The following is a 55,669-nucleotide window of genomic DNA, read 5'->3' as shown; positions in this document are numbered from 1 at the left end:
ACTTCACCGCCGCCGCTGTGCGGGTGTGGACGTTGAGGGTCTTGAGCAGCGACGACACATGAATACGCACGGTGAACGGCGAAATATCCAGCGCCCGGGCGATCTCCTTGTTGGTCTTGCCCTGGGCGATGAGGCGCAGTACGTCCTGCTGGCGCAGGGTGAGCTGGCCCACCTCGTTGCCCTCGTCAGCCTGGGGCAGCAAGCCGGACGGCGCATACCTGACCACCACTTCACCTTCGCGAATGGCCAGAATGGCCGCGCCCAGCTCTTCGGGGCAGACGCTCTTGCCGATAAAGCCATCGGCGCCGGCCGCCATGACCGCGTCGATCACGGCCGGGTCGTCGACCATCGACACCACGATCAGCGTGGTGCGGCGCAACTGGCGGCGCAGCTCGGCCAGGCGTTCGATACTGGTGAGGCCGGGGAAGCGCAGGTCGAGGATCAGCGTGTCAGGCGTGGCGCCCTCGACGGCCAGGCGCAGCACCTGGGCCAGGTCGCCGGCCTGCAGCAGTTCGGCGCCCGGCAACAGCCTGCGCACGGTGCTGACCATGGCTTCGCGAAACAGCGGATGATCGTCCGCCACGATGATGCGGCACGTCACGGTGTGACCTCCTTGTCCTGCGGGCCATGCTAACTTAGCAGTCAACATTCGACTTTTCTTCGGCCAATTGCCGAAGATGCCGACTGACGCACAAGGAATGTGGCACATGAAGTTCGAGAAGAACAACGAGCTGGACCAGGCCAACCTGCGCATCATCGTCGCCTCGTGCGCCATCCTGTACGTGGCAGTGCTGGGCTTCCTGCCGGGGCGTTCGCCCATGACTTACCTGCCGGTGCTGCTCTATTACGCGGCTTTTGTGGTGATAGCCATCGGCATGCGCCAGGCTATTTCGCGCTGGCCGGGGCATTACCCGTGGCGCCGGGTGCTGGGTATGCTCCACGACTATACCGGCACCAGTTTCGGCCTGGTGGTGGGCGGCGAGGCAGCGTTGCCGCTGTATGCGGTGATGGTGTGGATCAACCTGGGCAACGGCATGCGCTTTGGCTCGCGCTACCTGGCGGTGGCAACGGCCCTGGCACTGGTGGCGCTGCTGGTGGTGTGGCGGTTGACGCCTTATTGGCAGGAGCAGCCGTTTTTGCTGTTGATGCTGCTGACCACCAGTACGCTGATCCCTTTCTACGCCCACCTGCTGCTGCGGCGCACACGCAAGGCCACCGAACAGGCCGAGGCGGCCACCCGCGAAAAATCACGCTTTCTGGCCCAGGCCAGCCATGACCTGCGCCAACCCATCCACTCCATCGGCCTGTTCACCGCCTGCCTGCGCGAGGCGCGGCTGGGGGATGAGGAGCGGCGCCTAGTGGACAGCATCGACCGTTCGCTGCTGAACGTGTCGCAGCTGTTTCGCTCGATCCTCGACCTGTACACCCTGGACAACGGCCGGGTGCAGCCAGCGTTCGAAACCTTTGCCGTGGATGGCTTTTTGCGTGAGTTGCTGCGCCAGAACAGCGAGGCGGCGCGCTGGGCCGGGGTGGAGATGCGCCTGGCGCCCAGCCGCCACTGGACCCGCGCCGACCCCGGCATGCTGACGACCATGGTGCAGAACGTGCTGTCCAACAGCTTCAAGTACGCAGCCGGCAGGCCGCTGCTGGTTGGCGTGCGCCGGCGTGGCGAGGGGCTGGCCATCGTGGTCAGCGACCAGGGCCGCGGCATTGCCACGGAGCACCAGGACAAGGTGTTCGAAGAGTTTTACCGGGTGCGCCAGATGCGCGACAAGGATGTGGAGGGGGTGGGCCTGGGGCTGGCCATCGTCAAGCGCCTGGGTGGCTTGATGGGTTTGGAGGTGGGGCTGCGCTCACGGCCCGGCCATGGCACCAGCGTCAGCATCGAGGGTTTGCCCAGGGTGGCGGCCCAGGTTGCGCGGCAAAGGCAGGAACCGGCACAGCAGGTCGGCCTGCTCAGCGGCTTGCGGGTGTGCCTGGTGGAGGATGACCAGAACGTGCTGCAGGCCACCAGCGCGCTGCTGCGCCGCTGGGGCTGCGAGGTGCAGGCCGAGAGCTCGCCCCAGGGGCTGGCCAGTGACTGCGAGGTGATTGTCGCCGACTACGACCTGGGGCCGCAGGCCACCGGCATCGACTGCATCGACCAGCTGCGCGCCCGGCGCGGGCAGGCGGTGCCGGCGCTGATCATGACCGGCCATGATATCGACCGCTTGCAGGCGGCGTTGCAGGAGCGGGGCATTGCCGTGCTGGCCAAGCCGGTGCGCCCGGCCGAATTGCGTGCGGCGCTGCGCGAGTTGCGTGAGCAGGTGGCGTTGTAGGTGGTCTTGCCTGGGCCTTTGTAGGAGCCGGCTTGCCGGCGATAGGGCCAGCAGCCTTTATGTAAAAGCCGGAACCTGGCTTACAGGCCCGGCCTCATCGCCGGCAAGCCGGCTCCTACAGGGGGCGGGTTACTTCACTGCAAAATCAACGCCTGGCCTTCTTTCAGGCACGACGGGGTCGGGTCGTACAGGCCCATGCCGGCTACCGCGACGATGCCGCCGCTGGGCATCTGGCAGTTGTACTCGCCCTTGGCGGTGGTGGCGGTGAAGTAGGTGAGGGTGCTGTCGTTACGCACGTTGGAGACACTGGTCACCGGTACGCCCAGGGCGATTTCGGAGCGTTGCTTGAGGGTGTCGACGGACGGGTTGACGGTTTGGCAGCCGGCCATGGCGGCAAGCATGGCCAGCACGGCCATTGGCTTGAACAGGGGGGTGAAGGGTTTCATCGCAGAGCTTCCTTGGCGTTGTTCTGGGTGCGCCGCCGAAGCCGTGCGACGAACCCTGACCAGGAAACGCCGCCGGCTGAGAAGGGGGCAGGCCGACTATAGCCCCGGGGGTGGGCGAGGGGAGTAGGGCAGGTGTGCTAGATGGCCTATTGCCTTTACTGCAAGCCAGTATTCGCGCGGCCTGCGCTCAGGTAACATCGCGCCTCGCCACGGCGCCAGGGGGCGCCAGACAAAGGACTGTATGCCCGCCTCATCGATACTTCGCCGCCTTGCTTGCGCCACTGCGCTGGTGTTGCTTGCCGGCTGCCAACCGCCGCCTGCGACGCCCCTCGACCAGCAGCTTTACGTGTGGCAGCGGCAGTGGCGCCCGGCTCACGAGCAGGCCCTGGCGGACAGCCAGGCGAGCTTCTCGACCCTGCGCGTGCTGGCGCTGCAAGCCCAGCCCAAGGCCGGGTGGAGCAGGGCGCTGGTCGACCTTGCCCAGCTCAAGGCCGATGGCCGCCCGGTGATCGCGGTGGTGCGCCTGGATGGCCAGTTACCCGCGCTGGACTTGCAGCTGGCGCAGCAACAGATCGGCGCAATGCTGGCGCACTGGCAGGCAGCCGGGGTGAACCCGGCCGGGCTTGAAATCGACCATGACAGCGCCACTGCCCGCCTGCCGGGCTATACCGACTTCCTTGTGCAATTGCGCAAGCAGTTGCCGCCCGGGCTGAAGCTCAGCATCACGGCCTTGCCCGCCTGGCTCGACAGCCCGCAACTGCCGGCGCTGTTGCAGGCGGTGGACAGCAGCGTGTTGCAGGTGCACGCGGTGAGCGACCCGCGCCAAGGCTTGTTCGACCCGGCCAAGGCCAGGCAGTGGGCCGAACGCTGGGGCCGCATCAGTGCAAAACCCTTCTACCTCGCCCTGCCGGCCTATGGCGTTGCGCTGTTGCCGGATACCGGCGGCGCACCGGTCGTGGAGAGCGAAGCCCCGCTGAACCTGGCCGGCGAGCGACGCGAACTGCTGGCCGACCCGCAGCAACTGGCCGAGCTGGGCCGGCAACTGCGCGATGAGCCGCCGGCGCACCTGGCCGGGCTTATCTGGTTTCGCCTGCCGTTGCCGGATGATCGCCGTGCCTGGAGCCTGACCACCCTGAGCGCAGTGGCGCGGGGCGATGCGCTCGCCGGGCAATGGCAGGTGCACTACACGCAACAGGGCAGCCTGTACGACATCAGCCTGGTCAACGTCGGTAACCTCGATCAGCCGTTGCCGGCACGAGTAACCCTGAACAACGCGACCTGCGAGGCCGCCGACGGCCTCAACGGCTACCGGCTGCAACAAACACCGCAACAACTCGTCTTCAACCGCCAGGCCAGCGCGCGTGTTGCCGCTGGCGGCCAGCGTGCCCTGGGTTGGGCGCGCTGTATGGAAATCACTCAAGGAGCATGGAATGTCTACCCGTAACTGGCCCCGCCAGCTGTTGTGCCTGTCCCTCGGCATGCCGTTCGGCACCGCGCTGGCCTGCGGCCCGGACTTCCCGATGCAACTGCTGGATAACCGCGCGCAGAGCCTGGCCGAGCTACCGGAGGGCAACTTTGCCTTCGAGGTGAACCGCCTTGGCCAACAGATCGCCGGCCTCAAGCCCACCACCGAGATCACCCTGACGCCGTACTGGGACGGCGACGACAATGGCCGGCCTTACCGCCGGCAACGCGCCGAGGCCGAGGCCAGCGAGCTACCGAAAGGCCTGCGCGGGAAAGTCGCCGAGCTGCGTGCGCTGCACGACCCGCAACAGGTTGAACTGCAAGGCGCCGAACTGCCGGCCGAGCTGCGCCTGTACCTGGCGGGTGCCGTGGCCTTTGATGCCGGCGACAACGCCCAGGCGGCTGGCTACTTCCGCCAGGTGCTGGCCTTGCCGGCCGAGCAACGCAAGCTGCGCAGCACTTGGGCTGCGTATTCGCTGGGCCGCGCGCTGACGGCGCAAAGCAGCGAGGCCAGCGAAGACCCGCAACAGTCCCCCGAAACCTTGCAAACCCAGGCACGCCAAGCGTTCGAACAGGCCCAGCAACTGAGTGCCGAAGGCTTCAGCGACCCGCTGGAGCTGGGCGTCGCCAGCCTGGGCGAGCAGGCGCGCCTGGCCAAGCTGGCTGGCGATTGGGATGCAGCGGTGCAGCTGTACGCCAACCAAAGCCGCCTGGGTTCGGGCAGTGGCTACAGCTCGCTGCGCCAACTGGCCGGTGAACTGACGGCGATGTCGAACGAGCAGTTGCAGGCGCAACTGCGCCAACCCTTGACCCAGAAGCTGCTGATTGCCTACCTGCTCAGCGGCATCGAAGGCTTTGGCAGCAAGCAACTGAACCGCCTGCTGCAGGCCAGTGCCGGCCAGCACCTGGAAAACGCCGACCGCCTGGCCGCCCTGGCGTACCAGCAAGGCGACTACGACAGCGCCAAGGGCTACCTGCAACAAGCCGGCGACACCGGCCTTGCCTGGTGGCTGCGGGCCAAGCTGGCGGTGCGCGACGGCGACAAGGCCCTGGCTGCCGAGGCCTATGCCAAGGCAGCCAAGGGGTTCCCCAAGGATGAGCAATGGGGCTCGCGGGAAACCCCGGACTGGGCTTACGAAACCGTACGCCCCGGCTGCCGGGTGAACGGCGAGAGCGCCATCCTGGCACTGGACCGCGGCGACTATGTGCAGGCGCTCGACCTGTTGTACCGCAGCGAGGACATCTACTGGCCCGACGCTGCAACCGTGGCCGAGCGGGTGCTGAGCCTTGACGAACTCAAGGGTTATGTCGACGCCAACGTGCCGCAGCCTGCAGCGGTAAAGGAAGAGGAGGGTGGTTACACCCCGCGCCCGGTGGCGACCAAGTTGCGCGAGCTGCTCGGCCGGCGCCTGCTGCGTGAAGGGCGGTACGAACAGGCCGCGGCGTACTTCGATACGCCGCAGCTCAAGGCCGACGCCCAGGCCTACGGTGAGCAACGCAAGCAAGCCACTTCGCGCTGGACCGCCACCGGCCGCGCCGAGGCGCTGTATGGCGCGGCAACGTTGGCGCGCTACTCGGGCATGGAAATTCTTGGCTACGAGATGGCACCGGACTATGCCTGGCTGGGCGGTGGCTTCAGCCTCGGCAATGAGGCCGTGCAGGCCAAGCCGTTCCTGGAGGCCGGCGAGCTGCAGCGTCAGCAGGGCAGCGAAGCGGTGCCCAATGAGCGTTACCACTATCGTTACGTGGCCGCCGACTTGGCCAACCAGGCCGCCGACCAGTTGCCCCACAGCAGCCAGGCCTTTGCCGCCGTGCTGTGCCAGGGGGCAGGTTGGGTAGCGGGGACTGACCAGGAGTCGGCGCTGTACCGGCGCTATGTGGAACAGGGGCCGTTTGTGCAGTGGGCTGAGGATTTTGGCCGCCAGTGCGAGGAGCCTGCGTTTGACCAAGCCAACAAGCGTTACCTGACCGAGCCGCTGGATGCAGCGCGCACCGCGTTGCGACCGTACAAGGCACAGGTGCTGCCGGGGGCTGCGTTGGTAGTGGCTGCAATAGGTTGGCTGTGGGTGCGCCGGCGCAGGAACAAGGCCTGAGGGGAGGGTGCTGCAGTGCTGATTTTATGAGCCTAATTATTCATATAATTTATAACTCAACTAAATGATTATTTAGTTGAGTTATATTTGATGCGCCCCTGTAGGAGCCGGCTTGCCGGCGATAGGGCCCTCAGCCAACTTCATCGCCGGCAAACCTGCCTTGACAGGGCAGTGTGGGTCAGGCCAAAAAATCAGCAAACGACTTGTCCTGCTCCAGCACCTGGGGCAGCTTGTCGAACAGCGCCACCAGGTCGATACCCTCGAACAACGGGCCACCCAGGCTGTCACGCGCTTCAAGCGTCGGCCCGCCATGCTGCTCAAGCGCATCCAACACCTCCATGGCCTGCGCCACAACCCGAGCGTAGGGCTGGTCGCCCGGCGCCTGGTGCGGTTGGGCCTGGTAGCGGATGGCCGACAGAATGGTCTTCGGCAGGTTCCAGCGCTTGGCCAGCTCCGCACCGACCTCCGGGTAGCCAAAGCCCAGTTGCTGGGTTTCGCTGGCCGCACGGCTGGTGGTGCCGCTGGCGCCCTTGATGCGGGCGGCGTACTCCGGCGCGCCGGTTTGAATCAGTAGCTCGCCGATGTCGTGCATGACCCCGCAAGTGAACGCCACTTCAGCATCCAGCCCGGCCTGACGGGCCAGCAGGCGGCTGATGCTGGCGACCTGGAAGCTGCGGCCCCAGAACACCTTCAGGTTGAAACCCGGCGCCGACTTGAACGCACCGGTCACCGCCGAGGCCAGCACCAGGGTGCGCAGCACGTTGATGCCCAGGCGCATGGCCGCGTCCTCGATGCTGGCCGACTCGCGCGCACCCTTGAAGCGCGCCGAGTTGGCCAGGCGCAGCACCTTGGCGGCGATCACCGGGTCACGCTCGATGTTGCGGGCGACTTTTTCGAGGCTTTCGTCAGGCTTGTCGAACTGCTGCACCAGCTCCAGGGCGACCTGGGGGATGCTGGGAAGGCTGTGCAATTGCGCGAACAACGTATCGATATCCATGGCAAGGCGCTCTTCGTCCGGTGGAGCTACTTACGATAGGCAATTTTTCGCGGCTTGCACGTCTGCGGCGGCATCTGGGTAGGTGCTGCGCAGCTGGCTTGCCAGCCACTCCATAAACCATTGCGCATCCGCCGACGGCGGCTGCGCCGGGGTGAGCACCTGGTAGCTCTCCAGCGCCACTGCCTCGGGCACGCAGCGCACCAGGCTGCCGTCCTGCAGCTCACGGCTCACCAGCACCTCGGTGGCCAAGGCGATACCCTGGCCGCGCTGGGCGAGGGTCAACACCACGTCGTTGCTGATGTGCGAGGTGTCGGCACGCACCCGCACGCGCAGGCCGCTGGCGGCGAACCAGCTGTTCCACCAGGTACCGTCGTCGACGTGGATCAGCTTGCAGGCCGGCAAGTCTGCAGCGCCGAAGTTGGCAGGCAGGCGGGCCAGCAATGCCGGGGCACATACCGGAAAGACTTCAGGGCGGATCAACACTTCACGCACGCCACTGAGCTCGCCCGGCAAGCCGTAGGCGATGGCCAGGTCGGCCTGGCGGGCGTCCACGGCGGTGAAGCTGGCGTTCGGTTCGATTGCAATCTTGAGGTCTGGCCGCAGGCTGCGCAGCTCGTCGATCCGCGGCGTAAGCCAGCGCGAAGCAAAGGCCGGTACGCACAAGATGCGCAACCAGCGCTCGTCATCGCGACGGGCCAGGCGGGCGCCGGCATCGGCCAGTATCTGCAGTGCTTCGGCGGCAGCCTGGTAATAGTGGGCGCCCTGCAAGGTCAGGCTGACGCCCCGGGGTGAGCGTTCCAGCAACCGTACGCCCAGCCAGTCCTCGAGGTTTTTCACATGGCGCCCGATCGCCGGCTGAGTCACATGCAGCGCCTGTGAGGCCGCCACATAACTACCCAGCCGCGCCGCAGCTTCAAAGGCGCGTACGGCATTGAGCGGGGGAAGACGTTCCAGCGGCATATCCACCTCGATGCAGGCAATGCTGTTACTTTTTCTAATAATGAAGCCAAATTTATTGTGCTTTTCAGCGCACCTCAAGCTCCCGACACTCGAAGCTGCGTACTACCGCGCATTTCAAGGAGCCCTCGATGCGGCCTACAACAATAAATAAGTCATTCACCGGCCTGTCCGTGCTGGCTCTGGCATTACTCGCCGGCGCCGCCCAGGCCGACGACCGCAAGGGCCCATGCGGCGTGCCCGGGCTTGAGCGCTGCCCGCAGCCGTTCGACAAGGTGCTGCCGGCGGCCAAGGACATGCTCACCTGGGACCAGGCGACGAGGGCAGTTGGATTTCGTAATACGTATCGTATGTACCACGGCGACGTATTCACCAATGAAGGCGCGAAGCCGTATCCATTGGCTGAATCCAGCCAGAAGTTCAGCGATGTCTCGTACAAACTCGACGGCAAATCGTACAAACTGGCCGATTACCTGAAAAACCAGAGCGTAACCGGCCTGTTGGTACTCAAAGATGGCAAGGTTGCCTACGAATACTACGGCCAGGGCAACACCCAGCAGACTCTGTGGACTTCGCGATCGGTGGCCAAGTCAGTGGTCAGCGTGCTGGTGGGCGTGGCCGTGAAGGAAGGCAAGATCAAGTCCCTGGACGACAAGATCAGCGCGTACGTACCGGAACTCAAGGGCACGGAATGGCAGGATGTGACGCTGCAGCAGCTGATGCAGCATACATCTGGCGTTCAGTGGGACGAGAACTACGCCTCGAAAGACTCCGACTTTTCGCACATGACCCAGTGCGAAGCCAGGCCGAACCCGTACGATTGCGTGCTGCAGCTGGTGCGCTCGGTCAAGCGCAAGCCTGGCGTCAAACCCGGGGAAGTCTGGTCATACAACACCGGTGGCGCCTGGCTGGTTGGCCGGGTGCTCGAGAACGCCACCGGCATGACCCTCGCCAAGTACCTGGAGAGCCGCATCTGGAGCCGTTACGCCATGCAGCAAGATGGCGTATGGCATGCGCTGGTGCCCGGCAAGGTCGACATGGGTGGCCACGGCTTCAACGCCACGCTGCGTGACTGGGGCCGCTTTGGCCAGTTCGTGCTGAGCGGCGGTCAGTTGCCTGGCGGTGAAAAGCTGCTGCCGGATGACTGGATTGCACGCTCGACGCACTGGACCACAGCCAAGGGCTCGGTTACTGCAGCAGCGCCCAATGGGCAGTACGGTTACCAATGGTGGTACAACGCACCGGCGCCGGATGCTGACAGCGAACCGAAGCAGACGGCGAACAGCGACAAGACGTTCTGGGCGCTGGGGATCTTTGGGCAGACGATCGCGATCAACCAGGCCGAAGGTTTGGTCGTGGTGCAGTGGTCGACGTGAAAGCATGCAGAGACGCCGAGTTCGCTGTATGACGAACAGGCGGTGTTTGTGAATGCGGTTAGCCAGGCGCTGGAGCGGTAAAAAGGCCTGGAGCGTGGCTTCGGTTCTGAGGGGAACCGGGGCCATGGCGCAATGTGAATCTGCGCATAATGTATATTATGTTAAATGCTATGTAGCCGATGGTTAACCCGCGTGTCACCACCCCCAGAGAACCAGGCTCTAACTGAATTGACATACGCCACTCGAATCAACCCGGCCTCATTCAGCAGCTAGAGATTGCAACTCAAACCCCAGCGTCTGATTCACCCATTGCTCTCGGCCTACGATTGAAACTGAAGCTTCACCGAACTGGGCAAACGGCAGCTTTCAACCAGTCCGTGCCACGTAAACTTGGGAGCCTCATTTCGGATTGCGCCCCCCCTTGAACAACCTATGATCGTCTGGCAGGCCCAGTGTGGCTGCTTTTTAGGAGTTCCGGTTTGACCAATCCCATCGACACCAACATTCTTACTTCGTACCCATCACTACTGATCAGAGCAATCTGTGCCGCGGTGCTGCCTGTACTGCTGTATGCGGCAAGCACGCAGTCAACGCTGCCGCTTGATCTGCTCAACTCATTGGGTATCCGCGAATTCACTGGCCAAGCGCTTTACGCCTGTGCCATGAATGCCTATGCATTCGGATTGATGCGCATCAACTGGTTCGACCAGCGAATACACCGCAAACACCACCATGAAATTTGCCGGTTCGAGTGGATGGTTGAAGTTGAACGTTTGGCGGGAGAGCATTATCCGCTTGCGGCTCAGCACGCGCGTGAGGAACAGCGTTTGCTCCGAAAACGCTATGGGAGCTTGCTTGACTCTCGCACTGGCAGCACGATGACATCCATTGGAACAGCCATCAGGTTGGCGACCCGCCTAATCCATAGATTTCAGCTATTCAAAAAATCAGACTTACCACCTTCCTTGTAGTCCATTTCCCAAACATACTCCCCCAGCCATTTTTCCATTGCGGCCGCGCTGGCACCGCTCTAGTCTCGCCGAGTCGTTGCAAACCAACGACGCGGCTTTGACAGGCCGTAAGGAACTCTCACCGCAGCTTCACCTTTATGGTGGCTGTGCGTGGGGCACGCTTGCGTGCGCCGGTTTTCCTGAGTTCCGCCGGTCTGTCAACCCATGCACAGCTGCCACCCACCTGTTTGACAGCAGACGGGTGACGGTCCTCATAAGAACTCAGGAGTTTTTTATGCTAAAGATCGTCCCCGACCCACCCCACCTCTACCCCCCTACCCTCGAAGACACTCTCATCCAGGCCTCCGAGTACGCGCGCTGCGCCTTGGCCGTTTCGCACCAGGCGATCCAGCTACAGCCCAGATCGCCCGCCTCGACCTTGATGCTGGCGTCTACCCACGAGCTCGAATCACTGCGCGTGCTGTTGGAGTCAGCCTTGATCCAGGTGCAGATGCCGGCTGAGCCGGGTGCACGGCATTAACCCATAGGTTTTTTGTGTTGCCTGGGCTGGCGTCATTGCCGGCAAGTCGGTGCCTGCATGGGCGCTGGCAGCGGCACAGGGGATTGTGTGAGGCCAGTCCTTTCTCGGCGCCAGCCTGGGCCCTTGATGTTCAGGGAGTAGAACCATGAGTCACGAGCAAACGACTGAAAACACCACAGTGGGTAAGACGCGGTTCTTCCAGGGTGAAGGCCATACCGCTGCACTGTTTCGCATCGAGCCGGGCATACCCTGCCGGCATGCGCGGGAGCAGGCTTCGGAGTTGATGGGCTATGTGCGGGAAATGACCATCAGCGGGCTGATGGATGAAAAGCCAGAGTTGATTTGGGCTTCGCATTACCTGAGCGCGCTGGCCAAGGCGTTAATGGATGATGCGGAGCTGGGGATGCGGGGTTGAGAGGCTGGTCGGGGGCTGCTTTGCAGCCCATCGCGACACAAGGCCGCTTCCCACAGGGATCGCACCCGCTTTTAGAAATTGAGCAAGACAGTTGCTCTCACAAGTGCAGTGCCACGTCCGGCTTCACACGATCCTGTGGGAGCGGGCTTGCCCGCGAAGCAGGCGGCGCGGGGGCTGGCACCGGCTGCGCCGGTGATCGCTGGAATGCCGGCTCCTGCAGGAGCCGGTCGCGCTATTGATCGGTCAGTTTCTTCGGCACCTGATACTGGTTTGCGCCATACGCGAAGTTGAACACTTTCCTTTGGCGCTTCTCGGTGTCGTCACAGGTTTCCTCACCCGTGGCGACGCTAACCGTTACCCTCGACACCTCGGTCACCCGCAGGTCGGCAAACCCCTCCTTGCCAGGCTTGCCAACAGCCACTGTCCGTAGTGTCTCGCTGTACTTGCCGGCGCAATAACCTTGCCACTCGGCATAGCTTTCGCTGACCACCAGATGCCCCACCAGCCGCCGCAACTGCGCGCCGTCTTGCAGGTACAGGCTCAGCGTCTCGTCAACGCCCGGATTGGCCCGTGACATCACCGTGCGGTGGACGCGCACACCAAATGCCCTGCGCCCGGGCGCGAGCTGATAAGGCGCGGTGTCCAGTTTCAGGTCGTCGAAGGCCATCGCGTCGGAAACGATTGCTGCAGGCTCGTAGCTGTGCGCAAGGATCTTGCCACTGGCGGCATCGGCCAGCACAACAGCCAGCCCGTATTCACCTTGCCCGTATTCATCGACCCTTTCCTTTATAGGTAACGCCGCCAGCACCTGGCTCGTATCTGCCGGGTTGGCCTTGCACACCGCATGTTCACGATCCAGTGCCAGCGTTGGGTGCAGGGTTTGCGCCCAGCTTTGCAGGTGCTGCGTGCAATCGCCCCAGGCGACCACGGGCAGCGATAACAGCAGTAGTACGGTGATGCCGCGCATGTTGATGCCTCAGTCCCTTGAAAGCCGGCAATGGTATTACAAACCTGGTTGAAATGGCCGGGGGGCAATCCGCTCCTCGGCCCCTGCCCCGCCGAGCTCGGGCTTGCCGGCGCAATCGCGGGGCAAGCCCGCTCCCACGTGACGGTGGGTCGCGAGGTTTTTTGACGTCATATTATGGGCGCGGGGTTGCGCCACACCGATCCGCCATTAAAATAGTGGCACTTTTGACCCCGAGCCAGGCACTTCACCCCGGCCGGGGCCTCAAGCCGCACGGATCGCGGCCCCTCGTCACACTACCAAGCTCGATTGCCGATCCCTGCGCACCTCCACTTCATCGCAAACCAGGGATCCTTCCATTGAAAGCCTTCGCCGCACTGCCGCTGGCACTGTGCACCATGCTCGCAGCATGCTCACCAACAGCCCCGCAACCCGTCCCGCTCAACGACACGCTGCCCAAGCTCGACTTGCAGACGCTGTTGCCGGCGGTTGAAGAAAATGCCCACTGCAAGCGTGCGATGGACGCAGAAATGCTCCATGGCATCGGGGTCGCGCTGCAGAGCGAGCAAAACTACAGCGAAGCCAAGGCGTGCCTGGCCATGGCCGCACCCAGCTACCCGCGTGCGCTGTGCTTCCTGGCCACCAACGTCTCGCTCGAAGAAGGCGACGACCCCGAGGTGGAGCGCAAGGCCTTCCATTACCAGGCCTACGCCGCCAGCCAGAATGACTCGTGCGCCGAGTTTGGGCTGTACTTCGTTTACCGCCGTGGCGACGAAGCCACCCCTGCAGACCCGGCGCTGGCCCAGCGCTGGCTGGAGCGCTCTGCGCTGCACGGTAACGCCAACGCGCAAAGGACCCTGATTCAGAATTATCAGCAGCATGGCCAGCCCGGCGCCAGTTACGCGTGGCTGAAGATTCTCGATGAACGCGGCGGCGCCCCGGAGCTGCCTGCGCTCAAGGCAAAGCTCAGCGCCGAACAACTGAGCGAGGGCGAAGCGCTGTACGGGGCGCTGAATCCGCAGGTTCCCAACCGCCAGCAGCTCAAGGATGAAGAGCGGCATCTGCTGGTGGCTATCTACACCGGCTCGGTACAGCTTGAGCACCCGACCCTCTTTGCCGGCATAGCGCCACAGCAGCGGCACGATACGGTGAAGCGTGCAGTCGATGTCGCCCTCGACCAACTCGAGCTACCAACCGTGGGCAAGGTCGAGGCCTATATCGTGGTCAGCCAGCTTGCGCAGCGCAAAGACGCCAACGCCGACCTGCTGCAGAACGCACAGATTGTTGCAGTGTTTCGCGATGACAAGCTCAAGTCAGCCGAGGTGCTGAGGCGCGCGCAAGCCATCGTTGAGCAGGCTTACAACTGACCGAGCCCGGCACGGCCGCACACAGGTGCGGCGCTTGGTTCGGGCTTCGCGCGATCCTGTAGGAGCCGGCTTGCCGGCGATCACCGGCACAGCCGGTGCCAGCATTCGCCTGTGCCGGCCCTATCGCCGGCAAGCCGGCTCCTACAGGTACAGCATATGCCTGCAAGTTCTGCGGGGTTTTCAGCGCCGCCCTGCCCGCACGCCGAGCACCAGCAGCACGAGGCCCGGCAGCAACAGACCAGCGGCGGTGTACCCGAATGCCGCTTGGCCTGACGCGCCGACAGCGGCGAACGCGGCGCCTACGGCGATCAGCGTGGTGCCGACAATAGTGAAGGGTTGAGTGGCGGTTTTACGCATGCCGATTTCCCTGTCTGGTCATTTGAGATTTCACCCACGCAACGCCCGGGCCGCCCAGAAGCATAACCAGGACATGAACAGCAAAAAACCCACGAACAGCAACGAGCAGGCCATGGATATCCAGTACAGGCCCGGCTGATCGGCCAGGGTGGCTACCGTAGAAGAGCCGCCCCGCAGGTAGATAAGGTGAACGCCACGGGCCAGGTCGTTGATCCATTTATAGGTCGATGCCAGCGCACAGAGTGCCATCAGGCAGCCGACCAAGGTGAAGCCCCAGGTGCCGGAGCGTTTTGCAGGCTGCGGCTTGGGGTGGTTGCGTTTTGGTTTTTTACTCAAGGTGGTTACCACATTCCCTGTGTTGTACCGGCGCAGTTGCTGCTTTCAGGTACCGTTCCTTCGTCATGCTTGAAACCGCTTGGTCGCCAGGTAGCGCTCAACCGCTCAACCGCGTTCGATGGTGATCAGATAGCCATCTTCGGCCGCCTGGACGTACACGTTTTGAGGTTTGAGCAGCTCGCGGAGCCCTCGCCATATGCCCTCTCCGATGACAGGCGAATCGTCACCATAGTCTTCCTCGCAAGCGACGAGGATACCGAAGGCGCTATGGGCGCTATCGTTGGCAAAATACTTGGCAGCCATCCCCTGAACAACGTCGATCATCCTGGTGATCTCTTCCTGCGTATCGTGATCCATCACATATCTCCAAGGTGGGAAGTGCGGATTGTGGCAGACCGTAGGGCTTGATCCAAGGCAAGGAGTCTTTGTGGATGGCACCGGCTGTGCCGGTGATCGCGGGCAAGCCCGCTCCTACAGGGTTACCGTTTGCCTGGCGGCCTTGGGTGTGGGAGCGGGCTGATCGGTTAGTTAAAACCGGTACTCAACGCCCGCCCCGGCATACCACGACCGCCCAGGCGCGGCCTCGTAATACCGGCCATTGCTATCCCCTACAATCACCGACCCCACGTACTGCTTGTCCAGCAGGTTATCCACCCGCACCATCTCATAAAGCGTGAAGCGCTCAAGCTTCTGCTCCACCCGCGCCCGCCAGTTGAACACCGTGTACGCCGGCGCAGCCTTCTGGTCGTTGCTGTCCTCCACATACACCTGGCTGCGGTACTGCCCTTCCAGCGCGGTACTGAGGCCGGCCACCGGCCGCCACACCAGCTCGCCGAACAGGCTGTCGCGGGGCACGCCTGGCAGGCGATTGCCCTTCTCGATCGTGGCGTTCACGTCATCCTGGTAGGTCGCATCCAGGTGGGTGTAGGCCAGGTTCAGTTGCCACTGCTCGGCAAGCGGCGCCTGCAAACCAACCTCCAGGCCACGGCGCAGCGTCTTGCCGCCGTTGTCGTAGCTGGTGCGGCCCGCGTTGGACCCAGCCACCACAATCTCATCCTCGGTGTGGATCTCGAATAGCGCCACGTTCAAGCGGGCCTGCTCGGCCAGGCGCATTTTCAAACCGACTTCGTACTGCGTGCTGGTAGCCGGCTTGAGACCGAAGTTGAAGGCTTCGCTCGCCCCCGGGGCATAGGCCATTTCGGCCTGGGTCGGGGTTTCGAAGGCCTTGCCGACGCTGAGGTAGCCATTCAGGTCCGGCGTAAAGGCGTACATGACCGACGCCGTCGGCGTGGTGCGCTGGTAGGTTTTCGAGCCGCTGGAATCGCCATTGGACAGGTAGTGGTCGTCCACTTCCATTTCCATACTGCTGTGGCGTAGCCCGGCCTCGAAGGTCCAGCGTTCCAGCTCCCAATGGGCCTGCACGTAAGGGTCCAGGCTGGTGGCGGTGTCGACTTCGTCGCGGCGCAGTTCGCCTTTTACGCCCAGCACATTGCCGCTGAAGTTCTGGTAACCGCGGCGGTCGTCACGGCTCTGGTCGTAGTCGACGCCGTAAGTCAGTGTCAGCAAGCCCGGCGCTGCGGTGATGGGCTGCACCCAGCGCACAGTGCCACCGTGGAACTCGCGGTCGAAGTCGACCACGCCGCCACCGCGGTTGTTGGGCGGCGTGCCCTTGGGGATGGACAGGTACTGGATAACGCTGCGCTGCCCGGCATACAGGTTGAACTGCAGCGTGGCCTCGCCGAAGTTGCGCTCGTAGTTCATGCCGACCTGCTGGTGGTGGATGCTCTTGCGCGTGTTGTACTCCTCGGCGCGGCTGCTCACCGAGCGCGGGTCGGCCTTGTAGGCGGCCCAGGTCTGGCCCAGCGGGTCCTGGGTGCCGTTCTGCTCCAGGGTGCTGAAGGTCAGCGCCAGCCGGCTGTCGTCGTCGGGGCGCACATGCACCTTGGCGAAGGTCTGGTCGCGGCGCGCGGCGCTGTGGTCGCGGTAGCCGTCGGTGTCCATGCGCGAGGCGTCCAGCACAAAGCCGGCCTTGTCGTTGCCGCCCTGGCCGTACAGGTGGTTTTTGACGAAGCCGTCGCTGCCGAACAAGGTGCCGGCGCCAAGGGTGGCGGGCCCGCTGCCGTCCTTGGTGAACATCTGGACCACGCCGCCGGCATTGCTGCCGTAAATGGCCGAGGCCGGGCCGCGCAGCACTTCGATGCGCTCGGCCACATCCAGGTTCAGCGACGCGGCCTGGCCCTGGCCGTCCGGGGTGCTGGCCGGGATGCCGTCGCTGAGCAGCTTGATGCCACGGATGCCGAACGCCGAGCGGGCGCCGTAGCCGCGGGTGGATACCTGCAGGTCCTGGGCGTAGTTCTGGCGGTTCTGCACCACCACCCCAGGCACCCGCGCCAGCGCTTCAGACAGGTTGACCCCGGCCTGGCCGTCAGTGATCTGCTCCTGGCTCACCACATCCAGCGAGGCCGGGGTGTCGAAGGTCGATGTGGGCACGTAAGTGCCGGTGACGGCCACCGGGTCAAGGGTGTAGGTCTGTTGCTCGGCGAAGGCCGGCGCGCTGGTGGCAAGGCAAACAAAATAAAAAGAAACGCGGGTACCGCATGTGAGGTAGCGGTAACGGGTCCTGGGTTGAATCGGCATTGAATAAATCTGCATTTACACGGTTGAAAGGCCCGTACAACACGACGGGCCGTGCAGTTTACTGCGCAGCGCCCGGGAGTGCGCGGGCAATGGCCTTTGATTGACAGATTCATCGATTGTGCACGGTCCCACAAACCTTAGGGGCCGCTGTAGGAGCCGGCTTGCGGGCGATGAGGCCAGAACAGGCAGCCCAAGCCAGTTCCGCCCACAACCGCACACCGTTATTGCGAAATAAATCTGTACAACCGCGTTGACTTGTACAGATTCACACATAGGCTTCAAGGTATACCTGTACAACATGCCAAGCGTGTACAAGATGACCTGGAGCCCCCCATGTCTGTCTACCTGCAGCAATTCGCCGAGCGTTTCGCCCAGCTGAACGCGGGCAACCTCGACTCGCTGGCCAGCCTGTACAGCGAAGACATCGTCTTTCGCGACCCTCTGCACCACATTCACGGCCTTGCCGCCCTGCAGGCCTACTTCGCCCAGTTGTACGCCAACGCGCACAACATCCGCTACAGCTTCAGCGGCGCCGACGAAGTGGCCCCGGGCCAAGGCTACCTGCGCTGGACCTTGCACTTTCGCCACCCGCGCCTGGCCGTCGGCCAGCCGATCGAGGTGCAGGGTTGCAGCCACCTGCAATGGCGCCAGCGGGTATACACCCACCGTGACTACTTCGACGCCGGCGCCCTGCTGTACGAGCATATCCCGCTGATGGGCGGCGCCATTCGCTGGCTCAAGGGCCGGCTGGCGTGAGCCGCTGCTGGCTGACCGGCGCCAGCAGCGGCATTGGCGCGGCACTGGCGCATTGCCTGCTGGAACAGGGCCACCAGGTGGCCTTGGGCGGGCGCCATGCCGAGCGGCTGATGCCCCTGGCCGAGCGCTACCCCGGGCAGGTGCTGCTGGCGGTCGGCGACCTCGACCAGCCGCAGCAGGTCGCCGACATCGTTGCGCACGTTCAGCAGGCCTGGGGCGCGCTGGACTGCGTGATCCTCAATGCCGGCACCTGCGAGTACCTGAAGCCCGGCCATTTCGACCCGGCCCTGGTCGAGCGGGTGCTGCGCACCAACGTGATTGCCCTGAGCCATTGCCTGGCAGCCGCCCTGCCCTTGCTGCGCGCCGGCCGCCAGCCGCACCTGGTGGTGATGGGCAGCTCGGTGAGCTGGCTGGCCCTGCCCCGGGCCGGCGCCTATGGCGCCTCCAAGGCGGCCGTGCGCTACCTGGTGGAGTCGCTGCGCATCGACCTGGCCCATGAGGGCATCGATGTCACCCTGGTCAGCCCGGGCTTTGTCGACACGCCGCTGACCCGGCGCAACGACTTCCCAATGCCGCAACTGTGGTCAGCGCAGCGCGCTGCCGAATACATCGCCCAGCGCCTGCCTCGGCGCCCGCTGGAAGTCACCTTCCCCGGGCTGTTCACCTTTGTGCTGCGCCTGCTCGGGGCCATGCCTGCGCGTCTACGCTTGGCCTTGGGCCAACGGATGGCACGCCGGAACAAGGACGGGTAAGCCCATGCACATCGCCATTATCGGCAGCGGCATCGCCGGCCTAACCTGCGCCTACCTGCTGTCACGCCAGCACCGGGTGACGCTGTTCGAGGCCGAACCCTGGATTGGAGGGCATACCCATACCGTGGATGTCGACTGGCACGACGAGCGCTATGCCATCGATACCGGGTTCATCGTGTTCAACGACTGGACCTACCCCAACTTCATCCGCCTGCTCGAGCTGCTGGGGGTGGCCACGCAGCCGACCGAGATGAGTTTTTCCGTGCATGCCCCGGCTAGCGGGCTGGAATACAACGGCCATGACCTGAACACACTCTTTGCCCAGCGCCGCAACCTGCTGTCGCCCGGGTTCTGGGGGATGCTGCGGGATATCCTGCGGTTCAACCGCCAGGCGGTGGCAGACCTGGACGCCGGGCGCATCAAGGCCGGGACCACCCTGGGTGGCTACCTCACCGACAACGGCTACGGCCAGCGCTGCATCGAGCATTACATCGTGCCCATGGGGGCGGCGATCTGGTCGATGTCGCGCGCCGACATGCTGGCCTTCCCATTGCATTTTTTCGTCACGTTCTGCCGCAACCATGGGCTGCTGTCGGTTAACCAGCGCCCGCAATGGCGAGTGATCCAGGGCGGCTCGCGCAGCTATGTAGCGCCGCTGTGCCGGCCTTTCGAAAGTGGCATCCGCCTTGGCTGCAAGGTGCAACGGGTAAGCCGCGACGAAGCCGGTGTCACCTTGCTCAGCAGTGCCGGCAGCGAGCGTTTCGACAAGGTGGTGCTGGCCTGCCACAGCGACCAGGCCCTGGCCCTGCTGGAGGCCCCCAGCCCCCTGGAGCACGCGGTGCTGGGGGCGATTCACTACGCAGCCAACGACGTGGTACTGCACACCGACACCCGCCTGCTGCCACGCCGCCGGCGTGCCTGGGCCAGCTGGAACTACCGCCTGGGCGACCCCGAGCAGGCCCCCGCAGCGGTGACCTACAACATGAACATCCTCCAGGGCCTGCAAGCGCCAGCCACCTTCTGCGTCAGCCTGAACCAGACCGCCCTGGTGGACCCGGCGCAGATCCTCGCCCGCTTCAGCTATGCCCACCCGCAGTACAGCCAGGGCGCACTTGCCGCACAGGCCCGGCAAGAACAATTGCAAGGCCAGCGGCACAGCTACTTCTGCGGCGCCTACTGGGGCAACGGCTTCCACGAAGACGGGGTCAACAGCGCCCTGGCCGTGGCCCGGCACTTTGGCGAGCAACTGTGAACAGCGCCCTGTGCCTGGGCTGGGTCAGCCACCGGCGCCAAGTGCCGCGGGCCCATGCCTTCCGTTACCGGGTGGGCATGTTCTACCTGGACCTCGACGAACAGGCCGCCTGGCTGGGGCTGTCGCGCTGGCTCGGGCGTTGGCGCCTGGCGCCGCTGTGCTGGCGTGCAACCGACTACCTGCCAGCCCTGACCAGCCAAGGCATGCCTCTGGCCCAGGCAGCCCGTACCCTGGTCGGCCAGGCCTGCGGCCACACACCCAGCGGCCCTGTGCACCTGCTGACGCAACTGCGCTGCTGGGGGCTGTCGTTCAACCCGGTGAGTTTCTACTTTTGCCATGAAGCAGGCGGGCAACTGGCGGCGATTCTGCTGGAGGTGCGCAACACCCCGTGGCGCGAGCGCTTTCATTACGTGTTGCCGGTGCAGCAAAACCAGGCGGGGTCCTTCAAGGTGGCCAAGGCCTTCCATGTGTCGCCGTTCATGCCGCTGAACATGCACTACCACCTGCGCTTCAAGCTGGATGCCGCGCGGCTGCGCATCCACATGCAGAACTGGCAAGGCGCCGAGCAGGTGTTTGCCGCCGACCTGGCCCTGCAGCGCCAGCCGCTGAGTCGCAAGGCACTGCACCGCTACATCCTGGCCTTCCCGTGGATGAGCCTGCGCACCGTCACGGCCATCTACTGGCAGGCCCTGCGCCTGCTGCTCAAGCGTACCCCCGTCCATGACCATGCCAAGGCCCGGGGCAACCTGGCGCTCGGCCAACCCAGCGAGGACTCCGACCATGCCCAACAGCACCCTGAGCGTTAGCAAGCCCGCGGGCCTGACGCTTTGGCTAGGCACTCTGGCGCGCAATGCCGTGCTCGCCCAGTTGGGCAAGCTGCGCCACGGCCACCTGCGCCTGCTCAGCCACGGCCGGCAGTGGAGCTTCGGCGATGCCGAGAGCCCGTTGCAGGCTGAGGTGGAAGTACTCGACGACGCGGCCTGGGGCCTGCTGGCCGGCAATGGCTCGATCGGTGCCGGCGAGGGCTATATCCATGGTTACTGGCGCAGCCCGGACCTGGCCCGGGTGGCACGCCTGTTCGTCGCCAACCTTACGGTGCTCGACGCCCTCGAAGGCGGCCTGGCACGCCTGGGGCGCCCGGCCCTGCGCCTTCTGCACCGGCTCAACCGCAACAGCCGGCGCGGCGCCCGGCGCAACATTCTGGCCCACTACGACCTGGGCAATGCGCTGTTCGAGCAGTTGCTCGACCCCACCATGATGTATTCCGCCGCACGCTTCGAGTACCCGGGCCAACCCCTGGAGCAGGCGCAGTTGCACAAGCTCGAATGCATCTGCCAAAAGCTTGAGCTAAGCCCAGCCGACCACCTGCTGGAAATCGGCAGCGGCTGGGGCAGCCTGGCCATCCATGCTGCCACCCGCTATGGCTGCAAGGTCACCACCACTACGCTTTCGCAGGCGCAATACGCCTACACCTTGCAGCGGGTGCAGGCCCTGGGCCTTGAGCAGCAGGTGACGGTGCGTTGCGATGACTACCGCGACCTCACCGGCCGCTACGACAAGCTGGTGTCCATCGAAATGATCGAGGCCGTGGGCCACCGTTACCTGCCGGCCTACTTTCGCCAGTGCGCCGCGCTGCTCAAGCCCGACGGGCTGATGCTGCTGCAGGCGATCACCATCCGCGACCAGCGCTACCAGCAGGCGCGCCGTTCGGTGGACTTCATCCAGCGCTATATCTTCCCCGGCGGCGCGCTGCCGTCGCTGAGCGTGATGCTGCACACCGCCAGCCGCCAGTCGGCGCTCAACCTGGTGCATATGGAAGACTTCGGCGCCGACTACGCGCGCACCCTGCAGCACTGGTGCGACAACCTGCGCCAGGCGCGGGCTGCGCTGACCGGCATGGGCTACGACGAGACCTTCCAGCGTTTGTGGGAGTTCTACCTGTGCTATTGCCAGGGCGGTTTCGAGGAGCGCGCCATCGGCGTGGCCCAGTTGTTGTGGGCCGGGCCCGCTGCACGGCGCGCGCCGTTGCCGTGACCGGCCAGGCCCGCTGGAGGGTCTTCAACGCCCTGTGGTTGCAGGCCGGCTGGTGGTTGTGCGTGCTGGGGGCGCAGCGGCCCTGGCTGTTGCTGCTGGTGGCGTTGGGGCTGACCTTGCACCTGCGCCTGAGCCCCGCCGGTGAAGCCAAGGTGTTGTGCCGGGTGGCGCTGCTTGGCTGGCTGCTGGACAGCCTGCTGGCGGCGCTGGGGGTGTTCGCTTTCGACGCCTGGCCGTTGCCGCTTTGGCTGGCATTGTTATGGCTGGTGCTGGCCAGCGGCATGCGCCACAGCCTGGCCTGGGCCGGGCGGCCGTTATGGCTGGGGGCGCTGGCCGGCGCCGTGGGCGGGCCGCTGGCATACCTGGGGGGTGCGAGGCTAGCCGATGTTGCGTTGCCCCTGGGGCCGCTGGCGACCGCGCTGCTGTTGGCCGGGTTGTGGGCGTTGGTGTTGCCGCTGCTGGTGCGCATTGCGGCCCGGTGCTGAAGGGTTGTGCCGCCTGTGCCGGCCTCATCGCCGGCAAGCCGGCTCCTACAGGTACCGCACAGGCTTGAAGCCTTCGCGGTCCCTGTGGGAGCGGGTTTACCCGCGAAGCAGGCCACGCGGTGAGTGCCACCGCCCAGGCCTGAAGACTCCGCGGTCCCTGTGGGAGCGGGTTTACCCGCGAAGCAGGCCACGCGGTGGGTGACACCGCGCAGGCCTGAAGGCTCCGCGATCCCTGTGGGAGCGGGTTTACCCGCGAAGCAGGCCACGCGGTGGGTGACACCGCGCAAGCTTGAAGGCTCCGCGGTCCCTGTGGGAGCGGGCTTGCCCGCGATCACCGGCTTGGCCGGTGCCATATTCATCGCGGGGCAAGCCCGCTCCCACGTTCTACAACAGCTTCAGGATCTCTTCCGACACCTGCTGCGTCGCGGCTTCGACCGTGCCTTCGTTGCGGCAAAGCATCCAGCCTTGCTCCAGCGCCGCGCGTTCGAACGCTTCGCTACTCGCCACCTGCTCCTGCAGCGTGAACATCACCGTACTGCCCAGCCCGCGGGTGCGTGCTGCGGCCCTGGCCCAGGAGGTTTGCGGCGCGGTGACCACCCCAACCATCAGGTCCGGCACCTGCACCTTGCGTTCAAGGTTCAGTTGCAGAATGTCGGCAAAGGGTACAAGGCGGCGGAACGCCGCGTCGGAGGGGTACCAGCGGTCGATCAGGACAAGGCTGCCGGCGGGCTGGTCGGGCAGCACTTGCCGGGAAATCCAGGCACGGCTGTCAGCCAGGCGCTCGCACACCTGCAGCTCCAGTTGCGCACAGGGGTTACGCGCCAGCTGGTTGACCAGGGCCATGGTTTCAGCGCGGTACGGGTCGTTGTTGCGTTCGCTCAGGCGGATGACCTTGTGGCCTTTTGCGCGCAGTGCCTGGGTGACGGTTTCGAGCAAGGTGGTCTTGCCGGTGCCCTTGGGGCCGTCGAGGGAGATGAACAGCGGGCGGGTCATGGTTCAGGGTCTGTGCGGGAGGTGCTTCATGATGCACTGAATGCAGTTTGAGGTCTTGGTTTTGCAGGAGGAGCACATTTGTACTCCTTTCGTTATTTGTGTATGCCTTGAGGCTGCCGGGGCTGCTTTGCAGCCCTTTCGCGGCACAAGGCCGCTCCTACAGGGGAATGCGGCCTTCTGTAGGAGCGGCCTGGTGCCGCGAAAGGGGCGCAAGGCGCCCCCGGCATTCTCGAAAACCACTCAGATCTGCGCCTGGCCGCCATCGACGAACAACTCGGCGCCATTGACGAAGCTTGCATCATCACTGGCCAGGAACACCGCCGCATTGGCGATTTCCACCGGCTCCCCTACCCGCCCCAGCGGCACCTGGGCTGCCAGGTAGTCCAGCAGGCCTTGCTGCTGCGCGGCATCGGGGCCGGCCAGGTCTACCAGGCCGGGTGTGCGGGTGGCACCGGGGCTCAGGGTGTTCACCCGTACGCCGCGGTCTTTCAGGTCGAGGATCCAGCTGCGGGCAAAGGCCCGCACAGCGGCCTTGGACGCCGAGTACACGCTGAACGCCGCGGTACCCGAGCTGCCGGCGGTGGAGCCGGTGAGGATGATCGAGGCATTCTTCGCCAGCAGCGGCAGCGCCTTCTGCACAGTGAACAGCACGCCCTTCACGTTGCGGTCAAAGGTGTCGTCGTAGTGCGCCTCGGTGATCTCGCCCAGGGGCAGCATCGAGCCACCGCCGGCATTGGCGAACAGCACGTCAAGGTGGCCGTGGGTTTGCTGGATACGGGCGTACAGCGCGTCCAGTTGCTCAAGGCGAGTGGAGTCGACTGCCACGCCGGTGGCGTTGCCTACCAGCTGCACCGCCTTGTCCAGCTCGGCCTGGCGGCGGCCGGTGATGTACACGTGGGCGCCTTCTTCGGCGAAACGCTTGGCAGTGGCCAGGCCGATGCCGGTGGTGCCGCCGGTAACCAGTGCGATCTTGCCTTCGAGTTTCTTGCTCATGGTGTTTCTCCCGTTTGGGGTAGCGATTGGGTGTGGGAGAAGCGTATCGACCTTGGCTTGTTTTCAAAATAGAATCATTTGAAACCCATCGTTGCAGATTTAAAATGTCAAAAATTCCCGATTTCGAAGGCCTGGCCATGTTCGCCAAAGTGGCCGAAGAAGGCTCCTACGCCGCCGCCTCGCGGGCCATGGGGGTCTCGGTGCCCACGGTCTCCCGCGCGGTGGCACGCCTGGAGGAGCGCCTCGGTGGACGCCTGTTCAACCGCACCTCGCGCCAGCTGTCGCTGACCGAGTTCGGCCAGCGCATGGTCGAGCAGGCCAGCGCGCTGTATCGCCAGGCCGAAGAGATGGAGAGCGAGGCCCAGGAATTGTCGGTGCAGCCACGCGGGCTGGTGCGCCTGGCAGTGCCGATGTCGTTCGGCCTGCGCTGGGTGGCGCCGCTGTTGCCTGAGCTGCTGGCACGCTACCCCGGGCTGGAGCTGGACCTGCACCTGTCGGACTCGACGGTGGACCTGGTGGCCGATGGCTTCGACGCGGCGCTGCGCATCGCTGCCCTGCCCGACTCCTCGCTGGTGGCGCGGCGCATCTGTTCGGTGACCCAGTACCTGGTGGCGGCGCCTTCCTACCTTGAGCGCCAAGGCCACCCCGAGCACCCGCGTGAGCTGGCCAGCCACATCTGCATGAGTTACGCCTACCGGGCGCGCAGCCAGGTGTGGCGCTTTACCCATGGCGATGGCGGCGAGTACGACGTGACCCCGCGCGGGCCGTTGCGGGTGACCAACTCGGATGCTCTGGTGGCGCCGTTGCTGGCCGGGGTGGCAATTGCCGAGCTGCCGGAGTTCATCGCCGCCGAATACCTGGCCGATGGGCGCCTGCAGCGGGTGTTGCCGGACTGGGGCATGACCCAGGGCGGTTTGTATTTCGTCACCCCGTCGGCACGGGCCAGGCCGAGGAAGGTGCAGGCGTTGGCGGATTTTTTTGTCGAATGCCTGTCGGCGCCGGGGTGGCGGTGAGGCCGGACTCGATGGATTGATGCGGTACCTGTGGGAGCAGCTGTCTTGTGCTGCCTGAACCGGCCTCATCGCCGGCAAGCCGGCTCCTACAGGTACAGCGCTTGATTCTGGCATCGCGCAATCTTGTGGGAAGCGGCCTTGTGTCGCGATGGGCTGCAGAGCAGCCCCGGCATTTTTGAAAGGAACAAAGATCCCGGGGCCGCTACGCGACCCAATCGCGACACAAGGCCGCTTCCCACAGGGAACGAAGATGCCTCGCACAAATCTGGCCTGCACATTCCCACGTTTGCCCAACCAATGCTGTACTGTACCTGAGCCATCACCCCGCCCCCCTCCAGCAGGCCTCCATGACCAACACCCCCCAAGTCAACCTGACCAACTGCGACCGCGAACCGATCCAGATCCCGGGCAGTATCCAACCCCACGGCTGCCTGTTGGCCTGCGATGCGTCGGCGGTCACGGTGTTGCGTCATTCGGCGAACGCGGCCGACATGCTCGGGGTACAGGGCGAGATCAACGGCCAGAAGCTGCACGCCCTGCTCGGCGCCGAGGTGGCCCATACCCTGCGCAATGCCTTGGCGCGTACCCGCGAAGCCGCCCGGCCAGCGCTGACCTTTGGCGTGCACTTGCCCAACGGCCGCGCCTTCGACATCAGCGCCCATCTGTTCAAGGGCACGGCCATCCTGGAATTCGAACCGGCCGGCGCCAGCATCGCCGAACCCATCGAGCTGGCCCGCACGCTGATCGCCCAGCTGCGCGAAGTCGACCAGACCACCAAGCTGTTCCGCGATGCCGCACGCTTCGTGCGGGCGGTGCTGGGCTACGACCGGGTGATGATCTACCAGCTGGGCGCGGACGGTGCCGGCAAGGTGGTGGCCGAGGCCAAGCGCGGCGACCTGGAAAGCTTCCTCGGCCAGTACTTCCCGGCTTCGGATATCCCCCAGCAGGCCCGCGCCCTGTACCTGCGCAACCCGATCCGCATCATCTCCGACGCCAAGTTCAAGACCGTGCCGATCGAGCCCGTGCGCGACCCGTCCGGTGAACCGCTGGACCTCTCCTACGCCCACCTGCGCAGCGTCTCGCCGATCCACTGCGAATACCTCACCAACATGGGCGTGGGCGCCTCGATGTCGATTTCGGTGATCGTCAACGGCGAGCTGTGGGGGCTGATCGCCTGCCACCACTACGCGCCACGCACCCTGGCCATGGGCCAGCGGGTGGCGGCAGAAATGTTCGGCGAGTTCTTCTCGCTGCACATCCAGACCCTGCGCACCCGGCAAAACCTCGAAGCCGCGGTGAAGGTGCACAAGGCCCTGGACGCCCTGCTGCGCGACGCCAACCATGCCCAGGACATCGAGGCGTTCTTCCATTCGCGCCTGGCGCAGTTCCAGTCGCTGATCCCCTGCGACGGTATCGGCATGTCGCTGCAGGGGCGCTGGTCGTCGGCCGGGCTGACCCCGCCCAAGGCGGCCATCCCTGACCTGCTGGGCCTGGCTGAAGGGGTCTGCGAAGGCCGCACCTGGGCCTCCAATCGCCTGTCCATGGCCCACCCGGCGGCCCAGGAGTATTTCGCCGAGGTGTCCGGGGTGCTGGTCATCCCCATGTCGCAGCAACCCCGCGACTACCTGATGCTGTTTCGCAAGGAAGTGGTCGAAACCCTGGACTGGGCGGGCGATCCGAACAAGACCTACGGCAGCGGCGCGTTGGGCGACCGCCTGACGCCGCGCAAGAGCTTCGCCATCTGGAAGGAGACCGTGCACCAGCAGTCGCTGCCCTGGAGCGAGCAGGACCGCCAGTTCGGCGAGGCCATCCGCACCGCCATCGTCGAGGTGGCGCTGCACAACAGCGAACTGCTGGCCAACGAGCGTTCCAAGGCCGAGGTGCGCCAGCGCATCCTCAACGAAGAGCTCAACCACCGGGTGAAGAACATCCTGTCGCTGATCGGCGCGCTGGTGGCCCACCCCACCACGGAAAGCCAGACCCTCAAGGACTACGTGGCCACGCTCAAGGGCCGCATCCACGCGCTGTCCCTGGCCCACGACCAAGTGGTGCGCGGCGACGGCGGCGGGCGCCTGGCCGTACTGCTGGAGGCCGAGCTGTCGCCCTACCGCACCTCGGCCGAGGCCATCGAGCTGTGCGGGCCCAACGTGATCCTCGACGCCCGTGCGTTTTCGGTGATGGCCCTGGTGCTGCATGAGCTTGCGACCAACGCCGCCAAATACGGCGCACTGTCCCAGGCCGGCGGCAAGTTGAGCGTGAGCTGGGCGCTGGATGCCGGCAATGCCTGCGACATCACCTGGCGCGAGAGCGGCGGCCCGACGGTGCGCGCGCCGAGTCGCAGCGGCTTTGGCACCGTGCTGATCGACCGCAGCATCCCGTTCGATCTGGGCGGCACCAGCAGCGTGCAGTACCTGCCCGAAGGGCTGCAGGGCTTTTTCAGAATCCCGGCCCGGCACCTGACGGTGATCGAGGCCACCGAAGCCGCCCGCCCGGTGGCAGCGCTGGCGCCTGTCGCCAGCGTGTTCGCCGCGCGCAGCGACACCTGCGTGCTGATTCTCGAGGACCAACTGGTGATTGCCGTGGGCCTGGAGCAGATTCTCAACGATGCGCAGATCAAGGACGTGATCACCGCCAGCTCCGAAGACGAAGCGCTGCGCCTGCTGGGTAGCCGCACGCCGCATGCCGCCATCCTGGACATCAACCTGGGCACCGGCACCTCGATCTGTGTAGCCGATGAGCTGGTGCGCCGGGGCATCCCGTTCTTGTTCGCCACTGGGTATGGCGACAGCGTGAGCATCCCTGGGCATTTGCAGCAGGTGCCGGTGATTCGCAAGCCCTACGATGCCGGGGCCATTCTGCAGAGTTTGCAAGGGTTGCTGTGAACAGCCTGTGCCGGCCCCTGTAGGAGCCGGCTTGCCGGCGATGAGGCCCTGGCAGGCCTATCAACCCTCTCGATAGTCACCATCGCCAACCATCGTTTCCGCCCACCCGGCAGCTCCAGCATGCTTAAGCCACACAAGCCACCGCCGGAGCCGCCAACATGGCCACTGCATTCAAACAAGGCGCCTACACCGCCATCCTCGGCTACATCCTGTTCATCGTCGCCATCACCGCCGCCAACGCCCAGGGCCTGGTGGCCTGAGCCAGGCAACGCATAGCGCCCTTGATATTGCCGGCCAACTGGGCTATCAACCCCGGCTTTGCCACCCTCTATCAAGGACGACACCCCATGCCCCACCTGCTAACCCGCGAGCAATTCCTGCGTGCCAGCGAATGCGCCGAACTCAACGGCATCGCCGACCGCGCCACCCTGCTGGGCATGCTCGAAGACGCCGACATGCGCGACACCCTCACCTACTGGAGCGAGCAGTTCTACAAGGCACCAGAAGACCTGGTATGCGTGGCCGACCTGCAAAGCAAGGAAGAGCTCCACTACCTGGCCGCCCACCTGAACTGGGACGACGGCCTGCTGGCGCCGCGGGCCATCCTTGCCCACCCGCTGTGTGACGCCGGTACTGCGCTGCTGCTGTACTGGTACGGCCAGGGCTGGTGGCAAGCCGGCGCCGAGTCCGACGCAACCGCCTTCTACGCAGGCCTTGTGCAGCGCTTCGCCGAGGGCGGTTTCAGCAGCTACAGCATCGCCTTCGACCCGTTCGCCGATAACTTCGTCCCGGACCTGGCCACCCTCCGCGAGCGCGGCCTGCAACTGCCCGGCGTGCTGTTTGCCACCTACGCAGGCCAAACAGTCGATACCGAAGAGGATGCCTACCTGGCCTACATCGATGAATGGAAGGCCGCCCATGGCGAGCAGTGAGGCGGGTGTGGTGCGTGGCGCACTGGCAGCGCTGGCCCTGATGATCGGCGCAGGTCATGCCAGCGCCGAGCCCTTCGGCCTGCCAGGGGTGTGGAAAGGCACGCTCGGCAAAAGTGCGATCACGGTCTGCTTCAACAAAGAGCCTGACTACTACGCCAGCTACTACTACCAGCGCTACCGCACACCGATTCGCCTGAGCCGGGAAACAGCCAGCCAGACATGGGTCGAGAACGGTAACACCGGGTTCTGGAGCCTGGACGAGGTACACACCGATACCTTGACAGGCACTTGGCGCAAGGCCTCGGGCGCGCCCCCTCTGCCGGTGGTGCTGACACGCTCGAGCCTCGAAGGGTGTGACGGCGATGACTACAACCTGCCCGTCGAGGCTGCGCTGCCGCCGGCCAAGGTGGAGCGGGTCACCCTCGACGGTCATGGCTACCGGGTCAAGACCCAAGCCGCCCAGGTGCTGGCCCTCGAGCTCGAGGGCAATGGCGCGGCCATCGCCAGGATCAACCGGGAGCTGGCACGCCTGGCGGCAGGCGAGCAAAACACAGAGACCATCAACCAGGAACGGCGCCGGTTCATGGTCCAGTATGGTCAAGCCGAAAGCAGTGAGGTCATCATTGAGCCTGTGTACCGGTCATCCCGCTGGCTCACCGTGCGTTTCTACCGCTGGCCTGCCGGCTACGGCGCCAACAGCATCAGCTGGGGCTTTCATAGCTGGGACTTGCAAACCGGTGAAAGCGTCGACCCCTGGGCCTGGCTTGATACGCACTTTGGCTGGTACGACAGCTTTACCGGCGGCGTCAAGCTGCCAAAGCCTTTTGCCGATTGGCTACGCACCCAGGTCCCTGCGGACGGGGACTGCCCTGACGTGGCAGGTTACGAAACCTACGATCTGACCTTCGACACCCAAGGTATGCGTTTGGCCAACCAGGCCAGGGGCGATGGTTGTGAGGTGGACGCGGCCTTCAGTTGGCAACAGCTGGAGCCGTTTCTGTCGCCACAAGGGCGCCAGGCCCTGGGTAGCCTGCAGGAGCCTTGAGCAAAGGGCAGGTTTTTCAGGGCAGTTCGCCGGCCCAGGGTTTGCCGCAATCCTGTGGGAGCGGGTTTACCCGCGAAGCAGGCGACGCGGCGCATGGCACCGGCTGCGCCGGTGTTCGCGGCTAAAGCCGCTCCTACAGGTACAGCGCCTGATTCAGGCCCTGCGCAATCCTGTGGGAGCGGGCTTGCCCGCGAAGCAGACGACGCGATGCATGGCACCGGCTGCGCCGGTGTTCGCGGCTAAAGCCGCTCCTACAGGTACAGCGCCTGATTCAGGCCCTGCGCAATCCTGTGGGAGCGGGCTTGCCCGCGAAGCAGACGACGCGATGCATGGCACCGGCTGCGCCGGTGTTCGCGGCTAAAGCCGCTCCTACAGGTACAGCGCCTGATTCAGGTCCTGCGCAATCCTGTGGGAGCGGGTTTACCCGCGAAGCAGGCGACGCGGTGTATGGCACCGGCTGAGCCGGTGATCGCAGGCAAGCCTGCTCCTACAGGTACAGCGCAAGCACTGGATTCGGCGCGAGCCTGTAGGAGCCGGCTTGCCGGCGATTGCGTCGGGCCTGCTATTGAGCCCCTTCGCCAGCAAGCCGGCTACCGGCGGCCATGTGCTGCTCCAGCCGCCCCCGCAGCCAACGTTCGGCAGGGTCATTGTCGGTGGTGCTCAACCACACCATGGCCAGCTCCAGCGGCAACGTCTCGAACGGCAGCGGCTCGGCACGCAGGTTGCTCCAGCGCTCCATGGCATGGGCTGCGTAGTCCGGGCAGCAGGCCAGCAGGTCGGAGTCGGCGAGCAACGCCGGCAGCGAGCTGAAATGCGGCACCGACAGCATCACGCTGCGCGAGCGGTCGATCTCCTTTAACCAGTCATCGACGATGCCGTGGGTGTTGGCCGTCGGCGACACCTGCACATGCGGGCGCTGGCAAAACTCGTCCAGGGTCAGCGGCGTATCCGCCTTGTCGGCCCGCAATACCCGTGCCTGCAGGGTACGCAGCACCTTGCGCTTGGCATTGGCCGGCAGGCCGCGGGTCTGGCTGATACCCACCGTTACCTCGCCCGAGGCCAGCAGGTCGGGGATGCGCCAGTAGTCCACATGCTGCACCACCACGACCACATGCGGCGCCTCCTCACGCAGGGCACGCAGCAACGGCGGCAACAAGCCAGATTCGACATCGTCGGACAAGCCGATGCGAAAGGTCATGTTGCTGGTTGGCGGGTCGAAGTCGTGGGTCAGGCTCAGGGCGGTGGACAGCGCATCCAGCGCCGGGGTGAGGTGCTTGATCACCTCTGCCGCCCGGGCCGACGGCTCCATGCGGTTGCCCACGCGGATCAGCAGCGGGTCGTTGAACATCACCCGCAACCTGGCCAGCGCGGCGCTGATAGTGGGTTGGGCGACGAACAGCTTTTCTGCGGCGCGGGTCAGGTTGCGCTCTTGCATCAGTGCCTCGAACACCACCATCAGGTTGATGTCGGCCTTGCGCAGTTCGATTCGGTTCATCCGGCCTCTTTTGCAGCAAATGGATGGGGTGGCGCGAACCCTGTAGGAGCCGGCTTGCCGGCGATGAGGCCGGGCCTGCAACCTGTGTTGAAGCTTATGGCCCTATCGCCGGCAAGCCGGCTCCTACAGGGGGTATCGTCAGGCCTGCGCTTGCAACACCGCCAGCAGGCTCTGCGCATCGCTGGCCTCAAGCTTGCCCGGCGCATCCACAGCAACATGCCGCACCACACCGTCGTCCACCAGCAGCGCATAACGCTGCGAACGCCGGCCCATGCCGCGGGCCGAGGAATCCTGAGCCAGGCCCAGGGCATCGGTGAAGGCGCAGTTGCCATCGGAGATCATCTGCACCAGCCCTTGGGTGGGGAAGGTCTTGCCCCAGGCGTCCATGACGAAGGCATCGTTCACGGCCACGCAGAGAATCTCGTCGGCGCCGGCATCGAACAGCTCACGGGCTTGAGCGATGTAACCCGGCACATGGCGCTCCGAGCAGGTCGGCGTGAAGGCGCCAGGCAACGCAAAGATCACCACCTTGCGGCCCTTGCAGCGTTCGCTGACGGAAAACCCCTGCGGGCCGACCGGGCAACCGCCCTCCCCGCTGCTGTACTGGTAAAGCGTCACCTCGGGCAGGTGTTCGCCGACTTTGATCATGCTGCTCTCCAGGGTTGTGCCGTACATACTGGCCGCCGCAGGTTTAGCGCGAACAGGGCATTTACGCAACGTCCGCCTCGCAAGCGCGATGGCAATACGCTACCGTACCGCCTCTTTTGAGCAAGCCTTCACAAGGACGTCACCATGGGCAACCGTGCCTGGCTTTACCTGCAATCGGAGCAGGATGGCGATGCGCCGTCGCGCGAAATCGCCAGTTCCAACAATACCCTGCCAACCCTGTGGCAGATTCTGCTGGCCAGCAGTGAGATCACCCCGTCCGACACGACCCAGCGGGTGTTCGGCGATGCCGGCACCGATGGTTTGCGGGCCCCCGCTCGCGCCGCCCATGAACGCCTGTTCCAGGTAGCGGCATTTCTGATTGGCCGCGAAACCGACAAGGGCTTGCAGTACTGCCTGCAACTCGAAGGCGCGGCGCTTTGGCTGGAGCGGCTGCTCGACGAGGACTACGAAGGCTGCGAATGCTGGTTCAACGCCAACCTCGACGAACTGTGCTGGCTGGACGACAGCGACCCCGCCGGGTTTGCCGCTGCGGTGCGCCAGGAATGCAACGAACGCTGGCTGGCGTTGCGTGAGCGCATGGCCGCAGGCGATGTGCCGGGTGTGTTGAAGCTGCTGAATGTCAGCGATCTGCAGGATGCAAGCGATTGGGCCTGGCGCTTCGGCCTGGGCGGCCTCGACCACCCGTACTTTGCCGAGGCCGAGGAGCCGATCGAGGTGTGCTTCGATGAATACGAAGCCGAAACGGCCATCGATGACGCCTACCTCGGTGGCGGCCTGTATCGCTTTGAGGTGCAGGGCCTGTGGGGTATCCGTGCCGGGCGCGATGAGCGTGCGGCGCGGGTCACAGCGCCGCGTTATCAGGCGATCTGGCCGTTCGATGCAGGCGTGGCGGCGGTGTTGCTTGACGACAAGGTCGGGCTGATCGACCGCGCAGGCAATCAGGTTCTGGCTTGCGAGCTGGACGCTGTCTGTGATTTTGCCCAGGGCCTGGCGGCCGCGCAGGTGGGTGAGCTGTTCGGCTTCATCGACCCCAGTGGCAAATGGGTGATAACACCGCGCTTCGTCGATACCGGCGACTTCTCGCCAGCCAACCAAGCAGCGGCCCGCGAGGGCGATCACTGGGGGGTAATCGACCGGCAAGGCAACTGGGTGGTGGCGCCCACCTGGTATGACATCGACTGGAACGAGGGGCTGCATGCCTGGATTCCCAAACGCAACGGCCTGCGCGGCCTGATCAACACCCAGGGGCACCTGGTGGTCGATCCGCAATACGAGGCGTTGGAGGTGTTCGTCACTGAAGTCGACGCCACTGAACAGTGGGCCGACGGCAGCCTGCGCATGGTCGTTGGCGACTACGAGCAAAGCGGCATGCTCGACTGCAGCGGCAAGCTGCTGGTGCCGGTGGCCTATACCAGCATCGGCTACCTGTCGTGGTTGCCTTCGCGAGGCATAAGCGATGAAGACCTGGCACCGGCCGGGGAAGCAAACCGCTATGTCCAGGTTTCGAAGTGCGTCGAGTACAAGGGCGGCTGGGAGCAATGGTTCAAAAATGTCTATGACACCCGCGAAGGCCGTGAAGTACTGCCACTGGTGCATGAGGTGGTCGCCCTGAAATGGGGCACAGGCTACGGCTGGTTTTGCACAATAGCGCCCGATGAGCCCGGCGTTCATGCAAGCGAGGGGCTGCACACCGGCATCGCCAACAGCGACGGCAGCTGGCTGCATGAACCGATCTATGGCTGGGTCGTCAAGAAGGGTTTGAAGAGCTGGGAGAGGGACATGCTCGTCGAGCACTGGAACCGCAATGCCCCGGTAGCGGCCCAGCGCGCGGATGACGGGGCGCTGGTACTGCTGCATGGCGATGGCCGGGTGGAGCCTGCGCCGCTGCTGGCCGGTACGTTCGAGGCTTGACCGGCCGGCCCTGTCGCCGGCAAGCCGGCTGCCGCAGCGAACGCGTTACCGATGACGGCGCGGTCCACTGCAGCAGCCAGCTTGCGGGCGACGGGGCCTTCAATCAGCGCGCGTGAATCCCCGCCAGTGCCCATTGTGGCTGCATCATGCCTGGCAGCATCGGCTCAGCCTTGTTGCGCTGGCGCGCCCACTGGGTCAGCGCCACCATCGAGGCAAAGCCCAGCACGATCAACACCGGGTAGGCCATCAGCAGTTCGCTCAGCGAGTACTTCCAGGCCAGCGGCCGGCCGACACCAAGCATGGCGGCATACAGCCAGGACACACCGGAGAACGCACCGGCAAACAGGGCGAACAGGCGCATGCCGATGTTCAGGTCAAGCAACGAGCCGACTTTCTGCATTGCCGGCAATACATGCCGGTGCAACAACAGGCCATTGAAGGTCAGTAACAATACAATCAGCACTTTGGCCTGAAGTTTCGGGTTGGCAAAATACTGCATGCCCTTTTCAACATAATCGATACCGATCACCGCAGCCCCGGTCAGCCACAGGAAGATCAGCGCATTGCCCACCGATTTCTGCAAGCCGGCAAGGTGGTTGGCATCATGGCCGGCAGTACCACGGCCCTTGAACAAGGCCTTGACCATTGCCACGTCGCTGGCAAAGACCAAACCGATGGCCACGCAACAGGCCAGTAAATGAACATACACAACTGACAAACGTACCAGTTCCATGGATTCTTTTTGCCCGAACAGGCTAATAATTGTATTGAACTCCACGTCTACATCCTCACTTCATACCGTCTCGATTAACTTGCCGCAGGCAGGCGAATGCCTTGATCGCACTGTAATGATCAAACCTGCATGTACACGCTCAAATTATCGGTGGTTCTGTAATTTCGCAGCTCGCCAGGCGAGTGCTGATCGAAGGGGTGTTGCTGCTCCAGATCACTCAGTTAAAAAAAAACCCATGGGCATGATGAAATGCGCATGGGGGCGGGTGTTCAGCGTCCTTCGTCTTGCTGGGTGCACTGCGCGGTGCCGATCACTCGCGCCTGCTGGATCATGAGAGCGCTAACTATTGGGAATGTTCATTTTTTGAGCAGAACCCACGACGAATGGTAGCCAATCCAATACTTTAGTAGGGTTGACCATTTGATCAGCTATGAATGGGCAGGCTGAGCCAGAGCGGTTAGAAGTTGCTCACGGCAACTTTGGATCCGGTACACTGCCGGCCCTCCCGAACATGGACATCGGCAGCATACTCAATGGAACTGCACTACAGCATCACCCCGGCCCATACCGAAATCCGCGTGGCGATAAAACTCGCCAAGGAAATGGCCTGGGAGGACCGAATGTACGAGAGCGTGCGGCGCTGGCAACACAGGCAACTCAGGCATACAGCGGCCTTCCAGCTCCTGGCCCTGCCTTTGGCTGCAACGGCGGTGTACTTCTTCATGCCTTATGTTGGTAAGCCCGAAAAGGTGATCGCCATCGTGATCGCCACGCTGCTGTTCATTCCGTACTGGTGGCGCTTTTGTCGTCGTCGCCCCCCGCCTGCCCTGGCAAAGGCTAAACCCATGCGATTTCGCCGGATCCACGAACGCCTTGCCGAAAGCGCCATACGGCGAATGCTGGTGTTGCACGAGGGCCGCTATCGCCTGACATTCGACGATCAGGGGTTCACCCTCACGCCCCCTCCCAAGGTCAGGGCGGGTGGGCTGCGCTGGGATGAAATCACCCACATACGTGAATGCGCTGACTTCTACGCCATCAGCTCTGCCGCGCTCGAGCGCAAGAAACTTGCCTACAGCATCCCGCGCCACTCTGACTTGATGCCGGCGGAACAATACCAGCAAGGCCTTGCGACTTTTCTGAGCAAATGCCCGGTAAAGCCTGAAGTAAACTGAGCCCCCCTTGCATCACTGACGGATCATTCATGCACCCTCGCGCGTCATCCCCCCGCCCTGCCCGTTCGCTGGCTATCCTCGGCACCGGCCACAGCCTGCCGCAACAGGTGCTGACCAGCGCCGAGCTGGACCACAGGCTGGGCCTGGCGCCAGGCAGCGTCGAACGTATAAGCGGGGTGCAGCAGCGGCATGTCGCAGGCCACGAAGACAACGCCGCAACCCTCGGCGCCCAGGCGGCGCACAAGGCCTTGCAGGCAGCGGGTGTGACGCTGCAGCAGTTGGACCTGATCGTCTGCGCCAACGGCACCCAAGACCAAGGCATGCCGTGCAACGCTGCCCTGCTGCAGCGCGAGCTGGGCCTGGGGCAGTCCGGCATCCCGGCGATGGACATCAATGCCAGTTGCCTGGGCTTCATCGCAGCGCTGGACACCCTGTCCTGGGCGATCCAGGCCGGGCAGTACCGCCGTGTGCTGGTGGTGTGCGCCGATATCGCCTCGTGCGGGCTCAACTGGCAGCAGGTCGAGGTCAGCGGCATTTTCGGTGACGGCGCGGCAGCCGTGGTGCTCGGCCCGGGCGGCGGCAGCATCCTCGCCTCACGGCTCAGAACCTACGCCGAGGGCGCCGAGTTGTGCCAGATCCCGGCCGGCGGCTCGCGCTTTCACCCCCGGCGCATCGACCAGCCCTTCGCCCCGCTGACCAGCTTTGCCATGCACGGCAAAGGCGTGTTTCGCCTGGCCGCCAAACACCTGCCTGCGCTGCTCAACGACTTGCTCGCCCAAGCCGGGCTCAGCCTGGCCGAGATCGACTGGGTTATCCCGCACCAGGCCAGCCAGCAGGCCATGGCCCATGCCGCCAGGCGCCTGAGCATGAGCCCCGGCAAGGTCATCGACATCTTCGCCCGCCACGGTAACCAGGTGGCGGCGTCGCTGCCCACGGCCCTGGACATCGCCGTGCACGACGGGCGCATCCGGCGCGGGCAGCGGCTGCTATTGATCGGCACCGGTGCCGGCCTGTCCCTCGGCGGCCTGGTGCTGGAGTTCTGATGAAGGTTCTGATCACCGGCGGTACCGGCTTCATCGGCCGGCATCTGGTCTGGCACCTGGCGGCACAGGGCTGCCAGGTACTGTTCAGCGGGCGCAACGCCACGGCGGCTGCCGAGGTCATTGCGCAAAGCCCGGCGCCTGCACAGTGGCTGGCCCTGGAGCATGGCAGCGCGCAGGCGGCCGAGCGCCTGGCCGAGGCCAGCCAGGGCTGCGCGGCCATCGTGCATTGCGCAGCACTGTCATCGCCCTGGGGGGCGGCGCAGGCGTTCCGCCAGGCCAACCTCGACGCCACCGCCGAGGTGGTTCACGCCTGCAAGGCCAATGCCGTGCCCCGGCTGGTGCACCTGTCGACCCCCAGCCTGTATTTCGACTTCACTGACCGCCTGGGCATCCGCGAAAACCAGCCGCTGCCCACCCCGGTCAATGAATACGCGCGCACCAAGGCCCAGGCCGAAGCGCTGCTGGCCAAGGCGCAACTACCCGAATGCGTGATTCTGCGGCCCCGCGCCGTGTTCGGCCCTTGGGACCAGACCCTGATGCCGCGCCTGCTGCGGGTGATGCGCCGCGGCGCGATACCGCTGATGCGCGGTGGCCAGGCGCAACTGGACCTGACCTGCGTGGAGAACCTGGTGCACGCGGTATGGCTGGCGCTGACCCGCCCGCTGCCGCGCCCTTTGTGCCTGTACAACCTGAGCAATGCCACGCCCATGGCCTTCGCCGAACTGCTGCAGCAACTGGCCACGCACCTGCACTTGCCGCTGCGCACCCGCCGGCTGCCCTGGCGCCTGGTGCATGGCGTGGCGCACCTGCTGGAGCTCAAGGCCCGCCTGGGCAACGGCGCAGAACCCCTGATTACCCGCTACGGCGCCGGGGTGCTGGCCTTCAGCCAAACCCTGGACACCCGCGCCATCTGCCGCGAGCTGGGTTATGCCCCGGTCATCAGCCAGGCCGAAGGCATTGCCCGGTATGCGCAGTGGTGGCAGGCCCACCAGGAGGCAACCGATGCGCCGTAGCGTGCAACTGCACATTTTGCGTGCCGGCTGGTGCCGGCACCTGGAGTGCATGGCCGACCGTGGCGGGCGCCTGGCAACGGTACAGTTCCCGGCCCTGTGCGGGCTGATCCGCCACCCCGAGCATGGCTGGATCCTCTACGACACCGGCTATGCCGAGCACTTTTTCCACGCCACCCGCCAGTTGCCCGAGCGCCTGTACCGCAGCGCCGTGCCGGTGCAGTTGCCGGCTGCCGAGCAACTGACAGCGCAGCTGCACGCCTTGGGCATCCGCCCGGCGGACATCCGCTATGTGATCATTTCGCACTTTCACGCCGACCACATCGCCGGCCTGCGCACCTTCAGCCAGGCGCGCTTCATCGCCCTGCAGGCCGACTGCGAGCACCTTGAGCAACTGCGCGGCAAACGCTGGCGGGCCACCCTGGGCGGGCATCTGCCGGCCTTGCTGCCGGAGGATTTCGCCGCCCGCCTGCAACTGGCCGATGCCAGCCCGCGCTGCGACCTGCCGCGCTGGATGGCGCCGTTCGAGCACGGCCTGGACCTGTTCGGCGATGCCAGCCTGGTCGGCGTGCCGCTGCCCGGGCACAGCGCTGGCCAGTTGGGGCTGTTCATCCCCGATGCCCAGGACCGGCCGGCGTTTCTGGTGGCCGATGCCTGCTGGTCGGCGCCGGCCTGCCGTGCCGGGCGCCTGCCGGCAGCCCCGGCGCTGTGGTTTGCCAGCGCCGATCGCCGGCAGTATCAACAGACCTTTGCCGGGGTCGGCGAACTGCTGCGCCGGGAGCCCGCCGTGGCGGTGCTGCCGTCCCATTGCAACCAGGCCTGGGAGGCGTTCAGCCGTGAACAGTGAGCGTTTGATCGGCACCCTGCGCAGCATCGGCGCGTTCCTGTTCAGCCGCTATGCCCTGCGCTTTCGCAGCCGGCAACGGCTCGAAGCCTGGCAGGCCCGGCGCCTGGCGCATTTCATGGCGCAGGTGCTGCCCCGCGGCCAGCGCTTCAAAGGTGCGCAGCCTGCGGGCTTGCAGAGCTTGCCGTTAATGGACAAGCAGACGCTGATGGGTGACTTCGCCGGGTTCAATACCCGCGGGCTGAGCCTTGAACAGGTATTGCCGATTGCCCTGACGGCAGAACACTCGCGGGATTTCAGCCCGACCCTGGGCGATATCACCGTGGGGTTGTCCAGCGGTACCTCGGGTGCGCAAGGCGTGTTTCTGGTCAGCAGCGAAGAGCGCCAACGCTGGGCCGGTATCCTTTTGGCCCGCACCCTGCCCCGGGCCTTGCTGCCAAGGCTGGTGTGCCCCTGGCTGGCGCCGCTGCGCATCGCCTTTTACCTGCGCGCCAACAGCCGCCTGTACACCACCCTGGCCAGCCGACGCATCGACTTCGCCTTCCACGACCTCACGCTAGGCCTGGCGGCGTCGCTGCAAAGCCTTGAGCGGCAACGCCCCGACGTACTGGTGGCGCCGGCCACCGTGTTGCGCGGGCTGGCCGAGGCGGCGCTGGCCGGGCAACTGAATATTCGCCCGCTGCACATCCTGTCAGTGGCCGAGGTGCTGGAGCGCACCGATGCCGAACGGGTGCAGCAGGCTTTCGGGCGCAGGCCGCAGCAGATCTACCAGGCCAGCGAAGGCTTTCTCGGCTACACCTGCGAGGCCGGCACCCTGCACCTGAACGAAAGCCACCTGCATATCGAGCCGCAGTGGTTGGATGCCGGGCGCACGCGCTTTCAGCCGATCATCACCGACTTTTCCCGGCGCACCCAGTTGATCGTGCGCTACCGCCTCAATGACATCCTGCGGGTGGCCGAGGCGCCCTGCCCCTGTGGCAGCGCCGAGCGGGCAATCGCCGCCGTCGAGGGCCGCGCCGACGAGGTGCTGTGGCTGCCGCGCCTGCACTGCCAGCAACTGGCGCCGCTGTACCCCGATGTGCTGCGCCGCGCCCTGTTGCTGTTGGGGCCAACGCTTGAGGAGTACCAGGTACGCCAGCACGGCATGCACTGGCAAATCGACCTGCGCACCAGCGACACCCCTGAAAACCTGGCCCAACGCGTGAGCGCTGCGCTGAACGAACTGTGCCATGAGCTACAACTGCAGGCGCCGCGCCTGAGTTTTGGCCGCTGGCAGGCACCGCCGCCGCAAAGCAAACGCCGCCGCCTGCTGATGCTGCAACTGCCCGAAGGAATGCCATGCGTGTATTGATTCTCGGCGCCCGCGCCCCGGCCTGCCTGGAGTGGGCCCGCGCCTTTGCCGAAGCCGGCTGGGCGGTCACTGTCGGCGACTCGCTGGGCCAGCCCTTGAGCCGCTTCAGCCGGGCGGCCGAGTGTTTCGTGCGCCTGCCCGAGCCCCGACACAACCCCGATGCCTGGGTCGACGCCCTGGCTCAGGTCATTCAAAAGCAGCGCATCGACCTGCTGCTGCCCACCTGTGAAGAGGTGTTCTACCTGGCTCACGGCCTGGAACGTCTGCGCCCGCTGTGCCGGGTATTCACCAGCGACTTCGCGCTGCTGCACCGGCTGCACCACAAGGGCGATTTCGCGGTCATGACCCGGGGTTGGGCCGTGGCCGCGCCGCCGACACAAGTGCTGCATGACCTCGGCGCCTTGCAGGCGCGGGCCAGTGAGCATGATGCCCTGGTGTTCAAGCCGGCCTATTCGCGCTTTGCCTCGCAGACCCTGGTACGGCCAAGCCCTGCGCAGTTGGCCAAGGTTCGCCCCAGCGCTGCGGCGCCATGGGTGGCGCAACGCTTCGTCGCCGGGCAGGAGTACTGCAGCTTCAGCGTGCTGGTGGGCGGCCAACTGCGTGCCCATGCCAGCTACCGGCCGCGCTACCGGGTCGGGCGTGGCTCGGGCATCTACTTCGACAGTTGCGCACCCGCGCCGGTGCGCGCCTTCGTCGAGCAGTTCGGCAACGCCACCGGCTACACCGGCCAGGTGGGCTTCGATTTCATCGAAGACGCCGAGGGCCGCTTCCATGTGCTCGAATGCAACCCCAGGGCCACCAGTGGCGTGCACCTGTTCGACGACCAGCGCAGGCAACTGGTGGCCGCGCTGAGTGACGATGGATTGGGCGTACTGCAGGCCAGCCTGCAGCCACGCATGATCGCCCTGGCCATGTGGCTGCTGGCCGCGCCGCAACAGGCCCTGCAAGCGGGCTTCTGGCACGACTACCGCGCAGCCCGGGATGTGATCGTGCAGGGTGGCGACCGTGGGCCACTGCTTGCCCAGGTGTTGAGCCTGGCCGAGATCATCGCCCGTGCGGCGACCCGCCGCTGCGGCTTGCTGGCAGCCTCCACCGCCGACATCGAATGGAACGGCCAACCGCTGCAAGGGCCGCGCCCATGAAGCTGCTGATGCCCGAGGAGCTGGCCGGCCAGGCACCCCAGCCAGGCGACAGCCTGGCTCGGCACTACGTCAGCAGCTGCGCCGGCGGTGCGCTGATCGGCAATGTCAGCACCGCACTGGCCCTGCTCGATATCGGTGAGCACCAGTTCCCGGTCAGTATCAACCAGGGCACCGAACCTGCCGGCAATTGCTACGTGGTGTCGCCGCAGACGGCCTACAGCGGCTACGCCCGCGAAGAGCTGCAACGCCTGCGCCGCCCCTGGCTGGCCTGGCCGCTCAAGTGCCTGACCCTGGCCGTCGACCGCCTGCTCGGTGCTGCCAAGGTCGACCGCCTGGTGCAGGTGAACAACTGGTTGCTGTCTACCAACCTGTACCCGGCAGAGTGGGCCGGTGCTGAGCTTGCGCAGATCACCGGGCTGCTGCGCAGCCGCTTCCCCGACCATGGCCTGGCGTTCCGTTCGCTCAACGACTTCAGCAATGCCGCGCTGCGCCAACGCCTGCAAGCCTTGGGTTACCTGGCCATCCCCAGCCGCCAGGTGTACCTGTTCGACGCACGCCTTGGTGAGCAGTCGGCTTTTTTGCGCCGCCACAACACCTGCCTGGATGCCACCCTGCTGCGCCGCAGCCCTTATAGCGTGGTGCCCGGCGAGGCACTGGCCGAGGCCGATTTTCAGCGTATCGAGCAGCTTTACAACCTGCTTTACCTCGACAAATACAGCCCCCTCAACCCCCATTACAGCGCTGCCTGGCTACAACGCGGGCAACGCGAGGGCTGGTTGCAGTTGCGCGCCCTGCGCAACGCCGAGGGCCGCATCGACGGGGCGCTGGGCTGGTTTGCCAACGACACGCTGCTGAGCACGCCGATCGTCGGCTACGACACCGCCCTGCCCCAGCGCGCCGGCCTGTACCGGCAACTGACCCGCCTGTGCCTGCAAGAGGCGGTGGAGCGCCGCCAGGTGCTCAACTTCAGCTCCGGCGCCGCAGCCTTCAAGCGCCTGCGCGGCGGCCAGCCGCAGATCGAGTACAGCATGGTGTACGTGGCACACCTGCCCCTGGGGCGGCGCCTGGTCTGGCAGGTACTGGCCAGCTTGCTGCAACGCATCGGCGTGCCTTTGATGAGGAAGCTCAAACTGTGAAAAAACCTGCCGGCTGGTGGCCGGTCGCCCTGAGCCACGTACTGCGCCACCAGCCTTTGGCCTGCACCCTGCACGGTGAGCCGCTGGTGGTGTTTCGCGATGGCGCGGGCACACCTGCCGTGCTGCCCGACCGCTGCCCGCATCGACATGCGGCGTTGAGCGCGGGCAAGGTGCGTGATGGGCAGATCCAGTGCCCCTACCATGGCTGGCGCTTCGACGCCCAGGGCCGTTGCACCCAGCTGCCCGGCCGCCTGCAACAACGCTGCAGCCAGCCGCTGCTGCAGGCGCTGCACAGCTGCGAAGCCCACGGGCTGGTGTGGGCCAGCCTTGACCCCGAGCCGCCGCAGGCGCCACCAATTGCGCCCGCCGGGCAAGCCCAGGCGCTGGATGTGTTCTGGATGAGCGACCAGGTGCGCTGCACCTTGCAGGATGCGGCGGAGAACTTCCTCGACGGCTTTCATACCCATTTCGTCCACGCCGGGTGGATACGCCATGACCGCAAGCGTCAGCAGATTCGGGCCTGGATGCATGCGCTGGAGGATGGCGTCGAGGCGCAGTACAGCGAAGAGCGCACGCAGTCGGGGTTGATCTCGCGCTTGTTCGAGGGTGAGCGCGGTTTGAGCATGGGGCGCTTTCGCTTGCCGGGGCTGGCCGAGATCGAGTACCGCGACAGCCAGGGCGGGCTCAACCTGCTGGTCAGTGCCTGGCTGGTGCCGGCAGGCGCCGGTGAGCTGCGCCTGTTCGCACGTATTGCCACGGCCCGTGGGCGCTTGCCGGGGTGGCTCAAGCGAGCGGTGTTGCAGCCGATGTTCGCGGTAATTCTCAGGCAGGACCGGCGGATTCTCGAGGGTGTTAGTGCCAACCGAGGGCGCTTTGCCCTGCTGCCAACGCCGCTGGACAGCCCGCAGGACTTGCTGGCGCCGTGGATTCGGCAGTTGTTGGCGCATGGGGAGATGAGGGGGTTTGAGGAACGGCGGGAGACGTTTTTGCTGTGAGGCGGGCGTGGCGCTCGACTTGGGCTTGCTGGGGCTGCTTCGCAGCCCTTTCGCGACACAAGGCCGCTCCTACAGGGATTCGCGGTCACCTGTAGGAGCGGCCTTGTGTCGCGAAAGGGCCGTGAAGCGGCCCCAGCAATCTTGAATAGAGCAGAAAACTGCGAAGATTTTGAAGGGATGGCCCTTAATCAAAACAAGCCGCGTAACAGCCCCTCAAAACCCACTCAAATGCAGAAACAGCCGATCAACCCAGAACACCTGATGCACCAGCACAATCCCCCAGAACACCAGCTGATACGACAACTTGCGAGTCTTGTGCCGAAACAGCTGCTGGGCCAGCAGAGCCCCCGGCCAGCCCCCCAGCAGCTCGCTGGCATGCAGCACCTTCTCTGGCGTGCGCCAGCCTTGCCCGCGGGCCTGCTGCTTGTCCTGCCAATACAGCATCACACTGACCAGGCTCACCAGCGGGTACAGCGCCAGCGCCAGCCAGGACTGCCCGCTCAGGCCCATCTGCAGCCCGCCCAAAAGCGGTAACAGGCACAGTGCAGCCAGCACCAGCAGCTTCAGGCGTACATTGCGCACGCCTGGCTCTGCGCTTTGCGCCCGGGCCATCAAGCGTGCGCCGTCGACCAGTCGACCCAACCGAACTCCCAGGTGGCCAGGATCAGCAGGCCAAAGGCGATGCGGTACCAGGCGAATACCGCATAGCTGTGGTTGGCAATGAACTTGAGCAAGGCGCGCACGGCGATCATGGCGAAGATGAACGACACCACGAAGCCCAGGGCGAATACCGGCAGGTCACCCGGCTGGAACAGATCGCGGTACTTGTAGCCCGAATACACCGCTGCACCGACCATGGTCGGCATGGCCAGAAAGAACGAAAACTCGGTGGCCGCCTTGCGCGACAGGCCGAACAGCAGGCCGCCGATAATGGTCGAGCCCGAGCGCGAAGTGCCCGGAATCATCGCCAGGCACTGCACGAAACCGATTTTCAGCGCATGCTGCCAGCTCATCTGGTCGACATGGTCGACCTCCACCCGATGCTGGCGGCGTTCGGCCCACAGCATGATCACCCCGCCCACCACCAGCGCCGCCGCCACGGTGATCGGGTTGAACAGGTATTCGTGGATCAGGTCGGCGAACAACACCCCCAGCACCACCGCCGGCATGAAGGCGATCAGCAGGTTGGCGGTGAAACGCCGGGCCGGCGCCTGGGTCGGCAGGCCAATGACCACGTCGAGGATCTTGCGGCGAAACTCCCACACCACCGCAAGGATGGCGCCCAACTGGATGATGATGTTGAACGCCATGGCGCGTTCGCCACCGAAACCGATCAGGTCGGCGACGATGATCTGGTGCCCGGTACTTGAAATCGGCAAAAACTCCGTCAGGCCTTCGACCACACCCAGGATGATTGCCTGCAAGGCACTCCAAAAATCCATCATTCCCCCATGGAGGCGCAGCCGGTGGCTGGCCTCTCTGTTTTGATTTGCAAATGTATACCGCACGCGGCGACGCCGTTTTACAGCGACCCTTGGGTGCAATGCCAGCGGAAAAGTTCAGTGCGTTAAAGGTTTCATCTGGCGCGGCCGAGATCCTATCAGAGGGACCATTACGACACCTGTGTTACCTGCAACATCACATGTCATATACGCCAGATTAGCCGTTGGTCGAGTGGGGGCCAGCGGCAAAGCGTGCTTGGATGCCTTCGATAAAAAGAACAACACCGGAGTAACGCATCATGAAGACCCTGAGATCGATGTCGATCAGCCGCCGCCTGTGGCTGATCCTGCTGGTCGCCGTGGCCATGCTGGTAGTACTGGGCCTGCTGATGCTGCGCCAGATCCATGGCGACCTGTACCAGGCCAAGGCCGAGAAAACCCGCCACGTGGTGCAGACCGCCGCCGGCGTGCTGGCCTACTACCAGGGCCTGGAAGCTGCCGGCACCCTCAGCCGCGAAGCCGCCCAGCAGCAGGCGCTGCAGGTGGTGCGCGGGCTGCGCTACGAGCAGAACGACTATTTCTGGATCAATGACCTGCAACCGAAGATGGTCATGCACCCGACCAACCCCAAGCTCGACGGCCAGGACCTGTCGGCCATCCGCGACCCTGACGGCTTTGCCGTGTTCAACGAAATGGTCGCCCTGGCCCGCAGCCAGGGCGCAGGCCCGGTGGACTACCGCTGGCCCAAGCCCGGCGCCAGCGAGCCGGTGCCCAAGACCTCGTATATCCAGCTGTTCAAGCCCTGGGGCTGGATCATCGGCTCGGGCGTCTACGTCGACGACGTGCAGGCCGAGTTCGCCCGGCAACTGCGCGACGCCTCGCTGGTGGGCCTGGGCATCGCCCTGCTGATGGCCCTGGTGGTGATGCTGATTGCCCGCAGCATCGCCCGCCCGCTGCAGGAGGCGGTGCAGGCCATGGGCAACATCGCCAGCGGCGAGAGCGACCTGACCCGGCGCCTGGACACCCACGGCCGCGACGAGATCAGCCACCTGGGCGAGCATTTCAACCGCTTCAACGGCAAGCTGCAGGGCGTGGTCGGCCAGTTGCAGGGCGCCGCCCATGCCCTGGCCGAGTCGGCCGGGCATGTCGGCGACAACGCAGGCGCAGCCCAGGCCCGCAGCGCCCAGCAGTCGTTGCAGATGGACCAGGTGGCCACCGCCATCAACGAGGTCACCTATGCCGTGCACGATGTGGCCAAGCACGCCGAGCAGGCCGCAGGCGAAATGCGCAATGCCCAGCAGCAGGTGGACCACGGTCAGCAAGCCATCCATGGCAGCCTGCAGCAGATCGACCGGCTCTCGGCGACCATCGAACAGGCGGTGCAGGTGATTCGCGAACTGGCCAGCCACAGCACCAAGATCGGTGGCGTGCTTGAGGTGATCCGCGCCATTGCCGAGCAAACCAACCTGTTGGCACTGAACGCCGCCATCGAGGCAGCCCGGGCCGGTGAGCAGGGCCGCGGTTTTGCGGTGGTGGCAGATGAAGTACGCCTGCTGGCCCAGCGCACCGCCCAGTCCACTGCCGAGATCCAGACCATGATCGAGCACCTGCAGGGGCAGTCGGAGGCAGCGGTCAGGGCCATCGACACCAGCAGCGAGGCTTCGCGCCAGACCGTCGCCCAGGCCCGCGAGGCCGGCACCAGCCTGGATGCCATCAGCCAGGCACTGAACACCCTGGGTGCACTCAACGCCTCGATCGCCAGCGCAACGTTGCAGCAATCCCACGTGGTGGAAGAGATCAACCGCAATGTCACCGAAACCGCCGGGCTGTCCCAGGACACCGCCGAGGCAGCGCGCCAGTCCAGCGATGCCGGTAGCGCACTGGCGCGCTTGAGCGAGGACCTGGAGGGTTTGCTGCGCCAGTTCCGCGTGTAAGGACACATTGGGCCAAGGCCGACTGTAACCTGGAGCCGTATCGGCCGACGATGAGCAAGGCCCAAGCGAAGGCACAGGGCTGCAATTCGATCTGAGGCTGCCTGCCGGTACTGCGGACCGCCACCGGCAGGCAGCTGCTGCGCTTCAGTAGGGGTTGCACCCTTCAGCAATAGCCGCCTCATTGGAAACGTAGGGACGTGCCGGCTCAAGGTTGTAGGCCGGTTTGTCACGCACGGCCGCACCATCGACGGTGGCGGTCAGGTGACAGACCAGTTGGCGGCGCATGCTGCCACCGTATCCGTACTTGCTCCATTGCGGGTCGCGCGAGTACTTGTTGAACAGCTCGGCGTACATGGCATCGGTTTGTTCCGGGCCGATCTTGCGCCCGCAGTCAGTCGGGGTCACCGCCAGCGTCAGGGTATCCTTGCCAAGGAACGGGTCATCGCGCGTGACCCACTTGGCACTCTCTATATAGGACGGGCAACTGCCCTTCTCCAGCGCTGGCGGCGCGGCCTGCGCCTGGGTATTGGCCGCACAGGAAAACTTCGCCTGGCTTTGCGCGGTTTGTGGGAAGTCCATGCGGATCACCGGTACCCATTTTCCGGTCTTTTTGAAATAGTCCCGCTGGTTGTCTTGCGCTTCCTTAAGCCCGCTTGCATCGCTGTAGAAAAACGCAGCGATTGGCACCGGGGCATCTTTCTTCCAAGTTTCCAGACGCACTTCAGTCTGGGTCTCCATCGCCTCGTCGGTCGTGGCGATGGATTGACGGGCGCGAATGAACTGCAGGAATGCGTCACGTCGGTATTGGGTTTTCATGTCGAAGTAACACTGTTGCTTGTGCTTGTCCGTCCAACTGGTTTTCAACTTGTCGTAATGTTGGGTTTTCCAATCGGTCCCCGGTTTGATGCCACTGTCAAAGCACGAGCGCTCGACATTACGGTCCCAACTCTGGCGGTTGGCTGCGACCGGCTCGGTGAAGTCGCCGCAACCGGCTTGGGTGCGGTGGTCGGTCCATGCGTCCAGCGGGTAGGCGCAGAGGATGTTGATCTTCTCGTTTTCGGCCTGGAAGTCCCGCGGTTTGAAGATGATGCCGTTGCTGGTCTTCATCCCCGGGTCCTTGTATTCGATACCGTCACGTCGCATCCAGGATGCCGAAATACCACCGGACTTCTCCGAAGGAGGGCTGGGGTTCCACACATCATATTCGCCGTTTGCCGCACGGTGAGTGCCGCGCAACAACACCCCTGAACAATCGGACGCCGGGTCGTCCCCACAACCGTCGACCGTATTGTTGTACCAATAGGTAATGTTTTGCGCGACATCTTCGCAGGCACCGCCGCTGGCCAGCGAGGCGTAGGATAACAACGGGATCAAGAACGCGGGCAACACTTTTCCTGCCAAAGTATTCATGAGTTTGGCCTCAATAGGGAAACATGCGTTATTGCCCAAAAAGTCTAAAAGCCAACCTTCGCCGGCACTACTGGCAAAAATATCAGGTGGCAAAGTGCAACTTGCGTGTCTGCATCGAGGCCCTGTGGCTGGCTTGCCGTTCAGGTTACAATCCGCGCCCCACACCCTTTCAAGGATCGCCGATGTCCGGCCTCGAACTCTTCGCCGCCGCGCTCGGCGTCATCGCCGTCTGGCTCACCGTGCGCCAGAACCCCTGGTGCTGGCCTATCGGCCTGGTGATGGTGGTGCTGTACAGCTGGATCTTCTACGAGGTGAAGCTGTATTCGGACATGCTGCTGCAACTGGTCTACGCCGTGCTGCAACTGTACGGCTGGTGGCAATGGACCCGCCCTGACCGGGCCGAGGACGCGCGCCAGGTGACCAGCCTGGCCCCGGCAGCGCTGTTCAAGGGCCTGGCCGCCGGCCTGCTGGCAAGCGTGGCACTGGGCGCAGCTATGGCGCACTTCACCGATGCTGCCCAGCCGTGGCTGGATGCCGCGCTGACCGGCTTCAGCCTGGTGGCGCAGCTGTGGATGGCGCAAAAGCGCCTGCAATGCTGGGCGCTGTGGGTGGTGGTGGATGTGATCTTCGTCGGCCTGTTCCTGTACAAGGGCTTGTACCTCACCGCCGCCCTGTACGCCCTGTTCACCCTGATTGCCGTGCGTGGCTGGCTGGAGTGGCGCCGCGACCCGGCGCTGGCCGGCGCATGAAGACCTTGGTGCTGTGCGGCCCCGAGTCCAGCGGCAAAAGCTGGCTGAGCGGCGAGATCCAGGCCCATTTCGGCGGCGTGGTGGTGGGTGAGTACGTGCGCCATTTCATGGAGCGCGAGCAGCGCGATACCTGTTACGCCGACATTTCCAGCATTGCCCGCGGGCAGCTGCAGTGGGAAGACCAGGGGCGCCTGCAGGCCCCACCGCTGCTGATTCTCGACACCCACCTGCTGAGCAACATCCTGTGGAGCCGCGCGCTGTTCGGCGACTGCCCAGCCTGGGTCGAACAGGCCCTCGACGCACGCAGCTACGACCTGCACCTGCTGCTGCGCCCCGAGGGCGTGGACTGGGTTGGCGACGGCCTGCGCTGCCAGCCCCGGCTGGAAGAACGCCAGCAGTTCTTCCAGGACAGCCTTGACTGGCTGCAGAGCCGCCAGCGGCCGTTCCAGGTCATCGAAGGCGATTGGCCTCAGCGCAGCGCGGCAGCCTTGGCCGCGGTGGCCCACCTGCTTAATGGCCAGCTGCCAGCTTGCGCCACCGAGTGTTAACCGGCTGAGACAGCCGCTTTTCGCAAAACCCCCATTCCTTGGGGGCTACGCCAGAAATGGGGAACCTGTCTCAGCCCTGAGACAGGTTTTCACGAACCGTTCACAACCGCCGTATTACGGGGCTTGCAGCCAGGTTCACGCGTAGATCGTCTCAGCGCTGATACACCTGGCCCACCCCAGCGCCCGCCCTTTCCCACAAGTTGTTGATTCCCTGAATAAAAACAAAACTGGCACGGCTTCTGCCCTGTATCCGGCAACGCTGACATTTGACAGCGCCCGGAAGAAGGAATGGCCACCGTGGGAACACTCGACAAAGCCACCCGCTTCACCCACCTGCTGCTGGCAGGTTGCGCCCTGGGCTCGGCCCTGAGCCTGCCCGCTCATGCCGGCGACGGGCGCATCATCGTCCTGCGTGATGTGCAGCCCCGCATGGCCACCCGCGCCCCGCTGATCCCCGACCCCAACCCGCTTGCCATCAACGCCAACCCCTCGGCAGCCATCGTGCGCCAGACCGGGGAACTGAGCGACGGCGACTTCGCCGGCATCAGCAGCGGCGCCGGGATCAACGCGATGGTGCTGCAGCAGACCAACAACCTGGGCGGCAATCTGAACAACCAGACCCAACTGCCGAACATGGCCAGCGGCCGCGGCAGTGGCAGCGGCGCCAGCATCGCCAACATGGTCAATTCCAGCGTGCAGCGCGGCATGAGCGGGCTGAACGTTTTGACGGGGGGCAAATGACATGAAGCCTGTGCTGATTCTCGCCACCGCCTTCGCCCTGCCCGCCTTCGCCCAGCCACCGGTGGTCAATACCTCCACCATCGACGCCTCCGGTGCCCGCTACCAGGGCGTGCTGTCGGTCAACCAGGCCGCCGGCGACCAGCAACAGCAGGCCAATGCCCGGGCCATCGCCCTGGGCCATGCCGCCAGCGCCAACACCCAGGTACGCCAGCAGGTGCAGGCCACAGTCGACCCGTCGATGGCCGCCGGGGCGAGTATCCAGGGCAACGCCTTCAGCGGCGGCAACGGCATCCTCGGCGTCAACCAGAGCGCCGGCGCCGCCAACCAGCAAGCCAACGCGGTGCGCCTGAGTGTCAGCGCGCAACCGCTCAGTCTCGATGACAGCGTCCTCATGCAGCAGAACGTGACGCTGGTCAACAACTCCGGGGCAACCGACACCTCAACCGGCTATCGCCAGGTCAGCACCAGCGACCAGGCCTTCACCGGTAGCCGTGGGGTGATCCAGTTGAACCAGAGCGCAGGGGTGGGCAACCGAACGGCCAACACCCTGAGCGTGCGGGTCGCCAACTGACCCTGGCAGTCACCAACAACACTTGACCTACACATAGCACGGAGAGTCACCATGAAACCTTCGATGGCAATCAAGCCTCTGGTTTTCGCAATTGCTGCGATCATGGCTGTAGCTGCACAGGCGGGGCAGAACGACCGGCGCGACCGGCATGGCCCCCCCGTCGTTCCGGTAAGTGCAACGGCTAAGGCCACGGATGTGCAAAACAGCACAGGCAACCGCATCCTCAACGAAGGCACCATCAACCGCGCCGAAATGAGCGGCTCGGCCACCGGCGCCAGCGGCAACGTCGGCGTCAACGTGGCGGCCGGTAGCGGCAACCAGCAGGACAACGCCGCCGCCATCGCCAACGCCAGCGCCGCCGACATCGACGGGGCCTTCGTGTTCGGCAGCGCCAATGCCACCTCCACGGTCAAGCAGTACAGCAACGACAACAAGGTCACCAACTACAACACCACCTCGTCGGCGATCATGAGCGGCTCGGGCAATGGTGGTTCAGGCAACATGGGCATCAACGTCGCCGGCGGCGACCTGAACCAGCAGAAAAACACCATGGCCATCGCCAACGCCAGCTCGCCACGCGGCGGCAACTCCACCGCCACTGCCAGCGCCGACCAGAACAGCCCGGGCCTGACGGTCAACAACTACGCCGACCGCAACATGACCGTGCAGACCGTGACCTTGACCAACACCAAGAGTGGCTCGGCCTCGTTCACCCACAACTCCGACTTGAAGGTCGACAAGACCGATTCGGCCAACTGGAGCAATGGCGGCACCTCGCACTTCGACGCCAACGGCAGCAAGTCGGGTGAGTCCAACTCCACCAGCAGCGCCACCCTCACCGCCAGCGCCGACGGCTCGCTCAACACCGGCCATGCCGTCACCTTCAACAATGGCAACGGCGACCGCACCCGTAGCGTAAGCACCAGCGACGGTTTCAACGCCACGCTCAACGGCAACGTCGAAACCACCAAGGGCCACACCTACGACTCGTCGTTCGAGAAAGCCTACGACTCCAACTACGCCAACTCTGGCGAAAGTGGCTCGACCTCCAGCAAGGATGTGGTGAAGAGCTACAGCGAGTCCACCACTTGGGACCTGAGCAATACCATTTCGTACCAGAAGCTGACGCCTAACGGCTGGTCGAACGTGGTCAACAACACCGCCACCCTGAACAATTCGGTCAGTGGTAGCTCGGGCAACCTGGGCGTGAACGTGGCCTCCGGTGTGGGCAACCAGCAAAGCAACTCGCTGGCCATCTCCAACACCTCGTTCTGACCGTAGTGCAGCAAGGGGCCGCCTGGCGGCCCCCATCGCCGGCAAGGCGGCTTCCGATGCATTCGGCAGCCGCCTTGCCGGCGATGCCCTGCCGCAACCAGAAGGCGTTAGCACATGCGCATTCCTGCACTGGCAATGCTGTTTTGCCTGGCCAGCCTGAGTACCACCAGCGAAGCGGCGCAGATGCCGCTTTCGGTGCTTCCGGGTGGCGCGGTGGTGTTCAAGCCGATCCAGAGCGTACGCGAGCGCAAGTTCGCCGACCTGGTGCAGCAGAAGACCGATTTCAGCTGTGGCGCCGCCGCACTGGCGACCATCCTGCGCCAGGCCTACTGGCTGGATGTCAGCGAGCACGACATCATCGAAGGCATGCTGGCCCACGCCGACCAGGACCTGGTGCGGACCCAGGGCTTCTCGATGCTGGACATGAAGCGTTACGTGGAAAGCATCGGCATGCGTGCCCGCGGCTACCGGGTGGCGCCGGAAACCCTGCACGACGTGCGCATTCCGGTGGTGGTGCTGATGGACATCCGCGGCTACAAGCACTTCGTGGTGCTGCAGAAGGTCGACCGCGGCTGGGTGTACATCGGTGACCCGGTGCTGGGCCACAAGCGCTTCAAGGTGGATGACTTCGTCAAGGGCTGGAACGGCATCATCTTCGCCGTCATCGGCCAGGGCTATGACAAGGCCAACGCCCTGCTCGACCCGCCACAGCCACTGACCGCCAAGAACCGCATCAACAACTTTGCACCGGTCAAGGATTCCGAACTGATGGACTTCGGCTTCATTCGCAGCGATTTCTTCTAACTAAAAGGGGGCATGAGGCTCCGGGAGCATCCCATGAAGACTCCAACCTGGCTGACCCTGATGTGCCTGGCGGTCAGCCTGCCGATCCAGGCACAGACGTTCCAGCCGATCGAGCTCAAAGACCAGGAACTGGCCAACCTGCGCGGGCGTTACGTGATGCCTGGGCGCATCGTCAGTTTTGGCATCGTCATGACCAGCACCTGGCAGAACGCCAACGGCGAGGTGATCGGCGCCACGTCGACGATGCAGATCCAGCAATCGACGATCAAGCCGCAGTTCTACGTGACCATGATCGACGAAAAAGGCACCGGCACCTCGACAAACCAAGGTACCGGCACCGTCACCGGCGGTGGCGGCCTGAACAACACCACAGGCGTGACCCAGGTGGTCCGCGCCGCAGGTGACAACAACTCGGCGTGGAACAACGTCGACATCAAGGTCAGCAAGGGCAGCCAGGGCAGCGGCGATACGCCACAGGGCCAGGTACTGGCCCCGGGCTCGACGCTGGTAGGCGCCAATGGCGCAGGTTCCATGAGCGTTTCCGCCACCAGCGGCGGCGTGCAGTTGAACATCGTCGCCGGCAACAACCAGGGCAGCACCGCGCAGCGCCTGGCCCAGGGCGGGCTGATGCAGAACACCACGCTGCTGGGCAATGGCAACCAGGTCAGCAACATCACCTCGCTCAACGTGGTGCTGCGCGACAATATTCCGTCGGGTGGCGCACTGACCAACAACCTTGACCAGCTCAAGGGGCTACGCGCCCTGGGTTACTGATCTACGCTCTGTTGCATTCTCTGAAGCCTGAAGGGACGGCTCCCCCATGCATCGATCGTTTACGTTCAGAGCTGTAGTCTGCCTGGCCACCTTGGCGCCTGCCACATTGTTGCAGGCCGCCGCCGACCCTCAGGTCGAGGCGCTCAAGCAGGAATTGCTGGCATTGAAGCAACGTTACGAAGCGCAGCAGAACGCGTTGATGGTGCTGGAGCAGCGCCTGCGCCAGGTCGAAGAGGCGCCGCCGGCGCCGCAGCCCAAGCGCCTGGTCAAGTCCCCGGCCGAGCCCACCAGGGGTGGCCAGGTGGCTGCGGCAGGGTCGGGCAGCTCGTATGGGCAGTCGCTCAAGGACGACTCGGAACCTGCGCAAAGCGTGTCCAACCTGTACGACGAGGCCAGCGGCTTCTTTGGCGGCGGCAAGTTCAGTGTCGAGACCGGCCTCACCTACACCCACTACGACACCCGCGCCCTGGTGCTCAACGGTTTTCTGGCGCTGGATTCGATCTTCCTGGGTGATATCAACATCGACCGGATCAAGGCCGACAACTGGACCCTGGACCTGACCGCCCGCTACAACGTGGCGCAGCGTTGGCAGTTCGATATAAACGTGCCGATCGTCTATCGCGATTCAACCTATTCATCCGGCGGGGCCGGTGGTTCCGGCCAGTCAGAGTCCGAGGCCAGCGTGACCCGCGACCCGACCTTGGGCGACATCAACGTCGGCGTGGCCTACAAGTTCCTCGACGAGTCCGAGAGCCTGCCGGATGCGGTGTTCACCTTGCGGGTCAAGGCGCCGACCGGCAAGGACCCGTACGGCATCAAGCTGCGCGAGGTGGCTGGCAACGACAACCTGGCGGTGCCGGAGAGCCTGCCTACCGGCAACGGCGTGTGGTCGGTGACCCCGGGCATTTCGCTGGTCAAGACCTTCGACCCGGCAGTGCTGTTCGGCAGCCTCTCTTACACCTACAACCTGCAGGACTCGTTTAACGACATCAGCTCTGCGGTCGATAGCAAAGTGCCAGGCGATGTGAAACTGGGGGATTCGTGGCAGATCGGTGGGGGGATTGCCTTTGCCCTGAACGAGAAGATGAGCATGTCGTTCTCGGTGACCGACCAGTTTGCCCGCAAGAGCAAGATCAGGCAGGACGGGGGGGATTGGCAGTCGATTACCAACAGCGATTACAACGCGGCCAACTTCAACATCGGGTTGACCTTTGCGGCGTCCGAGAACTTGACGATTGTGCCTAACCTGGCGATTGGGTTGACCGATGATGCGCCGGATTTTTCGTTTAGCTTGAAGTTCCCTTATTACTTCTGACTTGAGGGCTTGGGGGTTGGTGGCTTGCGCAGATGTATGCGCATTCGTTGACGATGGTGGCTTTTCGTCACCTTTCCGCCCTTACGGCGGGTTACTTTTTTTCTTGGAAAAAAGTAACCAAAAACCGCCTGCTCCCATCATCCGGCCCCCTGCGCTGCGCTCCGGGGGTTCCCTCGCTCCGGGCTTGCTCCGGAGGTACGCGCCGACGGGCCGTCCCTGGCCCGATCGGCGCTCGACCGGCATCCAT

The 55,669-nt window shown here is 64.6% G+C and carries 53 protein-coding genes and 1 pseudogene (1 of these 54 cut by a window edge); 37 read left to right on the top strand and 17 right to left on the bottom strand.

Annotated elements, in window-relative coordinates; all coding sequences use genetic code 11:
• Positions 1 to 601 carry the 5' portion of a LuxR C-terminal-related transcriptional regulator gene (locus ACI2KK_RS22530; protein WP_404670668.1) on the bottom strand. The gene continues 14 nt to the left of window position 1, outside the view, so the window shows 601 of its 615 coding nt (coding positions 1-601); it begins with the start codon at positions 599 to 601; the stop codon falls past the left edge of the window.
• A 106-nt stretch (positions 602 to 707) separates the two neighbouring features.
• Here ACI2KK_RS22530 and ACI2KK_RS22525 point away from each other — a divergent pair, with 106 nt between their 5' ends.
• The gene (locus tag ACI2KK_RS22525; protein ID WP_404670667.1) at positions 708 to 2,318 is read left to right on the top strand and encodes an ATP-binding protein; all 1,611 of its coding nucleotides are present in this window, start codon (positions 708 to 710) and stop codon (positions 2,316 to 2,318) included.
• Between the two features lie 134 nt (positions 2,319 to 2,452).
• Here the strand turns inward: ACI2KK_RS22525 and ACI2KK_RS22520 are convergent, their stop codons facing one another.
• A complete protein-coding gene (locus ACI2KK_RS22520; protein WP_404670666.1) occupies positions 2,453 to 2,764 on the bottom strand; it encodes a hypothetical protein in 312 nt (103 codons plus the stop codon).
• Positions 2,765 to 3,005: 241 nt separating this feature from the next.
• Here ACI2KK_RS22520 and ACI2KK_RS22515 point away from each other — a divergent pair, with 241 nt between their 5' ends.
• Entirely contained in the window at positions 3,006 to 4,208 is a 1,203-nt protein-coding gene (locus tag ACI2KK_RS22515) for a DUF3142 domain-containing protein (RefSeq protein ID WP_404670665.1), read from the top strand.
• A complete protein-coding gene (locus ACI2KK_RS22510; protein WP_404670664.1) occupies positions 4,195 to 6,321 on the top strand; it encodes a hypothetical protein in 2,127 nt (708 codons plus the stop codon). The genes ACI2KK_RS22515 and ACI2KK_RS22510 overlap by 14 nt, the downstream gene beginning before the upstream one ends.
• 178 nt (positions 6,322 to 6,499) lie before the next feature.
• Here the strand turns inward: ACI2KK_RS22510 and ACI2KK_RS22505 are convergent, their stop codons facing one another.
• Together ACI2KK_RS22505 and ACI2KK_RS22500 are read right to left on the bottom strand one after the other, a co-directional pair.
• Positions 6,500 to 7,318 carry an HDOD domain-containing protein gene (locus ACI2KK_RS22505; RefSeq protein WP_404670663.1) on the bottom strand — a complete coding sequence of 273 codons (819 nt, stop codon included), beginning with the start codon at positions 7,316 to 7,318 and terminating at the stop codon, positions 6,500 to 6,502.
• Positions 7,319 to 7,348: 30 nt separating this feature from the next.
• Positions 7,349 to 8,278 (bottom strand): LysR substrate-binding domain-containing protein, encoded by a 930-nt coding sequence (locus ACI2KK_RS22500; protein WP_404670662.1) that lies wholly within the window; start codon positions 8,276 to 8,278, stop codon positions 7,349 to 7,351.
• A gap of 128 nt (positions 8,279 to 8,406) precedes the next feature.
• On the opposite strand from ACI2KK_RS22500, the gene ACI2KK_RS22495 reads away from it, so the two are divergent.
• From ACI2KK_RS22495 to ACI2KK_RS22480, 4 genes are all read left to right on the top strand, one after another.
• Complete coding sequence (locus ACI2KK_RS22495) at positions 8,407 to 9,651, top strand: serine hydrolase domain-containing protein (RefSeq protein WP_404670661.1); 1,245 nt, start codon at positions 8,407 to 8,409, stop codon at positions 9,649 to 9,651.
• Positions 9,652 to 10,130: 479 nt separating this feature from the next.
• On the top strand, positions 10,131 to 10,622 hold the full coding sequence (locus ACI2KK_RS22490; protein ID WP_404670660.1) for a hypothetical protein: 492 nt from the start codon (positions 10,131 to 10,133) through the stop codon (positions 10,620 to 10,622).
• A 274-nt stretch (positions 10,623 to 10,896) separates the two neighbouring features.
• On the top strand, positions 10,897 to 11,142 hold the full coding sequence (locus ACI2KK_RS22485) for a hypothetical protein (RefSeq protein ID WP_404670659.1): 246 nt from the start codon (positions 10,897 to 10,899) through the stop codon (positions 11,140 to 11,142).
• Positions 11,143 to 11,287: 145 nt separating this feature from the next.
• Entirely contained in the window at positions 11,288 to 11,557 is a 270-nt protein-coding gene (locus ACI2KK_RS22480; protein ID WP_217885103.1) for a DUF3077 domain-containing protein, read from the top strand.
• A 232-nt stretch (positions 11,558 to 11,789) separates the two neighbouring features.
• Here ACI2KK_RS22480 and ACI2KK_RS22475 read toward each other — a convergent pair whose 3' ends face one another.
• Positions 11,790 to 12,524 (bottom strand): hypothetical protein, encoded by a 735-nt coding sequence (locus tag ACI2KK_RS22475; RefSeq protein WP_404670658.1) that lies wholly within the window; start codon positions 12,522 to 12,524, stop codon positions 11,790 to 11,792.
• 356 nt (positions 12,525 to 12,880) lie between these two features.
• Here ACI2KK_RS22475 and ACI2KK_RS22470 point away from each other — a divergent pair, with 356 nt between their 5' ends.
• Entirely contained in the window at positions 12,881 to 13,888 is a 1,008-nt protein-coding gene (locus ACI2KK_RS22470; protein ID WP_404670657.1) for a sel1 repeat family protein, read from the top strand.
• A 180-nt stretch (positions 13,889 to 14,068) separates the two neighbouring features.
• Here ACI2KK_RS22470 and ACI2KK_RS22465 read toward each other — a convergent pair whose 3' ends face one another.
• From ACI2KK_RS22465 to ACI2KK_RS22450, 4 genes are all read right to left on the bottom strand, one after another.
• Entirely contained in the window at positions 14,069 to 14,245 is a 177-nt protein-coding gene (locus tag ACI2KK_RS22465; protein ID WP_404670656.1) for a hypothetical protein, read from the bottom strand.
• A 30-nt stretch (positions 14,246 to 14,275) separates the two neighbouring features.
• On the bottom strand, positions 14,276 to 14,581 hold the full coding sequence (locus ACI2KK_RS22460) for a hypothetical protein (protein WP_404670655.1): 306 nt from the start codon (positions 14,579 to 14,581) through the stop codon (positions 14,276 to 14,278).
• A gap of 105 nt (positions 14,582 to 14,686) precedes the next feature.
• Positions 14,687 to 14,938, bottom strand: coding sequence for a hypothetical protein (locus tag ACI2KK_RS22455; RefSeq protein WP_404670654.1), 252 nt, complete (start codon positions 14,936 to 14,938; stop codon positions 14,687 to 14,689).
• A gap of 171 nt (positions 14,939 to 15,109) precedes the next feature.
• A complete protein-coding gene (locus ACI2KK_RS22450) occupies positions 15,110 to 17,218 on the bottom strand; it encodes a TonB-dependent receptor family protein (RefSeq protein ID WP_404670653.1) in 2,109 nt (702 codons plus the stop codon).
• Between the two features lie 333 nt (positions 17,219 to 17,551).
• On the opposite strand from ACI2KK_RS22450, the gene ACI2KK_RS22445 reads away from it, so the two are divergent.
• The 6 genes from ACI2KK_RS22445 to ACI2KK_RS22420 are packed head-to-tail and all read left to right on the top strand — an operon-like array spanning position 17,552 to position 22,497.
• The gene (locus tag ACI2KK_RS22445; protein WP_404670652.1) at positions 17,552 to 17,974 is read left to right on the top strand and encodes a nuclear transport factor 2 family protein; all 423 of its coding nucleotides are present in this window, start codon (positions 17,552 to 17,554) and stop codon (positions 17,972 to 17,974) included.
• A complete protein-coding gene (locus ACI2KK_RS22440) occupies positions 17,971 to 18,726 on the top strand; it encodes an SDR family NAD(P)-dependent oxidoreductase (protein WP_404670651.1) in 756 nt (251 codons plus the stop codon). Before ACI2KK_RS22445 ends, ACI2KK_RS22440 begins: the two co-directional genes overlap by 4 nt.
• Positions 18,727 to 18,730: 4 nt before the next feature.
• Positions 18,731 to 19,978 carry an NAD(P)/FAD-dependent oxidoreductase gene (locus ACI2KK_RS22435; protein WP_404670650.1) on the top strand — a complete coding sequence of 416 codons (1,248 nt, stop codon included), beginning with the start codon at positions 18,731 to 18,733 and terminating at the stop codon, positions 19,976 to 19,978.
• Positions 19,975 to 20,784, top strand: coding sequence for a DUF1365 domain-containing protein (locus tag ACI2KK_RS22430; RefSeq protein WP_404670649.1), 810 nt, complete (start codon positions 19,975 to 19,977; stop codon positions 20,782 to 20,784). The genes ACI2KK_RS22435 and ACI2KK_RS22430 overlap by 4 nt, the downstream gene beginning before the upstream one ends.
• Positions 20,759 to 22,012, top strand: a complete 1,254-nt coding sequence (locus ACI2KK_RS22425) for a class I SAM-dependent methyltransferase (RefSeq protein WP_404670648.1) — start codon at positions 20,759 to 20,761, stop codon at positions 22,010 to 22,012. Before ACI2KK_RS22430 ends, ACI2KK_RS22425 begins: the two co-directional genes overlap by 26 nt.
• Positions 22,009 to 22,497 (top strand): DUF2878 family protein, encoded by a 489-nt coding sequence (locus ACI2KK_RS22420; RefSeq protein ID WP_404670647.1) that lies wholly within the window; start codon positions 22,009 to 22,011, stop codon positions 22,495 to 22,497. Before ACI2KK_RS22425 ends, ACI2KK_RS22420 begins: the two co-directional genes overlap by 4 nt.
• 384 nt (positions 22,498 to 22,881) lie before the next feature.
• On the opposite strand, the gene ACI2KK_RS22415 is transcribed toward ACI2KK_RS22420, so the two are convergent.
• Together ACI2KK_RS22415 and ACI2KK_RS22410 are read right to left on the bottom strand one after the other, a co-directional pair.
• A complete protein-coding gene (locus ACI2KK_RS22415; protein WP_404670646.1) occupies positions 22,882 to 23,490 on the bottom strand; it encodes a dTMP kinase in 609 nt (202 codons plus the stop codon).
• Positions 23,491 to 23,730: 240 nt separating this feature from the next.
• Positions 23,731 to 24,483: an SDR family NAD(P)-dependent oxidoreductase gene (locus ACI2KK_RS22410; protein WP_404670645.1), complete on the bottom strand. Its 753-nt coding sequence runs from the start codon at positions 24,481 to 24,483 to the stop codon at positions 23,731 to 23,733.
• A 104-nt stretch (positions 24,484 to 24,587) separates the two neighbouring features.
• Here ACI2KK_RS22410 and ACI2KK_RS22405 point away from each other — a divergent pair, with 104 nt between their 5' ends.
• The 4 genes from ACI2KK_RS22405 to ACI2KK_RS22390 all read left to right on the top strand — a co-directional run bounded on the left by ACI2KK_RS22405 (position 24,588) and on the right by ACI2KK_RS22390 (position 30,355).
• Positions 24,588 to 25,496, top strand: coding sequence for a LysR family transcriptional regulator (locus ACI2KK_RS22405; RefSeq protein WP_404670644.1), 909 nt, complete (start codon positions 24,588 to 24,590; stop codon positions 25,494 to 25,496).
• 347 nt (positions 25,497 to 25,843) lie between these two features.
• Complete coding sequence (locus tag ACI2KK_RS22400) at positions 25,844 to 28,378, top strand: HWE histidine kinase domain-containing protein (RefSeq protein WP_404670643.1); 2,535 nt, start codon at positions 25,844 to 25,846, stop codon at positions 28,376 to 28,378.
• Between the two features lie 347 nt (positions 28,379 to 28,725).
• Positions 28,726 to 29,310 (top strand): DUF4274 domain-containing protein, encoded by a 585-nt coding sequence (locus ACI2KK_RS22395; protein WP_404670642.1) that lies wholly within the window; start codon positions 28,726 to 28,728, stop codon positions 29,308 to 29,310.
• The gene (locus ACI2KK_RS22390) at positions 29,297 to 30,355 is read left to right on the top strand and encodes a hypothetical protein (protein WP_404670641.1); all 1,059 of its coding nucleotides are present in this window, start codon (positions 29,297 to 29,299) and stop codon (positions 30,353 to 30,355) included. The genes ACI2KK_RS22395 and ACI2KK_RS22390 overlap by 14 nt, the downstream gene beginning before the upstream one ends.
• A gap of 562 nt (positions 30,356 to 30,917) precedes the next feature.
• Here the strand turns inward: ACI2KK_RS22390 and ACI2KK_RS22385 are convergent.
• Together ACI2KK_RS22385 and ACI2KK_RS22380 are read right to left on the bottom strand one after the other, a co-directional pair.
• Positions 30,918 to 31,850, bottom strand: coding sequence for a LysR substrate-binding domain-containing protein (locus ACI2KK_RS22385; protein WP_404670640.1), 933 nt, complete (start codon positions 31,848 to 31,850; stop codon positions 30,918 to 30,920).
• Between the two features lie 138 nt (positions 31,851 to 31,988).
• Positions 31,989 to 32,498, bottom strand: coding sequence for a peroxiredoxin (locus tag ACI2KK_RS22380; RefSeq protein WP_404670639.1), 510 nt, complete (start codon positions 32,496 to 32,498; stop codon positions 31,989 to 31,991).
• Between the two features lie 144 nt (positions 32,499 to 32,642).
• Here ACI2KK_RS22380 and ACI2KK_RS22375 point away from each other — a divergent pair, with 144 nt between their 5' ends.
• Positions 32,643 to 34,430 carry a WG repeat-containing protein gene (locus ACI2KK_RS22375; RefSeq protein WP_404670638.1) on the top strand — a complete coding sequence of 596 codons (1,788 nt, stop codon included), beginning with the start codon at positions 32,643 to 32,645 and terminating at the stop codon, positions 34,428 to 34,430.
• 103 nt (positions 34,431 to 34,533) lie between these two features.
• Here the strand turns inward: ACI2KK_RS22375 and ACI2KK_RS22370 are convergent, their stop codons facing one another.
• Positions 34,534 to 35,163 (bottom strand): hypothetical protein, encoded by a 630-nt coding sequence (locus ACI2KK_RS22370; RefSeq protein ID WP_404670637.1) that lies wholly within the window; start codon positions 35,161 to 35,163, stop codon positions 34,534 to 34,536.
• A gap of 533 nt (positions 35,164 to 35,696) precedes the next feature.
• On the opposite strand from ACI2KK_RS22370, the gene ACI2KK_RS22365 reads away from it, so the two are divergent.
• From ACI2KK_RS22365 to ACI2KK_RS22330, 8 genes are read left to right on the top strand one after another with little or no spacing between them, the layout of a single operon-like run.
• Positions 35,697 to 36,338 carry a hypothetical protein gene (locus tag ACI2KK_RS22365; protein ID WP_404670636.1) on the top strand — a complete coding sequence of 214 codons (642 nt, stop codon included), beginning with the start codon at positions 35,697 to 35,699 and terminating at the stop codon, positions 36,336 to 36,338.
• 29 nt (positions 36,339 to 36,367) lie between these two features.
• Complete coding sequence (locus ACI2KK_RS22360; RefSeq protein ID WP_404670635.1) at positions 36,368 to 37,381, top strand: beta-ketoacyl-ACP synthase 3; 1,014 nt, start codon at positions 36,368 to 36,370, stop codon at positions 37,379 to 37,381.
• Positions 37,381 to 38,394: an NAD-dependent epimerase/dehydratase family protein gene (locus tag ACI2KK_RS22355; RefSeq protein WP_404670634.1), complete on the top strand. Its 1,014-nt coding sequence runs from the start codon at positions 37,381 to 37,383 to the stop codon at positions 38,392 to 38,394. The genes ACI2KK_RS22360 and ACI2KK_RS22355 overlap by 1 nt, the downstream gene beginning before the upstream one ends.
• A complete protein-coding gene (locus ACI2KK_RS22350) occupies positions 38,384 to 39,238 on the top strand; it encodes an MBL fold metallo-hydrolase (RefSeq protein ID WP_404670633.1) in 855 nt (284 codons plus the stop codon). The genes ACI2KK_RS22355 and ACI2KK_RS22350 overlap by 11 nt, the downstream gene beginning before the upstream one ends.
• Positions 39,228 to 40,586, top strand: a complete 1,359-nt coding sequence (locus tag ACI2KK_RS22345) for a F390 synthetase-related protein (RefSeq protein WP_404670632.1) — start codon at positions 39,228 to 39,230, stop codon at positions 40,584 to 40,586. The genes ACI2KK_RS22350 and ACI2KK_RS22345 overlap by 11 nt, the downstream gene beginning before the upstream one ends.
• Positions 40,574 to 41,728, top strand: a complete 1,155-nt coding sequence (locus ACI2KK_RS22340) for an ATP-grasp domain-containing protein (RefSeq protein ID WP_404670631.1) — start codon at positions 40,574 to 40,576, stop codon at positions 41,726 to 41,728. The genes ACI2KK_RS22345 and ACI2KK_RS22340 overlap by 13 nt, the downstream gene beginning before the upstream one ends.
• Positions 41,725 to 42,864 (top strand): hypothetical protein, encoded by a 1,140-nt coding sequence (locus ACI2KK_RS22335; protein WP_404670630.1) that lies wholly within the window; start codon positions 41,725 to 41,727, stop codon positions 42,862 to 42,864. The genes ACI2KK_RS22340 and ACI2KK_RS22335 overlap by 4 nt, the downstream gene beginning before the upstream one ends.
• On the top strand, positions 42,861 to 43,859 hold the full coding sequence (locus ACI2KK_RS22330; RefSeq protein ID WP_404670629.1) for a Rieske 2Fe-2S domain-containing protein: 999 nt from the start codon (positions 42,861 to 42,863) through the stop codon (positions 43,857 to 43,859). Before ACI2KK_RS22335 ends, ACI2KK_RS22330 begins: the two co-directional genes overlap by 4 nt.
• A 213-nt stretch (positions 43,860 to 44,072) precedes the next feature.
• Here the strand turns inward: ACI2KK_RS22330 and ACI2KK_RS22325 are convergent, their stop codons facing one another.
• Together ACI2KK_RS22325 and ACI2KK_RS22320 are read right to left on the bottom strand one after the other, a co-directional pair.
• Positions 44,073 to 44,471: a DUF1294 domain-containing protein gene (locus tag ACI2KK_RS22325; RefSeq protein ID WP_404670686.1), complete on the bottom strand. Its 399-nt coding sequence runs from the start codon at positions 44,469 to 44,471 to the stop codon at positions 44,073 to 44,075.
• Positions 44,471 to 45,301, bottom strand: coding sequence for an undecaprenyl-diphosphate phosphatase (locus tag ACI2KK_RS22320; RefSeq protein ID WP_217885017.1), 831 nt, complete (start codon positions 45,299 to 45,301; stop codon positions 44,471 to 44,473). The genes ACI2KK_RS22325 and ACI2KK_RS22320 overlap by 1 nt, the downstream gene beginning before the upstream one ends.
• A gap of 299 nt (positions 45,302 to 45,600) precedes the next feature.
• Here ACI2KK_RS22320 and ACI2KK_RS22315 point away from each other — a divergent pair.
• Together ACI2KK_RS22315 and ACI2KK_RS22310 are read left to right on the top strand one after the other, a co-directional pair.
• Positions 45,601 to 46,362, top strand: a pseudogene (locus ACI2KK_RS22315) (cache domain-containing protein); the annotation flags it as partial.
• Between the two features lie 138 nt (positions 46,363 to 46,500).
• Entirely contained in the window at positions 46,501 to 47,235 is a 735-nt protein-coding gene (locus ACI2KK_RS22310; RefSeq protein WP_404670685.1) for a methyl-accepting chemotaxis protein, read from the top strand.
• A gap of 144 nt (positions 47,236 to 47,379) precedes the next feature.
• Here the strand turns inward: ACI2KK_RS22310 and ACI2KK_RS22305 are convergent, their stop codons facing one another.
• Entirely contained in the window at positions 47,380 to 48,645 is a 1,266-nt protein-coding gene (locus ACI2KK_RS22305) for a DUF2599 domain-containing protein (protein WP_404670628.1), read from the bottom strand.
• Between the two features lie 182 nt (positions 48,646 to 48,827).
• On the opposite strand from ACI2KK_RS22305, the gene pnuC reads away from it, so the two are divergent.
• The 8 genes from pnuC (at position 48,828) to ACI2KK_RS22265 (ending at position 55,422) form a co-directional block, all read left to right on the top strand.
• Positions 48,828 to 49,394, top strand: a complete 567-nt coding sequence (gene pnuC / locus ACI2KK_RS22300) for a nicotinamide riboside transporter PnuC (protein WP_404670627.1) — start codon at positions 48,828 to 48,830, stop codon at positions 49,392 to 49,394.
• Entirely contained in the window at positions 49,391 to 49,942 is a 552-nt protein-coding gene (locus ACI2KK_RS22295; protein ID WP_404670626.1) for an AAA family ATPase, read from the top strand. The genes pnuC and ACI2KK_RS22295 overlap by 4 nt, the downstream gene beginning before the upstream one ends.
• 297 nt (positions 49,943 to 50,239) lie before the next feature.
• Complete coding sequence (locus tag ACI2KK_RS22290; protein WP_404670625.1) at positions 50,240 to 50,683, top strand: hypothetical protein; 444 nt, start codon at positions 50,240 to 50,242, stop codon at positions 50,681 to 50,683.
• A 1-nt stretch (position 50,684) separates the two neighbouring features.
• Positions 50,685 to 51,254 carry an adhesin gene (locus ACI2KK_RS22285; RefSeq protein ID WP_404670624.1) on the top strand — a complete coding sequence of 190 codons (570 nt, stop codon included), beginning with the start codon at positions 50,685 to 50,687 and terminating at the stop codon, positions 51,252 to 51,254.
• Positions 51,255 to 51,305: 51 nt separating this feature from the next.
• A complete protein-coding gene (locus tag ACI2KK_RS22280) occupies positions 51,306 to 52,529 on the top strand; it encodes a heme utilization protein (RefSeq protein ID WP_404670623.1) in 1,224 nt (407 codons plus the stop codon).
• Positions 52,530 to 52,643: 114 nt separating this feature from the next.
• A complete protein-coding gene (locus tag ACI2KK_RS22275) occupies positions 52,644 to 53,333 on the top strand; it encodes a C39 family peptidase (protein WP_217838719.1) in 690 nt (229 codons plus the stop codon).
• Positions 53,334 to 53,366: 33 nt separating this feature from the next.
• Positions 53,367 to 54,107, top strand: coding sequence for a hypothetical protein (locus ACI2KK_RS22270; protein WP_404670622.1), 741 nt, complete (start codon positions 53,367 to 53,369; stop codon positions 54,105 to 54,107).
• Positions 54,108 to 54,153: 46 nt separating this feature from the next.
• On the top strand, positions 54,154 to 55,422 hold the full coding sequence (locus tag ACI2KK_RS22265) for a hypothetical protein (protein WP_404670621.1): 1,269 nt from the start codon (positions 54,154 to 54,156) through the stop codon (positions 55,420 to 55,422).
• Positions 55,423 to 55,669: the final 247 nt, after the last annotated feature.

Source organism: Pseudomonas sp. NPDC089406, from assembly GCF_044900265.1.
In the GTDB taxonomy this organism is placed as follows: Bacteria; Pseudomonadota; Gammaproteobacteria; order Pseudomonadales; family Pseudomonadaceae; genus Aquipseudomonas; species Aquipseudomonas fakonensis.
This window is presented reverse-complemented; position numbering and strand designations above follow the sequence as displayed.

Coding starts and splice junctions, on each gene's coding strand:
- ACI2KK_RS22525 (WP_404670667.1), top strand. CDS start 708: ATGAAGTTCGAGAAGAACAACGAGCTGGACCAGGCCAACCTGCGCATC.
- ACI2KK_RS22520 (WP_404670666.1), bottom strand. CDS start 2,764: ATGAAACCCTTCACCCCCCTGTTCAAGCCAATGGCCGTGCTGGCCATG.
- ACI2KK_RS22515 (WP_404670665.1), top strand. CDS start 3,006: ATGCCCGCCTCATCGATACTTCGCCGCCTTGCTTGCGCCACTGCGCTG.
- ACI2KK_RS22510 (WP_404670664.1), top strand. CDS start 4,195: ATGTCTACCCGTAACTGGCCCCGCCAGCTGTTGTGCCTGTCCCTCGGC.
- ACI2KK_RS22505 (WP_404670663.1), bottom strand. CDS start 7,318: ATGGATATCGATACGTTGTTCGCGCAATTGCACAGCCTTCCCAGCATC.
- ACI2KK_RS22500 (WP_404670662.1), bottom strand. CDS start 8,278: ATGCCGCTGGAACGTCTTCCCCCGCTCAATGCCGTACGCGCCTTTGAA.
- ACI2KK_RS22495 (WP_404670661.1), top strand. CDS start 8,407: ATGCGGCCTACAACAATAAATAAGTCATTCACCGGCCTGTCCGTGCTG.
- ACI2KK_RS22485 (WP_404670659.1), top strand. CDS start 10,897: ATGCTAAAGATCGTCCCCGACCCACCCCACCTCTACCCCCCTACCCTC.
- ACI2KK_RS22480 (WP_217885103.1), top strand. CDS start 11,288: ATGAGTCACGAGCAAACGACTGAAAACACCACAGTGGGTAAGACGCGG.
- ACI2KK_RS22475 (WP_404670658.1), bottom strand. CDS start 12,524: ATGCGCGGCATCACCGTACTACTGCTGTTATCGCTGCCCGTGGTCGCC.
- ACI2KK_RS22465 (WP_404670656.1), bottom strand. CDS start 14,245: ATGCGTAAAACCGCCACTCAACCCTTCACTATTGTCGGCACCACGCTG.
- ACI2KK_RS22455 (WP_404670654.1), bottom strand. CDS start 14,938: ATGGATCACGATACGCAGGAAGAGATCACCAGGATGATCGACGTTGTT.
- ACI2KK_RS22450 (WP_404670653.1), bottom strand. CDS start 17,218: ATGCCGATTCAACCCAGGACCCGTTACCGCTACCTCACATGCGGTACC.
- ACI2KK_RS22445 (WP_404670652.1), top strand. CDS start 17,552: ATGTCTGTCTACCTGCAGCAATTCGCCGAGCGTTTCGCCCAGCTGAAC.
- ACI2KK_RS22435 (WP_404670650.1), top strand. CDS start 18,731: ATGCACATCGCCATTATCGGCAGCGGCATCGCCGGCCTAACCTGCGCC.
- ACI2KK_RS22425 (WP_404670648.1), top strand. CDS start 20,759: ATGCCCAACAGCACCCTGAGCGTTAGCAAGCCCGCGGGCCTGACGCTT.
- ACI2KK_RS22415 (WP_404670646.1), bottom strand. CDS start 23,490: ATGACCCGCCCGCTGTTCATCTCCCTCGACGGCCCCAAGGGCACCGGC.
- ACI2KK_RS22410 (WP_404670645.1), bottom strand. CDS start 24,483: ATGAGCAAGAAACTCGAAGGCAAGATCGCACTGGTTACCGGCGGCACC.
- ACI2KK_RS22405 (WP_404670644.1), top strand. CDS start 24,588: ATGTCAAAAATTCCCGATTTCGAAGGCCTGGCCATGTTCGCCAAAGTG.
- ACI2KK_RS22400 (WP_404670643.1), top strand. CDS start 25,844: ATGACCAACACCCCCCAAGTCAACCTGACCAACTGCGACCGCGAACCG.
- ACI2KK_RS22395 (WP_404670642.1), top strand. CDS start 28,726: ATGCCCCACCTGCTAACCCGCGAGCAATTCCTGCGTGCCAGCGAATGC.
- ACI2KK_RS22390 (WP_404670641.1), top strand. CDS start 29,297: ATGGCGAGCAGTGAGGCGGGTGTGGTGCGTGGCGCACTGGCAGCGCTG.
- ACI2KK_RS22385 (WP_404670640.1), bottom strand. CDS start 31,850: ATGAACCGAATCGAACTGCGCAAGGCCGACATCAACCTGATGGTGGTG.
- ACI2KK_RS22380 (WP_404670639.1), bottom strand. CDS start 32,498: ATGATCAAAGTCGGCGAACACCTGCCCGAGGTGACGCTTTACCAGTAC.
- ACI2KK_RS22375 (WP_404670638.1), top strand. CDS start 32,643: ATGGGCAACCGTGCCTGGCTTTACCTGCAATCGGAGCAGGATGGCGAT.
- ACI2KK_RS22370 (WP_404670637.1), bottom strand. CDS start 35,163: ATGGAACTGGTACGTTTGTCAGTTGTGTATGTTCATTTACTGGCCTGT.
- ACI2KK_RS22365 (WP_404670636.1), top strand. CDS start 35,697: ATGGAACTGCACTACAGCATCACCCCGGCCCATACCGAAATCCGCGTG.
- ACI2KK_RS22360 (WP_404670635.1), top strand. CDS start 36,368: ATGCACCCTCGCGCGTCATCCCCCCGCCCTGCCCGTTCGCTGGCTATC.
- ACI2KK_RS22355 (WP_404670634.1), top strand. CDS start 37,381: ATGAAGGTTCTGATCACCGGCGGTACCGGCTTCATCGGCCGGCATCTG.
- ACI2KK_RS22350 (WP_404670633.1), top strand. CDS start 38,384: ATGCGCCGTAGCGTGCAACTGCACATTTTGCGTGCCGGCTGGTGCCGG.
- ACI2KK_RS22340 (WP_404670631.1), top strand. CDS start 40,574: ATGCGTGTATTGATTCTCGGCGCCCGCGCCCCGGCCTGCCTGGAGTGG.
- ACI2KK_RS22335 (WP_404670630.1), top strand. CDS start 41,725: ATGAAGCTGCTGATGCCCGAGGAGCTGGCCGGCCAGGCACCCCAGCCA.
- ACI2KK_RS22325 (WP_404670686.1), bottom strand. CDS start 44,471: ATGGCCCGGGCGCAAAGCGCAGAGCCAGGCGTGCGCAATGTACGCCTG.
- ACI2KK_RS22320 (WP_217885017.1), bottom strand. CDS start 45,301: ATGGATTTTTGGAGTGCCTTGCAGGCAATCATCCTGGGTGTGGTCGAA.
- ACI2KK_RS22310 (WP_404670685.1), top strand. CDS start 46,501: ATGGACCAGGTGGCCACCGCCATCAACGAGGTCACCTATGCCGTGCAC.
- ACI2KK_RS22305 (WP_404670628.1), bottom strand. CDS start 48,645: ATGAATACTTTGGCAGGAAAAGTGTTGCCCGCGTTCTTGATCCCGTTG.
- pnuC (WP_404670627.1), top strand. CDS start 48,828: ATGTCCGGCCTCGAACTCTTCGCCGCCGCGCTCGGCGTCATCGCCGTC.
- ACI2KK_RS22295 (WP_404670626.1), top strand. CDS start 49,391: ATGAAGACCTTGGTGCTGTGCGGCCCCGAGTCCAGCGGCAAAAGCTGG.
- ACI2KK_RS22285 (WP_404670624.1), top strand. CDS start 50,685: ATGAAGCCTGTGCTGATTCTCGCCACCGCCTTCGCCCTGCCCGCCTTC.
- ACI2KK_RS22280 (WP_404670623.1), top strand. CDS start 51,306: ATGAAACCTTCGATGGCAATCAAGCCTCTGGTTTTCGCAATTGCTGCG.
- ACI2KK_RS22275 (WP_217838719.1), top strand. CDS start 52,644: ATGCGCATTCCTGCACTGGCAATGCTGTTTTGCCTGGCCAGCCTGAGT.
- ACI2KK_RS22270 (WP_404670622.1), top strand. CDS start 53,367: ATGAAGACTCCAACCTGGCTGACCCTGATGTGCCTGGCGGTCAGCCTG.
- ACI2KK_RS22265 (WP_404670621.1), top strand. CDS start 54,154: ATGCATCGATCGTTTACGTTCAGAGCTGTAGTCTGCCTGGCCACCTTG.